Below are 57049 nucleotides of genomic sequence, written 5' to 3' on the forward strand. Positions count from 1 at the left end.
AAAGCAAACAGGAAAAAGGCGACCCAGATCAGCCATTCGAAAAAATAATTGGGATGCCGGGAATAATACCAGAGCCCCTGTTCGCAAACCTTGCCCCTGTTCGCAGGATCCGCCTTGAAGGCATCCAGTTGCCGGTCGGCCAAGGATTCTCCGCAAATAGCGATCAACCAAACTGAAAATCCGAGGAGATCACACCAGCCCAGTTGGACGCGCGTGTCGAAATTCAGCAGCAGCACCGGAATGCTCAGCAGTGCTAACAGCAAGGCCTGCGCCTGAAAGAACCAGAAGAAGAAAAAGTTCTCGTGTCCCGCAACGGCACGGCGCAGTTCACGGTAACGGCCATCCTCCTCGGGATGATGGCCCATCACCCTTTTCCAGAGATGGATGCCCAGCCGGATACTCCAAACCACAACCATCAAGGTGATCAGGTTCTGTCGCTTTGGCTCACCATCCCCGAACACACGGTAAAGCAGAGCCAGCGGAGCAAAACCCATAGCCCATGCAATATCGACGATCCCCGCATTCTTGATGCGGACGGCTATGACCCAGATTGCCACCATCAGGAGACTCGCAATACCAAGTCCCGTCAAAAAAAGCTGAAAACCACTCATCAAACTCATGAACCCGAAAGGGCGCGATGGGCCTGAGGGATCTGCCGCTCCCGATGATGACCCAGATCGTAAGCGGGTGAATGGATGTCGAGGTTGTCAGGTCGCGTGTAGACAATCTGAGCCACCGCGATATGACGGGTGCCGAATCCCGCCTCGCAGTAGCAGAGGTAGTAGAGCCACTTGCGGATGAAAGCCTCGTCGTATCCCTGAGCTTTGACCTTCGGAAGTGCCTTCATAAAAGCCTCCCTCCACTCCTTCAATGTCCGCGCATAAAATGGCGTCATATCCTCATAATCCAAGAGATTCAGGTCGCCGGTAGCATTCAGAGCCTCGGTGATACGGCGCATCGAGAGCAGAAGGGAGCCTGGGAATATGTGCTTCTGGATGAAGTCCACCCCATCGCGAAGGATCGGAAATTGATTATCGGGACAGAGAATCGTCTGAATGCCCACCATCCCTCGCGGGGCCAGCAGCTCGGAGACCTTTCCGAAGAAGGTCTCGGCGTAACGATCACCCACGGCTTCCAGCATCTCAATCGAGACGATCTTGTCGAATCGGCCCGCAAGGTCGCGGTAGTCGCAGAAGATCACCTCCACCAGATCGGCGACACCAGCCTCCTCGACACGGGCGGCAGCCTCGCGGAACTGCTCCTCGCTGATCGTGGCCGCCGTGACGCGGCATCCGTAGTTCTTCGCGGCATGGATGGCGAATCCTCCCCAACCGCATCCAATCTCGAGCACCATGTCGTGACTGGAGAGTTGCAGCTTCCTGCAGAGCTGATCCCACTTCTTCCGCTGAGCCTCCTCCATTGCAAGCTCCGGCGGGTCGTAATACGCCGCCGAGTAGGTCATGGTCGGATCGAGCCAGAGTTTGAAGAAATCGTTTCCCAGATCGTAGTGCTCGCTGATGTTATCACGGCTTTTGCTCTTGCTGTTTGGGCGGAGCGCGTGACCGATCCGGTTAATCATCCCCAGGAGATCAAAAGCACCAGGAGTGTGCGATTCACGGGTTTTGATCCCGGCGAGGTAATCGCCGTTCAGGACAAACCATGCAAGCGTCCGGGTCAGGTCCTCCGTCTCCCATTCCCCGGCGAGGAACGATTCAGCAAATCCGATCGGTCCGAAGAGCACGCACCGCCGGTAGAAGTTTTCGTCCCGGACAGTCAGTTCCGCCTGAAGTTCCTTTCCAAGGCCTCCAAAAAGGCGACGAGATCCACCGGGCATCGTCAGCTTTAGTTCCCCTCGACGTGCACGTGAAAACGCATCGATCACGAGTTTGCGGAAAAATTTATCGGTGAAAGCCATAGATGGGTGCAGGATCTTCCCTGATTAGGGGGCTGAGAGCCAGCCTTCAGTCAGGGGGGGGAGGAAGAGAGGGGTTTAGGCTGAAGGCTGTTAGTCAACCAAGCTCGTGGGAACGAGCGCGGAAGACTGACGAAGTTAGCCCCGAAGGGGTGGCACCGTCCGCCGGGTGGCGGATGCCATCAATTAGGAAGAGTAAGATGGGGAACTTGTCTTTTGCACGGAAAGGGCTAGGTATCGAACATTCCTTCCCCGCCATGAACCCTCTTCAGATCCTCCTTGCGATCCTGCTCTTCGGAGCGGGAGCCACCGTCGGTGGCGTTGCCGGTTTCCGTTACGCGAAATCCTCGCCAATGACATCCCCGGCGGCTCCCCGATCCGACGCATCCGTTCCACCGCCGGGGTCTGGTACCCACGAAAATAACAAGACGATCAATCTTGCCACGGCTGACAGGGAGGCAGTCGCAACCAATGCAACTTCTTCGGGGCTGGGGTTCATGGAAAGCATCACGAAATCGAAGTCGGAAGGAAATCAGATGAAGCGTTTTGCGGCCTGGAATGAAGCCGTACAGGCGCTTGATCCCGCCCGGATAGGCCAAGCTCTCTCCGAGGTCGAGGCCATGAGGGATTCCCAGGAACGGATGCAGCTGCGGATCATGCTCCTCTCCCGATGGGGGGAGAGCGATCCCAGGGCGGCGCTCGCCTACGCACAGGGGCTTGGAAACGCGATGGAAAAACAACAGGCCATCAGTTCCGTGGTGAGCTCATGGGGCTCGAAGGATTTACCAGCGGCAAAAGCCTGGGTGGAGGGGCTTCAAGCCGGGCCGCTTAGGAATCAGGCCCTGAAATCCCTTGCTTTTAGTCTGGCCCAAAATGACCCTGCGGCAGCCGTGGAATTGTCTTCCTCACTTCCTGGCGCAGAGCGGGACGGGGCTCTCGCCATGGCGATTAACTCCTGGGCCTCAAAAGACGCAGGGGCGGCGATCGCCTATGTCACCCAACTCCCCGAGGGTGCCAAGAAGAAGAGTGCGTTCCGGTCTTTGTTCAACACGCTTTCCCAGAAGGATCCTGCCAAGGCGATTACCCTGCTCGACCAGATCCCTTCCGGACAGCAACTCGACCAGTCCCTAACTCAAATCGGATCCTCTTGGGCCCGAAACGATCCGCAAGCTGCTCTCGCCTGGGCCAACAAGCAGAGCGATCCCCAAGTGAAGTCCTTGATCCTCCAAGGAGTGATCCAATCCATGTCCCAGAATGATACGAAGGGTGCATTGGGGCTGGCTCAGTCGCTCCCGGCCGGCAATGCGCGGGATAACAGCATCCAATCCGTCCTCTTTCAAATGGCCCAAAGCGATCCTCAGGGTGCGCTGGGCTACGCGTTGAATCTCCCTTCCAGCGACAATAGGAACAACCAGATCAGCAACATGGCGGCCCAGTGGGCGGGAAACGATCCGCAGGGTGCCCTCGCCTGGGCCAACCAGCAGAGCGATCCCCAGATCAAGTCTCAGGTTCTCCAAGGAGTGATCCAATACATGTCACAGAATGATCCTAAGGGCGCATTGGAGTTGGCTCAGTCTCTCCCTGCCGGTAACGCCCGGGATAATAGCATTCAATCCATCCTTTTCCAAATGGCTCAAAACGACCCGCAAGGTGCTATCGGCTACGCGGTGAATCTCCCACCAAGCGACAACAAGAACAATCAGATCAGCAATCTGGCATCACAATGGGTGAGGAATGATCCCCAAGGTGCTTTGGCGTGGTTTAACTCCCTGACTGATCCACAAATCAAGGGTCAGGTCGTGGGCAACCTCATCGGCAGTCTCTACTCCAACGACCGGCAGACGGCGATGAGCATGCTCAACTCCCTCCCGGAGGGATCTCCCGGTCGCATGAACGCCACAACCAGCATCGCCTCTTCAATGATGCGAAGCGATCCCCAAGGAGCCGCTACTTTTGTCCAATCCCTGCCCGCAGGAAAATCCAAAGATCAAGCGGCATTGAACCTGAGCAGGAACATCGCCCGGAACGATCCTCAAATAGGCATTACTCTGGCCTCGGGGATCACGGATGCCAACCAGCGTTCCATGGCACAGCAAAACATCGTGAGAACCTGGATGAGGAACGACTCTGCAGCAGCAACCCAATGGGTCAATTCCTCCTCCCTGCCGCAAGATGTGAAGAACCGTCTTCTCCAGCCGAAATAATTTTCCCAATCCTCTGCGTCTCAGCGCCTCTGCGGGAAACCTGCTTCCTTAGCCCTGTCGTTTGAGTAGCGACTGACCGATTTCGCGGAGTCGTCCCCCACGCACACCCAGAAGATCGAGTGCCCGAAGGGCAGCACGGGTCTGTTTCACTGCTTCCTTGCGCGAGGCCTCCAGACCGATCACGGCTGGGTAGGTCGCCTTGGAGGCCTTGAGATCCTTGCCGGCGCTCTTGCCGAGCTGTTCGCTTGTCGCCGTCACATCGAGGATGTCGTCGAGAATCTGGAAGGCGAGGCCGAGCGCCTGACCGAATTTGGTGAGCGCCTTGAGTTCGGCGGGCGTGGCGTTCGCCACCATGGCACCAAGGCGGATCGGTAGGACGATCATCGCGGCTGTCTTCCTTTCGTGAATGAAGCGAACCTCGCGGATCGTGGGTTTCTTTCCCTCGGCCTCAAGGTCGGCGACCTGACCGGCGATGAGTTGCAGGCTGCCTGCAGCGTCGGCCGTCTCCTTGAGGAGAACGGAGAGAGGATAGCGCTTTGCGGGTTTTACCAGAGTCAGAAGGCCAAAGGCCCGGGTGAGCAGGGCATCGCCGGCAAGAACGGCCACGCCCTCGCCGAAGACCTTGTGCGAGGTGGGGCGGCCGCGACGGAGATCGTCGTCGTCCATGCAGGGAAGATCGTCATGGATGAGCGAGTAGGTGTGAATCAGTTCCACCGCGCAGGCGGCCGGCAACACACACGTCGGATCCTTGGCACCACACGCCTCAGCAGCCGCCAGGGCGAGGATGGGCCGCAGGCGCTTGCCTCCCGCCAGGAGGCTGTAGCGCATCGCCTTGTGGATGGTCGCAGGTCGGACGGAGGCCGCAGGTACGACGCGGGCCAGCGCCTGCTCGACAAGCTTCCGACGCCGTTCCAGATAAAGGGAAAGGCCGTCCGCTTGTGTGCGGACGGCCTTCCGGGAAGTCATGATGAGAGACCCCTTAGGGAATCGCGCTTACTTAGAGGGTCTTGCAGAAGTCCTCGAAGCGGTCGAGGCCGGGTTTGATGATATCAAGGCCGGTCGCGTAGCTGAGGCGGACGACGCGGTCGTCACCGAAGGCGATGCCGGGAACGACGGCGACATTGGCCTTGCTGAGCAGGCGGTCGGCGAAGTTCGTGGAGGTCATGCCGAGCTTCGAGATATTCGCCAGCATATAGAAGGCACCCTTCGGCTTCACGGCGGTGACGTTGTGGATCGCGGAGAGGCGCTCGAACATGTACTCTCGGCGGATATTGAACTCTTCGCGCATGTCGGCGACGCACTGCTGGCTGCCGGTGAGGGCGGCGAGACCACCCTTCTGGGCGAAGGAGCAGGGGCCGGAGGTGCTGTGGCTCTGCATGGAGTCGATTGCCTTGGCGATCTTCTCGGGAGCTCCGAGGTAACCAAGGCGCCATCCGGTCATGGCATAGGCCTTGCTGAAGCCGTTGACGGTGATGGTCAGATCCTTGGCCTCAGGCGTGAGGGAAGCAACGGAGACATGCTCTGCTCCGTCATAGGTAAGACTCTCGTAGATCTCGTCGGAGAGGATCGTGATCTCCTCTTCGGCGGCTACCTCGACAAGGGCTCGAAGCTCTTCCTTGGTGTAGACGGAACCCGTCGGATTACCCGGGGAGTTGATGATGACCATCTTGGTGCGGGGGCTCATCGCCTCCTCGAACTGCTGGGGAGTCATCTTCCAATCATTCTCCTGGGTCGTCTGGACGATGATCGGCTCGGCGCCCGCAAGACGGACCATGTCGGGATAGCTGAGCCAGTAAGGAGCAGGGATGATGACCTCGTCACCCTCGCCGCAGACGGCCATGATGGCGTTGAAGCAGCTCTGCTTGGCACCGTTGCTGACGATGATCTCGCTCGGCTTGTAGTCGAGCCCGTTGTCACGCTTGAACTTCTCGCTGATCGCGGCACGAAGCTCGGGCATTCCGGAGCTGGGGGTGTACTTTGTGAATCCGGCATTGAGGGCCTCGATGGCGGCCGCCTTGATATGCTCTGGTGTGTCAAAATCGGGCTCTCCGGCTCCGAAGCTGTAGACATCGACTCCCTCGGCGCGCAGGGCCTTGGCCTTGCTGTCGATGGCGAGAGTGAGGGAGGGGGTGAGTTCGCTGACGCGTGTTGCGAGATCCATGGGAAGAGTTGGGTTAGGTTGTTGGGTTGCTAGTGAAAATGGTACTAAAGAAAATCAGAGAGCGGCGGCTATCTTCGTTTTGAAGTCATTCTCCTCGAGTCGGATGATCCCGGTCTCGCGGGCGACATTCTCGACGGAATCGGAAGCATGGGCTCCATTGATCATGATTGTGGTCCCGAACTCCTTGCGAATCGTACCATGGGCAGCGTTGGCGGGATTCGTTGAGCCAAGGGCCTCACGGATCTTAGCGACGGCGTTCGCTCCTTGATAGATCATGGCAACGCAGGGCTGGGAGCCGGGCAGCGTCTTTTCCTCAGGTGTGCATTCGGAGGGGCGCTTGCCTGACATGAAGGCGACGATCGACTCCCACTGGGCTCGGCCATCGGGGAGCTTCTCTACTAGAAAGTCGAGGACCGGTCCGTAGAACTCTTCGCCTTGAGCCACCGACAGGTGAAAAGGCTTGAACCCTACCAATGCCAATCCCGTGCGGGCAAAGAGATCGATCACCCCGCCCGGACGGGTGTTAGGGAAAGCAAAGTTGTCGGGCTTGATCAGCACGAGTGTCTTCTCCGTGGGAGAGGAGAACGATGTGGAGGCATCGAGGATTCCGCCCTCGGCATCAGAGGCGTCCGCCAGCAACTTGAGTCCAGCTGCGGCCTCGGCGGCACTAGCGGGAGCGATCACGCCCGGTTCGAAATAGACAGCCTTTCCACCTTCCTCGGCGCTTTCCACAAGATCCCCGAAGGTATCGCGGAGCGTCTCACCACGGCCGTTCATGGAGTCATCGTTGCCGACGATCGAGGCGACTTTTGCGGCCGCATCCTCACCCTTGAGAACCAGCACAAGACTCTGTGAACCGGCAGAAAGCCCCTTTAGGTAGGCTGCTGTCTTGGCCTGCCCGGAAAGAGTTGCAGCAAGTTCTCCAAGAGTCTTTGCGGAGGGAGCGAAAACGCGGCCGGTATGAAGCTCGAGTCCGCTGCGCGAAATCAAACGGCCAAGAATGCCACCGGCGCGACCCTTGCGGAGTGCGGCGGGAGTGATGAATGCGTAAGAAAGCTGATCAGCCATGGAATGAAGAGGAGTAAAAGAGGATTTGCCGCCCAAGAGGGCGCAGCATAATGGCGTTCCAAGGCGGACGGGAAGGGTAGAAGCCATACCCTTAGGAGTCAAAGGCTTTCTCTGATGCCCGGCAAAGCCGGGCAGGCGGTTAGCGGTTTAGACTGAAGGCTGTTAGGGACTGACGCCCCTATTCCCCATAGCCTATCCCCTATCACCGAATCTTGGCTTCCTGAAACTGCTGTCTCCATACCTCCAGCCGGTCGGCAATCCGTGCCTCGGCACCATGGCGAGTCGGCTTGTAGTAGGTGCGCCCTTCCGGAAGATAGGCTTGGGGGACATAACCTCCCTCGTAATTGTGAGCATATTTGTAGCCCTCGCCGTGACCTAGGGACTTGGCTCCCTTGTAGTGGGCGTCGCGAAGATGCGGGGGAACCTCTAAGGTTCGCCCCTGAGCCAGATCCTTCTCCGCATTCCCCAATGCCGCATAGGCACTGTTGCTTTTTGGCGCGGTCGCCAGGTAGACGGTCGCATGGGCAAGCGTGATTCGGGCCTCGGGTAATCCGACAAACTCAACAGCCTGCTGAGCGGAAATAGCAAGTGGCAGCGCTAGCGGATCGGCAAGCCCCACATCCTCACTGGCGAAGATCACAAGGCGTCTCGTGATGAAGCGCAACTCCTCACCCGCATGGAGCATCTTGGCCAGCCAGTAAAGCGAGGCATCGGGGTCACTGCCCCGCAGGCTCTTGATGAAGGCGCTGATTGTGTCGTAGTGGTCATCACCGGTCCCGTCGTAAACAATGGCCTTCTTCTGGATGCTCTCGGAGGCGGCTTCCAGGCTAATATGAATCCTGCCGTCAGGACCGAAAGGGGTGGTCCTGGCTGCGATCTCCAGGGCATTCAAACACTTGCGGGCATCACCATCGGAAACTGTGGCAAGATGACGGGCCGCATTCTCAGCGAGATCAATCGGGAGCGTTCCGAGCCCGCGGTCCGGATCTGCTATCGCACGTTTCTGCAGGTAAATCAGATCCTCCTCGGTCAGGGGTTGCAGTTGGAAAATCTGGGAACGTGAGACCAGCGGGCTGTTGATCGAAAAGAAGGGGTTCTGGGTGGTCGCCCCGATCAGGCGCACCGTTCCGCGTTCCACATCGGGAAGGAGGGCATCCTGCTGGGCCTTGTTGAAGCGGTGAATCTCGTCGATGAAGAGCAGCGTCCGCCCGCCATTCCGCGCCTCGATGGCAGCTATGCCGACAGCCTTCCTGATATCGGCGACCGAACCCTCCACTCCGCTCAATTCGATGAAGCGACTCTTTGTCCGACTGGCAATCACCTTTGCCAGGCTGGTCTTTCCAGTGCCGGGCGGACCATAAAAGATCACCGAGGAGAGGCGATCCGCTTCGATGGCACGCCGCAGGAGTTTCCCCTCACCTAGAATGTGGCTTTGGCCGACATATTCCTCGAGCGTACGAGGACGCATCCGGGCCGCCAGAGGCGCATCGGCAGGCAGGGAAACCTCCTCGCCCAGCCGAGGGGAAGCGGCACTGCCGAAAAGATCATCCATTTGCTTACTCTAAGGAAAGCGCATTTGACTGGCAAGGCAACCGCCTCCGTTCCATGCTAAAGCCGTATGAAAACCCTCCTGACAGCACTTGATTTCAGCCCGATCTCCCAGAAAGTCGTGGATGGTGCGGCTGAACTGGCCACCGCCATGAACTCGCGCCTCGTGCTCCTGAATGTCGTTGAGCCCGTGGCCGCGTATGTTCCGGTGGGTGCTGCCATGGATGTGATCACAGCGCCGATTCCGATAGAGCCTGCCGACCTGAATCTGGTCAAGGAGCGCCTGGAGCAGTTCGCGGCCCCACTCCGTGCCAAAGGGCTGACTGTCGAGACCATGGCTGTCGTCTCGCTCCCGGCCGCTGAGATCTTGAACCAGGCCGCGTCGACCCAAGCCACGATGATTGTCCTCGGCTCCCACGGCCATGGTGCGGTCTACCAACTCTTCAGCGGAAGCGTGGTGACCTCGGTGCTGCACAAGTCGCGTGTCCCGGTTACTGTGATCCCGGTTCACTCCCTCTAATCAGGGGCAAGAGCAGGCATGCCGATGCGGATTCTTTTTACGAAGCTACTGCATATTGGCGACAATCTCCTACTCACGCCGACACTCGTCGCGACCAAGGAAAAATTTCCGAACTCCGAGATCTGGGTCGCCGTACGCCGCGGCACCGAAGGTATTCTGGCCGGATGCCCCGAGATAGACAGGATCGTCACGACAGCCCGACCCGAGGAGGGGCGCCGTACCTGGAGTGATTTTGGCAGAGACCTCCTGACGCTTGCCGAGATCGCCTGCACGCGCTTCGACTATGCCTTCGAGTTGGGGGATAATAACAGGGGTAGGATTCTAGCAACGGCCAGTCGCGCCAAGATCTGCTGCACCAACAGCTACGAGCGCCCTGAGGGAATCCCTCTCTCCATGGCTTGGGAAAAACGCTTCAACCGACTTATCACGACCGGCCATGGTCCGGTGCATCAGGTGCGCCGCGACTACAACGCTGTCCGGGAAACACTGGGACTTCCAGAAGAGCCTCCCCCGATGCGTTTCGCGTGGGAAGCCATGCGGCCATCACAAATGGAGGGTGCGCTTGAAGGTGCCATCTCCGGTTCCTACGGGGTAGTCCATGCGGCCACCCGCTGGTCCTCGAAATCCTGGCCTTTGGATCGCTGGAAGCAGGTGATCGCCGCACTCCTGAAAAGATTCCCGCAGGTCGTGATCAGCTGTGGCCCGAGCCCACATGAGATCGCGGAGGCCGTAATACTCTGCGAAGGCTTCGAGGGCCGGGTTCTCTCCACGGAAGGGAAGCTCTCCTGGGCACAGCTTGCGACTCTGCTCGGCTCGGCCTCCCTGTTTGTCGGCGTCGATACAGCAGCAATGCATCTGGCATCGGCTGTCCAGTGCCCCTCCGTTGTCCTCTTTGGTCACCCGCCCGCGTATCAGTTCCAACCTTGGAAATGCCCGCACCGAGTTGTCCGCTCCAAAGACAGCATGCTGGAGACCCAGCGTTACAAGCTTCCTGGCGAACAGCTCATGGAAGAAATCAGTGTCGCCATGGTCACGGAAGCCGTTGAGTCGATACTTTCAGAGAGAGCTTAGAGCTCAGGCCTTGGCGGCGAGCCGCGTGTAGAGCTCCGCGAGCTGCAGACTCAATTTGGGCAATGATGGCCTTGGCAGCTTTTCTTGGAACTCGAGTAGCGATTGCCTGAAGGCCTCATCGGTAACAGCCCGCTCCAGCAGACCCGCATAGGCCACATGGTCGGTCGGCTCAAAAAGACCGGGATGTTCACCGGTAAGCAGAGCTGTATTCCCCTCAATGCGGCTGGCCAGAATAGGAATCCGGCAATCGAGTGCCTGCAGCAGGGCTAGCGGCTGACCCTCCCAGTGGGATGCCAGAACGAAGAGATCCAGAGACTGGAGCCACGGGGCCACGGGCCTCTTCCTTCCGGCAAGAATCAGTCGACCCTCAAGCTGATGCTCCCGAATTCCCTTCTCCAGAACCGGGCGGTCCTGTCCCTCTCCTAATAGCAGGAATTTCGGCAGAACGTCTTTCCGCTGGGCAAGCAAAGCCATCGCTTCGATTGTAGCCTGATGGTTCTTGGTTGGATGAAGGGAGGCCACGGAGCCGGCTAGAAATTCCTTGGGATCGAGTCCAAGAGCAGAGCGAACCGCCAACCTATCCTCAACCGGACGGAAAACCGCGGGATCGATAGCATTAGGAACAACGGAAACCTCCTTAGGATCGAGATCGAAAGCCGCGATCAGATCGCGCCGAGTCTCCTCCGAGAGGGCGATCACATGGTCGGCCCAACGGTAGATATGTCGCATGAAAAACCCCTTCCTTCCCTTGAGCTCCAGAAAGGTCTTCTGCTGATGCACGATCGATCGGATGCCAGCCAGTTTGGCCGCAATCACGCCGAAGAGTTGATCGTGATAGGACTGGGCATGAACCACCTGGATCCCGTGCTCACGGAACCACTGGGCAAGCCGCAGCATCCCGAGGGGGTTCATTCTCTTGGTGGGGAAGACAGGAACCACATCGATCGGAAGACCTGCCAACTTGGCTTCCTCCCCGAGCACTCCGAGATTTCGCAGGCAGACAAAGCGCGCCTCAATATCCGGCGGAAGGTATTTGCTCGCGGAGAGGAGAAAATCTTCGGCACCTCCGACCGGCATCGAGACGAAAAGAAAGGCAACCCTTACCGGTGTAGCCGGCTGCTGCGTGGCCTGCTTCATAACTATCCGACCGTGCCCGCCTTGCCCGTAACCAACAACCCTACCACTGGAGACCGAACAGGATGATGCCCTTTGGTTTCTCAGGATTATCGGGATCCCAAGTGACAGTGTCATGGCCATCGCCATATTTCCTCGGGGCAAGAGGATTCACCAACTGAAGCGGATGCTTCATCTTGAAAGCCTGAGCCACCACACCGGTGATGTCATAGGGAGCTGGATTCTCGATCGGGTTGGACTCGATCTTGGTTTTTTTGGGCTTGGGAGCCACAAAGGAAGCATCCGAAGCAGCCTGCTGGGCAATGCCGGTAGCAGCCATCAGAAGGGCGACAACGGGGAAAATTGGGCGAAAGAGCTTGCCGTTCATGAACGTACCTTAGCCGCCTTTTGGAGCAAGGGGCAAGCCTCCCGCGCCAACCCCTTCCATTCTATCTAACGACATTGCTGCTTCAGCGTTGATCATTGGCCACGGAACCATTCAGACTGCGTGGATGGATTCCCTCGAGCGTGCACGGCGCGTTCTCTCAATCGAAATCGACGAACTGCAGCGCCTCTCCGAGCGTCTGGACGGAGGCTTTACTGCAGCGGTGACCCTCCTGCGCGAGGCGATTGAACGCCGGGGAAAGATCGTCGTCCTGGGGGTAGGTAAGTCAGGTCATATCGGTGAGAAAATCGCGGCGACCCTGACCAGCACCGGCGCACCTGCCGTGGTGCTCAATTCGCTCAATGCCCTCCATGGTGATCTCGGAATGATCTCCGACGGGGATGTCATCCTGACACTCAGCTACAGTGGGGAGACGCAGGAACTGCTCCGTATCCTGCCTGCCCTAACCCGATTCAATGTCAAAAAGATCTCGTTGACCGGAGGAAAAACCTCCTCGCTTGCGAAAGCCAGCGACGTCGTCCTCGATGTCTCCGTCACTCAGGAGGCCTGTCCCCACAACCTCGCTCCCACCTCCAGCACGACCGTCATGCTGGCTTTGGGTGATGCGCTTGCCATGGTTCTCCTTGAGGAGAGGGGCTTCACACGGGAGGATTTCGCGCGATACCACCCGGCCGGTCAACTCGGGCGCTCCCTCCTGCTCAAGGTCCGTGATATCATGCGAGGCGGTGAAGAAGCGGCGATCGTCAAGATCAGCGACCCTGTCGTCGCGGTCTTGCGTGAACTCACCAAGAAACGGGCCGGCGCAGCCCTAGTCGTGAACGCAGATGGTCAGCTTGCCGGCATCTTTACCCATGGTGATTTTGCCCGCAGGTTCCCCACCGATCCGCATATCGGAACCAGGCCCGTCGGCGAGGTGATGACCCAAAGCCCAGTTACCATCCATGCCGACAAACTTGCCGCCGAGGTTCTGATGGTGCTAGAACAGCATCGGATAGACGATCTCGTGGTCACGGATACTAAGGGGAACCCCTTGGGCGTGGTCGACTCTCAGGATCTTGCCCGACTCAAACTCATTTAATCCCCACCCCTTACTCCACGACATCATGGCACTCGCAAACGACCTCCGCAAAGGAATGGCAATCAAGTACAACAGCAACGCTGCCATCGTCCTTGAAGTCACCCACCGCACCCCCGGCAACCTCCGCGCTTTTGTTCAGCTTATCATCCGTTATATCGGCACCGGCAAGTCGGCGGATGTCCGTTTTGCCTCAACGGAGAAGGTCGACCTTGTCGAAGTCCATCGTACCAAGCTGGACTTCAGTTACGCCGACCAAGACGGCTATAATTTTATGGACCCCGATACCTTCGAGACCATCACCCTTCAGGCTTCCCTGCTCGGTGACGCCAAGGACTTCCTCGTCGAGAACATGCAGGTAGAAATCCTCTATGTCGAAGGACGCGCGGTCTCCGTAGAGCTTCCCGCCTCAGCCAATATCAAGGTGACCGAATCTCCCGAGGGAGTGAAGGGCGACTCTTCCAGCAATGTGATGAAGACTGCCACCCTCGAGACCGGCAAGGTGATCCAGGTTCCTCTCTTCATTAAGGAGGGTGAGATCGTCAAGGTCGACACCCGGACCGGCGCCTACATGGGCCGCGCGTAATAGGCCCAACCTCACCGACGCGTGGCACGCCCTTCCTCTCCTCAGAGAAAGGGCGACGGCAGATCAACGGGAAAAAATACCCGTAATCCACCCCGTCGCGTCCGCGTCTCGGCATCAACGCACGACTCTCCGGATCTCTTCGACCGGGAGGAACTCATTCTTGCTCGCGATCAGCCGCTTAACCCAGATCTCTCAGGGCAAACATCCGCGACCATTCCCAAGTCCTGGGTTAAGTTCATCATCGCTCTTTTCCTGTTGCCGGTTGCACTGATCCTGACCGCGACGTTTTTCCAAGCATTCACGGCTTCCATGCAACATGGTCTCCTGGCCACGCAGTCATTCGGATGCTTTGCCGCTGGGATGATCCTTTTTGGCATCCTGTTCTTTATCGTTCCCCGTGAAATCCTGATGTGGCCCTATGTCTTCGGACATGAGGTGACCCATGCGATCTGGGTGAAGCTCTTCGGCGGCAATGTAGCCGATCATTTTCATGTCAGTTTGGATGGGGGCCACGTCCTTACCGACAGGGTGAATACTTGGATCGCCCTCGCCCCATACTTCTTCCCCCTCTACAGCCTTCTGGTCGTGACCCTTTACGGGGCGGCATCCCTAGCGGCGGACCTCAGCCCTTACCGATGGGTGCTGTTTCTGCTACTGGGATTCACGCTCGCTTTTCATCTCGTCTTCACCTGCCTCCTGATCGCTAAAGGCCAGCCGGATCTCCACTACGGAGGAACGTTCTTTTCCCTGACAGTCATCTACTTGATCAATCTCCTCATCATCACCGGGTTGCTCCTGCTGACCGGAAAGGAGATTTCGCTGAAATCACTTGGGCATGATTTCGTCGAGAACATGATCAGCTTTGTGGAGATCACCCGCATTATCACGACATGGTTCGCGGATTGGATCAGCGACCTTTGGAAAGGATTCGGCTACGGCCAATCTTCCAAGCCATAAATCTAAGCCCCGATAGCCGCGGTTAGCGCGGCGGCTATTTTATCCGCCCATTGATTGATCATCACCTCGTCAGCTCCCTCAATTAGTAGGCGCACTTTGGGTTCGGTTCCGGAATAACGCAGCAGGAGGCGTCCCTTTCCTGCCAATGCCGACTCAGTTTGGCTGACCAGGGAGGAAACCTCATTCAGTGAGTCGATCGGGGGCTTTTCCTTCACGCGGAGATTCCGCTGCGCCTGCGGGTATTTCTTCAGGACTCGACGGAGTTCGCTGAGGGGCTTGCCGCTCTCCGTCATGATGCGGATGATCTGAAGGGCGGCTATCAGGCCGTCACCCGTCGTCCCGTGATCGCGGAAGATCATGTGGCCGCTCTGTTCTCCACCGACTGAAAAGTTTCCGGCTCTCATCGCCTCGACCACGTAACGATCCCCCACTGCCGTGCGGATGACCTTCCCGCCGCCGGCGGCGATCACTTCGTCCAGGCCCAGATTGCTCATCACCGTGGCCACGAGGGTCTTGCCAGCCAGCGTTCCGCGACGGAGTGCATCGAGCCCCGTCATGGCAAGGAGTTCATCCCCGTCCAGAACTTCCCCACGCTCATCACAAAGAAGGAGACGATCGGCATCTCCGTCATGGGAGATTCCGATATGAGCCCCGGTCTCCCGCACCAGGCGACTGATCTCCTCCGGATGGGTGCTCCCGCATTCCCTGTTGATGTTCATACCATCGGGCTCCGCATGGAAAACAGAGAGAGTTGCCCCGAGATCCTTCAGAACCTGAGGGGTCGTCCGAAACGAGGCCCCGTTGGCGCAATCAACAGCGATCTTCAGGCCGTGAAGGGACATTCCGGGGACGCTCGCCCTTGCCGCCGCCTCGTAATGCCTCGAGGCATCGGAAATGATTGATGTGGTTCCAAGCGCCTCGCCTAGAGAGCGTTCGTTATCAATCTCATTTGTCAGGATCAGTGCCTCAAGGCGTTCTTCCAATGCGTCATCCAGTTTGTAGCCATCACTTCCGAAAAGCTTCAGCCCATTGTCCCCCGCGGGATTATGGGAGGCGGAGATGACGATCCCTCCGGCGGCATGGAGTTCCGTGACCAAACAGGCAACGGCAGGCGTGGGGATCACTCCCGCAAGCAGGACATCGGCACCGAGAGAGTTGAGACCTGAGATGAGAGCTGACTCGAGCATTGCGCCGGAGCGACGGGTATCGCGTCCGATCACGAAACGGGGGCGCTCCTCATCTTTTCCCCTCATCAGGTAGCCGGCGGCTCGACCCAGTCTCAGCGCGATTTCGGGGGTGACGGGATGGCAGTTTGCAGATCCGCGGATGCCATCCGTTCCAAAAAGCTTTCTGACTGCCATGAGAAAGGAACGTTATTTTTTCGAGTTGTGGGCCTTGTGCTGTGCGTGAGACAGCGCAGCCTTCTCCTCAGAGCTCTGAGAGTTCTGAGAGTTCGCCGCGTTGCGCGACTTGTGTTCCGGGAGAGGGCCGAGGTTTTGATGAATGAGATACCAGAGCGCCCCCCCCAGAAGCAGGCAGACCAGTTTCTCCTTCCAGTTGTGCAGCAGGATCGTTCGCATGATTTTCTTCGCGGATCAGAAGCTGTGACAGGCGCTTCCGGAACCGCTCGACGTTCAGGTTGCGCTCGATGGACCCCGAGTGACAAATCGAAACTTGGCCGCTCTCTTCGGAAACCACCAGGGCTATGGTGTCGCTCTCTTCGGAAAGCCCAAGTCCCGCACGATGCCGTAGTCCGATCGTTCGGTCGAGATCGTCGCGCTGGGTGAGGGGAAAGATGCAGCCCGCCGCCACGATCCGGTCACCGCTCAGGATCACTCCACCGTCATGGAGGACCGTCTTGGGTTGAAAAATCGTCAGCAGCAGTTCCTTGGAAAATTCGGCATCGATCTCGACTCCGCTCTCGGCAACGGACTTCAGGCTCAGATCACGCTCGAGCGCGATCAACGCCCCGAATCCCTTGCTTGAGAGATCAAAGACCGTATCCGTGATCTCCTCGATGGCTTCCCGGCGCTGAAGAGCCGTGGAGAAAAAGCGGTGACTACCCAGCTCGTTCAAGGCACGGCGTAGTTCCGGCTGGAAGAGAACTACCAAAGCGATCGCCATGAAGACCGAGAAGCTTCGGAGAAGCCATCCCAGCACGGCGAGATCCAGTACTTGGGAGATGAAGGTGAGTGTGAGAAAAACCAGTGCAAGCCCGATCAGGATCCGTGCCCCATGTGTGCCCCGCAGATAGAGATAAATATAATAGAGGATCGTCGAGAGGATCAGTATCTCGAGTCCGGAGGTCCAATACGCCGCGATCAGCGAAAGAATCCTGTGAAAGAAATCAGTCATGACATCAGCGGTTCCCTACCAGGGCCTCCGCCATGCGGAGGGCCTCAAGATGGGGTTGGACTTCATGGACACGGAAGAGCCTGGCGCCCAGTGAGCGGGCAATCGCAGTCAAAGCCAGACCAGATGAAAGACGATTGCCTGTTGTGATCCCATCCTCTCCGCCGGAGACTTTTCCAAGAAACGACTTTCTGGAATGTCCGAGTAAGATGGGAGAGCCTATTTCCATGAACCGGGGGATGCCGCGGATCAACGCCAGGTTATGCTCCACGGTTTTTCCGAAACCAAGGCCGGGATCGAGAATGATGGAGGCGGAATCCACGCCATAGCTTAGGGCCGCCTCACGGCGCCCTGAAAGATATTTTGCCACATAGTTCACCACATCGTCCTGCGGATAGGAGGGATCGGCCTGCATGGTTTCAGGGGTTCCCTGCATGTGCATGAGAATCAGTCCGGCGCGGTTCTCGGCAACCACCTTTCCCATCCTCGGATCACCTGAGAGGGCCGTCACATCATTGATGATATCGGCCCCTTCGCCCAGACAGGCCTCGGCCACAGTGGGCTTGGAGGTATCTACGGAAATAGGGGCATTGGTCCGAGCCCTCAGCGACTTGATCACAGGCAAAACTCGCCGCAGTTCCTCCTCCGCGGAAACAGGAAGTGCTCCCGGTCGGGTCGATTCGCCACCGACATCGAGTAGTAAGGCTCCTTCCTCAAGAAGCTTCAGCCCATGCTCACAGGCCGCCAACGGATCCAGAAACGCCCCGCCATCAGAAAAGGAATCGGGTGTTACGTTGACGATGCCCATGATCGCCCCTCGCAAGGAGAGATCAAACCCGTGATTGCGGAACTTCCAGAGCATGCTTGGGAGGTTGTTTAGGCTGAAGGCTGTGAGACTATTAGGGAAGAATCGTACAATCGGGAGCCGATCCTTCAGGTTAGAAACTAAAGGCCTTCAGCCTTCAGTCTATTTACCTAGGGAAGCGCGCTTCCCTAATCGAAGGCTGACCGAACGCCCGTGGGCATCGAGCCCCTCGATTTCGCAGAAGGTCTCGATAATCGGAAGAGACTTTTTGAGCGACGCGGCATCGTACCGGACGATGCTGGTGCGACGCTGGAACTGCTCAGCTGTGAGGCCGGCAAAGGCCTTGCCGGCACCCCCAGTAGGAAGTTCGTGGCTCGGTCCCGCAAGGAAGTCCCCTGCGGCCACGGGGGAGATGTCGCCAAGGAAGATGGCTCCGGCGGAGTTCAGTTTGGTTGCCAGCAACTCCGGCTTGCGCACAGCCAGAGAGACATGCTCCGCGGAGAATCCGTTGGCTATCTCCACCGCCTGACTCATGTCACGGACGTGGACAAGCACCGCATTGGCCATGGCCTTCGCGAGATGTTCGGGACGACTGGAGAGCCGGGACTGGCTTGCGATCTCCTTCTGCACGGAGGAGATGAGCTTGGTGGAATCACTCAACAGCACGACGACACTTCCGGCGCCATGTTCGGACTGGGCCAGCAGATCGGCGGCCACCCAGCCGGGGTTAGCTTTCGCGTCAGCAATCACAAGGACCTCGCTGGGTCCCGGGAGCAGGTCGATGCCTACTCGCCCGAAAACCTGCCGCTTCGCCTCCACGACATACGCATTGCCCGGCCCGAAGATCTTGGTAACGGGACGGATGCTCTTCGTGCCATAGGCCAGGGCCGCAATCGCCTGAGCTCCGCCCACGCGGTAGATTTCCGTAGCACCGCAGAGATCAAGTGCCGCGAGTAGGGCGGGAGCTACAGTTCCATCGGGCGCGGCGGGGGTGACAGCCACGATTTCGGGAACGCCGGCCGCCTTTGCGAAGCCGCAGGTCATGATCGCGCTTGAGACAAGCGCGGCCGTGCCCCCGGGAATGTAGAGTCCCACCCGGGGAAGCGGATCGAAGCGTTCCCCCACAAGCGCCCCCTGGGCATTCTTCATCGACCAGTTCTTGCGTAGGCTTTTCTTGGCAAAGGCGGTGACATTCGTAACCGATGCAGCCAACGCTTTTTTGACCTGTGGTGACAGGGACGCTCTCGCCTTTTTGATCTCCTCCGGAGAGACTCGGATCTTGGTGGCCGTGATTTTCGGTCCCCCGAATTTCAGGGTGTAGGCGAGAAGGGCAACGTCCCCCTTCTTCCGGATATCGGCAATGATTTCTGCGACCGTCTCGCGAACCTCGGCTCGTGGTTCGGCCTGGCGGTTCAACTCTGCAAGGGAGCGGTTAAAGCCGCGGTCTTTATAGGAAATCAAGCGCATCCCGGCATCCTAACGCGAGATCCCCTCGGGGTCAAAACCCGTGCGAAATACTCGCTTGGCATTCTTATTTCCAGATCGGTCGGCCGATCCAGAAGGGATTGTTCACACCCTCCCGGTAAGCCCGCAGGGAGGCGCGGGAGGAATTCACCCGCAGATTACTGTAGGAGCCGTCACTGTTCTGCCAGCGCTCGTGCCAGAAAATCGCGGCCTTGAGCCTTGGGTATTTAGCGGCATTTCCCATTTCACGAAAGGCTTCCGCGACCCATGCTCCCTTGTCCTCACGGGGCTGATGGGATTCAGCGACGCCCCACTCGGTCAGCATGATCGGCTTGTCGGGATCCAGGGCGCACATCTCCGCATAGGGCCACTCGAGCAAACTGGCAAAGCCGCACCACGTATTATCCTCCAGATTGCTGGTCTGCTTGCCGTAGACGCTGAGCCCGAGCCAGTCGACATACTTCGACCCGGGATAGTAGGCGGCCGGTTGGTTCCACGATATGTAACCGGGAGGGTCGGAGTAGTTGTTGGGCTGGAAGACCCAGAGGACATTGGTCGCACCTCGGGCACGCACGCGGTCGACGACATGTCGCCAAGCTTTCTTGAAGGTCTCCGGGCCTTCCCAGGTGGCGGGGTTCTTGATGTCTCCCTTGCCGAACCAACTGTTCTCGGGTCCGTCATCCGTTCCCGTGAGCTTGGCAAGCGCTCCAGTGACAGTAGTGGCAGTAGTGGCGCCAGGGGATGAAGATGAGCCCGGTTTTTTCGGGGGTGCCGGATCTCGGGGACCCTTGCCATAGAACCATCCCGACCAGGGAAACCAGGTGCCGTTCATCTCGCAGGCAAAGGAGACAAAGAACTGGCAAGGCACTTTGGCCGCCTCGTCGGCCCAGCGGTCGATATAGGTATCCCATTTCCCTGCAATAATCTCAGTGAGGGCGAATTTATCAGGCCCATGTTTTTCATCATACGGAGCATCCCAAGGAGACCAGAAGAGGAGAGGCACGGCTCCGTAGGAGCGGACACGCTGCACCTGGTCGGAGGGAAATGTTCCTCTTCCCCAGAAGGAACCAAGGGCAACAAGTGCCATCGGTTTGCCTGTGAGTTGCTGGAAGTTCTCGAGTGCCTCATAGGTGACTTGATCCTCCCCGTCTCCGAAATCGCAGTAGGCCCCTGTGTAGGCACCCTGCTCGGGAATCTGAAGCTGCTGGTAGGGCGTGGCGGCGCTCAGATCTGAAGTCGCCGCGCCTAACAGTAATACTGAAAGAGGGATTTTGATGGAGCTATACTTCATGCGTCGGGTGAAACGTGCGGGGCGGTCTTGGCGGGGATCGCAGGGGACAATGGCGCCCTTTGTTCCTTCTGGAAGATTGCGGCGGCTGTGCGGTCGAGCTTAGACCAGCGCACCCAGCTTCCGCCGAGAGCCTTGAGAATGCATTTCCAGACGACATAGCCGAGTAGGGGTCTGTAAAGAAGCCTCATCGGAGCACTCCGCCATGCTATCCGCAGTGGCCGTCCGGCCATCGAGAGCGCGATAACGCCAAGAAAAACATCAAGGAGCAGCGAGGCGACAAAATAGGGCCAGATCGCAACGCCCCGGCCAAGCCAGAGCGACCAGAGCACGATCAGGTCGAGCACAGGAGTCAACGCCACCACGCCCATCTGAAAGACCCAGACCGAGGGAAGCGCGAACCACCCGAGCCAGCCGGAACCGGGATTGAATGTCAGGTCGCCGTGCTTCCAGAGACACTGAAGCGTTCCGAAGGCCCAGCGGAAGCGCTGCGAAACAAGCGCCTTGATGCTCTCGGGTGCTTCGGTATCGGCAAAGGCCTTCGAGGCAAAAACAACCTTCCATCCCAAGCGATGGAGCTGAAGGGTGAGGTCGGTGTCCTCGGCCAGCGTGTTGTTGGTGATGGGGCCCGCTTCCATGAGTGCCTTGCGGCGGAAGGCGCTGAGTGCTCCCGGTGCCACGGTGATACAGCCGAGGAAATCTTGGGCACGTCGGTCGATCTCGAAGGCGGCCGTATACTCCAGATCCTGAAAACTACCCAGCCAGTGCTTTGTGTTGCCGACACGGATATAGCCGGAAACCCCGCCCACTTGCGGATCGGAGAGACAGGTCACCAGCTGGCGGATACCGTCGGGTGCGACCATGGTGTCCGCATCAATCATGACGATAGTCTCATGACTTGCGAGGCCTAGGGCGCGCTCGAGAGCGGAGGCTTTGCCACCATTCTGTTGGCTTATCAACCGGACGCGGGGTTCAGTTGCCGCGATAGCTGCGACTACTTCCGCCGTGCGATCCTTCGACCCATCATCCACCACGATGATCTCGATCGGCGCGGGATAATCGGAGTCCAGCAGATGACGGATGGTGGAGGCGATCACCCGTTCCTCGTTGTAGGCGGCCAGTAGGATGCTGACCGGCGGATAAGAAGCTGGTAAAGGCTGTGGATGCAATCTCTCGTGCTTTCGCTGACGCCGGGCGCAGAGGCAGTAGAAGAAAACACGGAGCAGTGAGAGCAGTGTGACGATGACAAGGAGGGTCCAGGCGGTATTCTCCAGGAAACGCAGGAACGAGAAGGCCCCATAGACATAACGGGTTGAGAGGGGCTGGTTCTCCTCGCGGAGCGGAGGCATGACAGTGTCGCGGGAAAGGTTGATGATATCCCCGAGCGGCACGATCAGATCACCTCGGCTTCGCAGCCAGTCGATGATCTTCGGAAGGGCCTCCACCGTCTGGGAGCGATCCCCTCCGCCATCATGCATCAGGATAACCGACCCCGTGGCGCGCTGGTTCTTAACCCGATCTAAGATTGCCTGGGCCCCCGGCCTCTCCCAGTCATCGGGATCGATCGATTCGGCAACAGTGAGGTACCCGAGATCCCGAACCACCCTGAGAGATCGGACCTCACCGGGCTGGATGGGGGTTCCGTCAATACCGAAGGGCGGGCGAAAGTACGCCGTGGACCGGCCGGTCACCGCCTCGATCAGACGGGTCGTGGCGTTGAGTTCCAGCTCGATCTGCTTGTCGCTCTCCTCGGCGATATTCTGGTGGGTGTAGGTATGGTTGCCAATCTCATGTCCGTCACGCACGATCCGCTCCAGCAGATCCGGATAATGCTGTGCCTGCGTCCCGAGGACAAAGAACGCGGCGGGTGCGTTCTTCTCCTTCAGAATCTCCAGGATCTTGGGAGTCCATTTCGGGTCAGGACCGTCATCGAAGGTCAGCGCCACCTTATGCGGTCCGGGATCACCCTGACGCATGATACTCTCGGGCATTGGGAGTTTGGTGTATTGCTCCACCACTTCGTTGTCGGGGTGGATCTCCAGATGCCGCTCTCCCGCATGGGGATCCCCGCCGCCGGAGATAAAGTCTCCCGTGCCGCTGGAGGCGATGAGTTCGTCGAGGTTCAGCTGAGAGAGCTTGGCAATGGATGGGAGATCCGGCGACTTCTCGGGATTCATCCTCAAGACATCCCAGACAGCTGGATCTTCCTGCCCGAGCCGGTAGAGGCCTATGCCTCCGGGATGGAACGGGGCGATCAGGCGGCGCTGGTTGAAGAGAGTGACGGCATCCAGGAACCAGAGCTCGTGCTCCTCGTTCTGATCGGGGCCCGAGAGGTAGTTGAAATTCGGCGAGCTATCCTCGCAATCGATACCATTCACCGGATCGATTCCTGCAAGCGAGGCCCGAGCCATGGCATCGGTGAAGCCGACCTGCTCGACGGTGAGGTTGTCCTTCCTCCAGTCGTTGGCATAAGTGCCGAGACCGATTATCCACTGGGAAGGCTCCCCATAGACCATCATTGTTTTCAGCCAACCTTGAAACCATTCGCTGCTGGCTAGAGGGCCCGGGTCATCGGGTTCCGAGTTCTCGTCGTAGAGCGTAGCGACCAACCTGTCGACGGACTCGGCGATGGCATCCAGATCAAAGGAATCGAAATCAGCTCCCGTAGGAGCGGCAAACCAGAGCTCTTTCCCCTCGGCGTGCAGACGATCGGCCATCTCCTTGATCAGCCGCGAATACTCATCCTTGTAGGTCGGATCGAGCTGGCTCAATTCCAGAATCAGTCCCGTCGAACCCGGCGGCAGACGGCTCACCAGCTTGTCCAGGAAGGCTCTCCTCTCCGCCTGCGATTCATGGGCCAGCTCATCCACAGCCTCGGGCTGCCATGTATCCCCATCCAGGTTGCGGAGAATCGGTAGGAATCCGAGGCCCTTCCTCACGCAGAGGAGCCGGGCCTTGTCGCTCGCATCCTCCTTGAGCGTTCCCTCCACGCCGGTGAGAGTAAACCAATCGGCTGCCACATGGGTCAACTGGTCGGCATGACGCTCCAGGGAGAGGAGTGAGGCTGGATCCCAGGGTGAGACATAGCCGAGCACGATGCCTGTATTCTTGGGAACGCTGGGAAAGGTGGATTGGCCGCGATCTTTCTGGCCGAGTTGAATGCGGCGCCAGTCATCCTTGGCATTCAGGAGAGGAATCTTGGCCGGGGGAAGTGCTTTGAACCGGGCGTGGAACTCCCGCACCACCGAGGGAAGCTGTAGCTGCGGTCCAATCAGCAGGCTCCAGATGAAATAACCGGTGGCGCTGATAAGGAAGAGCCCACCCACAACAGCCGTGAGCTGAAGCACCCGACGCCTGATCCCACGGGAATCGGCAAAGACGCTCTGTTCCTGATCAGAGGCCACAAGTGAAATTGGTCATAGCCAGAGATTTCGGCATCGATCACCGATACCATCTGCTCAGATCACGGTATAGAGGAATGATCTGGAAAAAACGACGGCGCATCGCCACAATACTTATGCGCCCCTCCCTGTCACAGCTTTTGAAAAAGCTACCCCTGCCCAGAAGGAGGCGTCGGCGTAGGCACAGGCGTAGGGAGAGGAGTTGGTGCGGGTGTCGGAGTCGGCGTCGGAGGAACCGGCGGAGGGTTAACGAAAGCAGGGTTATTGTATCCAGGCGAATTACCCTGCATCGTCGAGGATTGGCCCGGAGCGGCGGAGTTCGGTGCATTCTGGGTGCCGCTCTGAGTCTGCTGCTTGGTGATCGTGTCAGTCGACGCGGTGACCTCTGCAGCCACCTGCGCGGCCACCTGCGCGGCTACCTGACTGGCTACCTGACTGGCTACCTGACCGGCCACCTGACCGGCCACCTGACCGGCTACCTGTGGAGATGCAACCTTGGTTGTAGAATCCGTTTTCATTTGAGCGGCAGCAGCCAAAGCAGCAGCGCCGGCGGTATTGATAGCCTGAGCCATTTCCTGCGCGCTGAACCCGAGCTGCGTGCCTGCCGCTTCAGCCGCAGCCACAAAAGTTTTTGCAACAAGTGCCCCTGTTTCAGCACTATCCATCGGAGGCTCGTTATTCTCATTGAGTTTGCCTGTCTGCTTTAACTCGGCAGTCATTCCGGCCTGATTCCCAGCTTCTTTGATAAGCTCGACGGCAATCGCCGAACAGATCGTCGTAAACGTGGCAATATCGAGGTTCCCACTCGATCCTTGGATAGCGCCACGCGTGATGGCTTCGATCGACTGTGCGTAACCTTGAACAGCCGTGATGCTAAGTGCGGCGGGGAGCGATTTGGTCTGATCAGCGGTGGTGGAGTTGGGCACTCCCTGCCCAGCCTTAGACTCTGCAAGAGCCGCCGTGGACACTGCGCTCAAGGAGGCTGTGACTATTTGGGCTGCGAGATAAGGGGCCGATCGTGTCGCTTGCTGGACGATACCCTGCAACAGCGCACCTGCTTGTTGCCCTGTCAAGCCTGACTCGGGGGAGAGAACAAACGTAATGGCTCCTCCAGTAATCTCGGGTGTAGCCGGGCAGGTCGAGATGGCACCCAGCCCACCACCTCCATCTTGAGCGTGTAGGCTCGTGGCTAACAGAGTCACCGAGAGACCGAAGTGGAGGAATTTCCGAGAAATCATACGCTAATCCGTGGACGCAGAGAGATCACAATGGAGCCTTTGTCGCCTTCTTTTTCTCCGTGTGTCTTGGCGGCGCGGGGTCGGGAGTTCCCGATGATACCCCCCTTGCTGACATTGATTGTCTGCATAATGCCCTCTTGCTTGGCCAGGATTGGGAGTTCCTTTCCGTTGACAAGCAATGTCACGATCTTGTCTCCGATATGGACCAGATCTCCCGGATGCTTGTGCACGGCGATGACCTTGGCTCCCATCGGGGCTGGGATGTCATGCTGGATACTGTTGTCAGTGATGACTTTGCGTACTGCGGCGGCTACCGCCCGATTGCTCGTGAGCTTTCCTTCGTCCTTCAGCTTCTGCATTTCAGCAGTCATCGCCATGGCTGCTGGAGAGTTCGTGGAGTTCGTGGAAGACGTGGCCTGGTTAGTGCCGGAGGGCTGAGCAGAGGGATTGACGGATGGTGCCGCGGGATTGGTAAGCGGATCATTAGTACCCGCAGTGGAAGGAACGGGAGGATGGCTGGACGATAGGGCGGGATCCGTGCTGGAAGATGGCCCCGGTGTAGGCATTGCACTCGGTGCGGGTGATATGCCCGGAGCCGGCGCCGGGGGTGTGGCATTCTGTGCCTGAAGAGCCAACGGCATCAGGAGGGCCAGCAATACAATAGCTGAACCTGACCAAATGAAACCGGTTCTCTTCGAGAAGATCATCCTTATGCTACTTTCCAACGGTCCTTAATGGTACGCAAGTAGGAAAAGCCGACTGCAAGTGACATTTTCGTAATGAAGTTGTTTCCCTCATCGGATCGTTTGAGTGGGTCAAAACCGGCTTTACCTGAAGCCCGTTAGTCGGAATGATGCAGGGCTGCTTTATGAAGACGATCGGCATCGGATTGGCCGGCTTCGGCACCGTGGGTGCCGGGGTCTATGAGAATCTGGAACTACACCGTGAACTGATCACGGAGCGTTCCGGGTACGCATTTGCCGTGCGTCGGATCGTCGTGCGCGATCTGAAGAAGACGCGCGATGTCTCGGCCCCCGCCGCTCTCTTCTCCAGCCGGTGGCAGGATCTGCTGGAGGATCCCGAAATCAAGATCGTCGTCGAATTGATAGGCGGGACGACGGAGGCCTTCGACCTGACGATGGCGGCGATCCGCTCGGGACGCATCGTCGTCACGGGTAACAAGGCGCTTCTGGCCGAGCGCGGAGCCGAGATTTTTGCCCTGGCAAGCGAGTGCAAGGTTCCCGTCTTCTTCGAGGCGGCGGTAGCAGGCGGCATTCCGATCATCCAGTCGCTCCGCGATGCCTTCGTCGGCAACCGCATCGAGTCGGTTCACGGCATCCTTAACGGCACGAGCAATTATATCCTGACCCGCATGCAGGAGGCGGGGCTCGACTACCCTGAGGCCCTAGCCGAGGCAGTGAAGCTGGGCTATGCGGAGGCTGACCCCACGCTCGATATCAATGGATGGGATGCCGGTCACAAGGCGATCATCCTGGCCGCCCTAGCCTATGGCTTCTGGGTCGATCCCTCCACGATCCGTGTCGAGGGGATAGATCGCGTGAGCGCGGCCGACATTCATTTCGCCAGGAGCCTCGGATACTGCATCAAGCTACTCGGCTCGATCCGTGAGAATGATGACAAGGTCGAGGTCGGCGTGGCCCCGACACTCATCCCTCTCGGGAATGTCCTAGCCTCGGTGAATGGGGTCTTTAATGCCGTTGCCGTCCGTGGCGATCTCGTTGGCGACAGTCTCTTCTACGGACGCGGTGCGGGACGCGGCCCCACCTCCACCTCGGTGATAGGCGATCTCGTGGAGGCGGCCCATGTACTCGATGCTCCCAGAGGCACCTTCGGATTCGCTCCGCATGCACTCTATGGCAACAGCCGTTCGTCACCCGAGATCGTGGGATCCTACTACCTGCGCCTCTCGGTGGATGACAAACCGGGCGTCTTGGCCCTCATCGCCGGAGTCCTCGGTGAGGCAGCCATCGGCATCTCTTCGGTGGTACAGCCTGAGTCGATTGCCGGGGTTGAAACCCCACTCGTGCTGATGATCCACGAAGCCGCCTACGGAGCCATGTGCGCTGCCCTTGCGAAGATCGCCGCCCTCGGCTGCGTGAAGGGAGAGCCCGTTCTCTTCAACGTGGAGACTTTTTCTTGATTTACTGATTCCCGACACGATGAACAAGACCTTCAATGATTGCGGCGTGATCGAGCGCTACCGAGAGTTCCTGCCCGTCACCGATGCTACGCCCGTCATCTCGCTGGGCGAGGGTTCCACGCCGCTGATTCATTCGCCCAAACTGAGTGCGATCACCGGCGGTGAGGTCTATGTCAAATACGAGGGGCTGAATCCAACCGGCTCATTCAAGGACCGCGGCATGACCATGGCCATCTCCAAGGCTGCCGAAGAGGGAGCCCGCATTGTGCTCTGCGCTTCAACCGGCAATACCTCTGCCGCGGCCGCTGCCTACGCCGCACGCGCCGGAATGAAGTGTGCGGTGCTGCTTCCCGCCGGCCGTATCGCGGGGGGGAAGATGGTTCAGGCCTATATCTACGGGGCGACTGTCATTGCCATTCGGGGCAACTTCGACGACGCCCTCCGACTCGTGCGTGAACTGGGCGAGACGGGTGAATTCGCTATCGTCAATTCGATCAATCCTTACCGAATCGAAGGCCAGAAGACTGCTGCCTTCGAAATCATCGAGGAGCTGGGGAATGCCCCCGACATCCACATCCTGCCTGTCGGGAATGCCGGCAACATCACTGCCTACTGGAAGGGCTACAAGGAGTTCAAGGATCTGGGCCGCAGCCACAAGCTTCCGAAGATGCTCGGCGTTCAGGCTGCCGGATCAGCGCCCCTCTATCATGGTGCCCCGATGGACAATCCCGAGACCGTGGCCACGGCCATTCGGATCGGACGTCCGGCAAGTTGGGACGGGGCCATCAATGCCGTTTCCGAATCGGGAGGCTGCTTTGAGATCGTCGAGGACTCTGAGATCCTGGCCGCCCAGAAGTGGCTGGCCTCGAACGAGGGCATCTTTGTGGAACCTGCCAGCGCCGCCCCCGTGGCCGCGCTCTTCAAATGCTTCAACCGCAGCGGAAAGATCACGCAGTGCGACTGCTGTCCCTTCCGCCAGATCCACCCTGGAGCCAAGGTGGTACTCACAGTCACCGGTCACGGACTCAAGGATCCCGATACGGCGAAGCACGCGGTCACTGCACCAATCGAGACCGAGGCCACGGCAGCAGCAGTCCGCGAAGCCCTGGCAAAGATAGGCTGATCCCAAGCCCTCGACTCTCGTCCCTCGACCCTCGATTCACCCATGCCCCTCATCGTCCAGAAATACGGCGGAACTTCTGTCGGTAATCCCGAGCGCATCCTGAATGTCGCCCGTCGTCTGCTGGAGACTCAGCGCGAGGGGAATTCCGTCGTCGCTGTCGTTTCTGCAATGTCGGGGGTCACCGATTCCCTGATCAAGCTGGCCAAAGAAGTCTCCTCCAAGCCTTCCAAGCCAACTGAGCGCGAGATGGACGTCCTGCTCTCCACCGGCGAGCAGACCACGATGGCGCTCACCGCCATGGCAATCCAGAGCTTGGGTGGCAAGGCTGTCTCACTGACGGGGGCCCAGGCTGGCATTGTCACCAACGGCGTCCATACCAAGGCCAAGATCAGCAACGTCACTCCCGACCAGATCAAGAAGCATCTCGACGAGGGAGCCATTGTGATCGTGGCCGGCTTCCAAGGAGAGACCAGCGAAGGCGCCATCACAACGCTCGGCCGCGGCGGCTCTGACCTCACTGCCATCGCGCTGGCCTCTGCTCTGGAGGCCGATGCCTGCCAGATCTTCACCGATGTGGACGGCGTCTACACCTGCGATCCTCGCATCGTCCCGACAGCCAAAAAGATCGAAGCCATCTCCTATGACGAGATGCTCGAGATGGCGAGCAGCGGCTCCAAGGTCATGCAGTCGCGCTCGGTAGAATTCGCCAAGAAATTCGGCGTGACCTTCGAGGTCCGCAGTAGCTTCAACAACAAACCAGGAACAACCGTGAAAGAAGAATCCGAAGGAATGGAACAGGTCGTCGTGCGCGGCGTCAGCGTCGAGCGCAATCAGGCCAAGGTTACCGTAACCCAAGTCCCCGATAAGCCGGGATGCGCTGCCAGGCTCTTCACCGCGCTAGCCGATGCCCATGTCATGATCGATGTCATCGTCCAAAATGTTTCGGCAGCGGGATCCACGGACATTTCCTTCACGATGAACCGCGACGAACTCGAGAAGATCGGCGATCTCGTCGACCGCGTCGCCGCAGAGATCGGGGCAGGCAAGGTCAGCAAGCAGGACGGCATCGCCAAGCTCAGCGTCGTCGGCATCGGCATGCGCACCCATTCGGGCGTTGCGGCCAAGCTTTTTGAAGCCCTTGCCAAGGGCGGCATCAACATTCAGATGATCTCCACCTCGGAGATCAAGATCGCCGTCATCCTCGATGAAGAAAAAATAGCCGAAGCAGCCAAGCTGGCCCACACGGCCTTCGGCTTGGACGTGGCATAAGATTTAGATTTTCGCGCATCCGTTACGGCTGCGCGACACCTTTCTTCTTTGCATGCTTGCCACGCCATTCCCGCAAAAGAAAAAGCCCCGGATTACTCCGGGGCTTTTCATTGATTGATTGAAGAGGAGTTTTATTCTTCGCTCTTCTTATCTTTCTTCGGAGCGGCTTTCTTTTTAGGAGCTTCGCCTTCGGCTTTCTCTGCCTTAGGGGCTTTAGGGGCCTTCTCAACCTTAGCCTTCTTGGCGGGCTTCTCAGCTGCCTCAGGGGTCTCATTGCCCTCTTCCTTCTTGATCTCGATTGCGTAATCAACCCACTCGAGGTAGGCCATCGGCGCGCTGTCACTCTGACGAGCTCCGAGCTTCACGATGCGGGTGTAGCCTCCCTTGCGGTCGGCGGCTGCCGGAGCGATCTCGGTGAAGAGCTTCTTCACGATGTCCTTGTGCTTGAGATAGGCGATCGCGATGCGCCGGGCATGGAGATCTCCTTTCTTGCCCAAGGTGAGCATACGCTCGGCCAGAGGCTTGGTGGCCTTGGCTTTGGCCAGGGTGGTTTTGATGCGGCGGTGCTCAATCAGGCTGCAAACCTGGTTCGCGAGAAGCGAATCACGGTGTGCCTGGCTACGGCCGAGTTTGACGGTTTTTTTCCGGTGACGCATGGCGTTAGAGTCCTTCTAAGGTTCCTTATTCGGCAACGGGTGCCAGATTGTCAACAAGGCCTGGCTCGAACTTCATGCCAAGGCCCAGACCGAGCTGGACAAGCTTGTCCTTGATCTCGTTTAGCGACTTCTTGCCGAAGTTGCGGTACTTGAGCATCTCAGCCTCGCTCTTGAGGGCGAGCTGTCCGACAGAAGTGATGTTCGCGTTGTTGAGGCAGTTCGCCGCGCGGACAGAGAGTTCGATCTCGTTCACGCTCATGGCGAGCAGCTTCTTGAGGCGGTTGTTCTCCTGGCTGACTTCGACCGGGGTCTCGTCAAACTCGATCTGCGTGTCGTCGAAGTTGACGAAGACGTCGAGGTGATGGCGGAGGATCGCGGCGGACTGAAGCAGGGCTTCGTCCGGAGTGAGTCGTCCATCAGTCCAGATATCGAGGATCAGCTTGTCGTAATCGGTGCGCTGGCCGACGCGGGTCTGCTCGACAGCGTACTTGACCTTGGTGACGGGCGAGAAGATGGAGTCGATAGCGATGACCCCGATCGGCTTGTCGGGGGACTTGTTCTCGTCACCTGTAGCAAATCCACGGCCGACCTTGACCTCAAACTCTGCCTCGAACTTCATTTTCTTATCGAGGGTGCAGATGTGCTGCTCAGGATTGAGAACCTCGCACTGGGCGGTTGATTGGATGTCACCGGCTGTGATCGCGCCCTGCTTGTTGACCGAGAGGATTAGGTTGCGGACCTCGTGGTCGTGGGCCTTAAACTTGACCTTCTTGAGGTTGAGGATGATTTCGACAACATCCTCGACGACTCCGGGGATGGCGGTGAACTCATGGGGAGCCCCCTCGATCTTGACCGAGGTGATGGCTGCTCCCTCAAGGGATGAGAGAAGTGTGCGGCGAAGTGAATTGCCGATCGTGTGGCCGTAGCCAGCCTCAAAGGGCTCTGCAACGAACTGCGCGTAGGTTTCTGTAGCGGTTTTCTCGTTCTTAACGAGGGTCTTCGGCATTTCGAAGCGACCGAGGCGGATAGGCATAATGTCTTGTGGTTCTCGTTGCCGGGTTTCCCTTGTCGCGTGTTGATGCCCAGCAAGCGCTGATCACCCAAGGACCGACGGCAAATTTTTGATGCGCGGTTGGTCACTTTACCCGTCCTTGCCAAAGAGGCAAGGGATAAAGTGGGGAATGGGGAATAGGCTATCGGGTCTCGGGAAGAGACATGCAGATTTTTGTAACCCCAGATCCCATCACCGATTACCGATCTCCCATCGCGACGGAAAAGAAAAACCGCCACCCCTTTCGGAATGGCGGTTTTCTGAATGATGCTGACCGTCGCTATTACTTGGTCGGAACGGTCTTGATCGTCTGAAGAACGCGGCTGGAGATCTTGTACGGGTCGCCCTGAGAGTTCGGACGGCGATCCTCGAGATATCCCTTGTAATCGTTGTTCACGAAACTGTGAGGAACACGGATCGAGGCGCCGCGGTCGGCAATGCCGTGGCTGAACTTGTCGATCGACTGGGTCTCATGGAGGCCGGTCAGGCGGAAGTGGTTATCGGGTCCGTAGACGGCGATGTGCTCGTCCTTGTACTTGTCGAAGGCTGCCATGAGCTTCTCGAAGTACTTCTTGCCACCCTTCTCACGCATGAACTTGGTGGAGAAGTTGCAGTGCATGCCGGAACCGTTCCAGTCGACATCCTTGCCGAGGGGCTTGCAGTGGTATTCGACATCGACGCCATACTTCTCGCACACGCGCTGGAGGACATAGCGGGCCAGCCAGATTTCGTCGGCGGCCTTCTTGGAGCCCTTACCGAAGATCTGGAATTCCCACTGGCCCTTGGCTACTTCGGCATTGATACCTTCATGGTTGATACCCATCTCGAGGCAGATTTCGAGGTGCTCCTCGACGATCTCGCGGGCGATGTCACCGACGTTGGAGAAGCCGACGCCGCAATAGAACTTGCCCTGGCCTTCGGCCGGGAATCCGCCCTTGGGAAAACCGAGTGGCGCACCGTCTTTCCAGAGGAAGTACTCCTGCTCGAAGCCGAACCAGGTGTCGGGATCGTCATGGATGGTGGCGCGGGAGTTGGAAGGATGCGGCTTGCCGTTGGGAAGCAGAACCTCACACATAACGAGATAGCCGTTCTCGCGTGTTGGATCGGGGTAGCTGGCAACTGGCTTAAGAAGGCAATCAGAGCTCTTTCCTTCGGCCTGACGGGTTGAGCTGCCGTCGAAACCCCACATTGGGAGATCCTTCAGAAGGGGGGTCTTGGTGAACTCTTTGATGGCCGTCTTGCTGCGGAGGTTCGCGACGGGTTCGTAACCGTCGAGCCAGATATATTCGAGTTTGTACTTCGCCATGGGATTGGGGTGGTTGTGGTGTGTCCTATGTCCTGTGTCTTTTTTTGATCACCTTCCGCGTTTCGGACGACCGTCGAAAGGTAATGTCCCAACTTTAAGATCGGGCACAATAGGATCAAGCAACTTCAATGCCAAACTGATAAAATCTTCTAACGAGGAATTTCGAGTGAAAAGTAGGAAAGTAAAAAGTCAGAAGGTAGAATAAAGAGGGCCCGCCAACCTTTCACTTTTCCACCTTTTACCTTCTCACCCTCATCATGCTCACCGTCAAGGACACTCAGCGCGCCACCGTCCAGGTCTGCTTCGATGGGAGCGTGCGCAAGGCGTTCCATGGGCCGAAGGCCAAGGAGCGCTTCACCAACGAAGTCCGAGTCCTGCGGTATCTTGAAAAAGCCGGATGCGATTTTGTCCCGCGGGTGATCTCGGCGGAACCGGAGAAGCTCCTTCTTGTCACGACGAACTGCGGTTCACGCGTCGACCAGCTTGACCCAAAGCGTTGCAAGGAACTCTTCGCAGAACTCGAACACTACAGCGTCCGACACGACGATGCCGACCTCCGCAACGTCACCTATCGTCAGCAGGACGGGCGCTTCTGCCTGATCGATTTTGAATTTGCGACGATCTTGAAAAGGGATGGCGTGTCGATCGCGACGCCCCCGGAGGTATCGGCCCCGAAGCTTTCTCTCACATGGTCCGGGTACTCCGACACTGGCAGCATAAGGTCAAATAACGAAGATTCTTTCCTCGGACTGGCGATCGATGCGGCAGAGGTGCGTCATCTGGGAAAGGTCGGCGCTGCATCCCATGCAGAGGACGATCTGCTGTTTGCCGTCAGCGATGGAATGGGTGGCGCGAATGCGGGTGAATTCGCCAGCCGGATCGTTGTTGATAAAATCACCCGCATGCTCCCCCCGCTGATCCGGCAACGAGCCAGCGGCAAGCCGATCGGCTATGAAGGAGCCTTCGAAGCGCTTTTCTCGGAAATCAACAAGGCTCTTCAATATCTGGGCGACAGCTATGAGGAGTGCCGCGGCATGGGAGCCACCCTTAGCCTCTGCTGGTTTTCCGGCGACATGATGCACTTTGCTCACATCGGCGATACCCGCATCTACCACCTGTTCAAAGATGGAAGAATCCTTCAACTCACCAAGGACGACACGCATGTTGGATGGCTGAAACGCACGGGTCAGATCGGTGAACTGGAGGCGCGGATGCACCCGGCAAAGAATCGCCTACAAAAGGCGCTTGGTGCCGGCAATCAATTCGTCAACCCGCAGATCGGCGAGATCGCCTGCCATCGGGGCGACCGCTTTCTGATCTGCTCGGACGGAGTTACCGATGGACTCTCGGATCAACGAATCGTCGAGGTCTTGAAGGAATGTCCAAAGCAAAGCACTCCCGCAGAGCATCTCGTGGCTGAAGCGGTGGAGTCCTCAGGGAAGGATAATGCAACTGCAGTGATGGTGACTATTTCATAGCCACAGGCTGAAGCAGTTTAGAACAAGCAACCGACTCTCGTGCAGCCGTAACGGCTGCGAAAAACTTTCTTTCCTCTACTGCATGGGAAGACCGGCTTCGTACTTAGCAAGTTCTTCAATACGCTTGAGGTGGCGGCCACCCTCGAACGGGGTGGAGAGCCAGAGATCAACCAGTCGCTTGGCCGTCTCAAGCGAGACCATGCGCTCGCCAATCGAGAGGACATTCGCGTTGTTGTGCTGGCTGGCGAGCTTGGCGGTCTCATCGCTCCAGGCGATGGCACAACGGATCCCCTTCACCTTGTTGGCGGCGATAGCCTCCCCGTTGCCGGAGCCGCCGACGACGATGCCCTTCTCGGCTTCACCGCTAGCAACTTTCTCAGCGGCAGGAATGCACCAGAGAGGATAGTCGGTGGAGTCGGCGGAGTGCGTGCCGCAGTCGATGACATCATGCCCCTGCGTGCGGAGCATCTCGGCCAAAGCCTGCTTGTATTCAAATCCAGCGTGGTCACTGCCGAGGGAGATTTTCATGATACAGCGGTATTGGGTTGGAGCGAATCAGCCCTCGATCGTGTTGATCTCAACCGGCTCGACCTTCACTCCCAGCTCTTCGAGCCAGGCGATCGAACGCTTGATTTCGCCGCGCTCGCCGATGAGCTCTAGACAGACAAGGCCGATTTCGTTCGTGACACTGGCCTGGCGGACATTCGTCGTGACGGAGAATTTGTGTCCCAGTTCGTAAACAAGCGGGCGGGTGATGAGCTTCGCCGGATACATGAGCCAGAGGCGGGTCGTTTCCATAAGAGAAAAGATCGGAGTTTAGAGTCGCGAAGGCAAGAGGACTATCAGGTGGGGCCTGTCGGACTAGCCTCCGGCGATAGCTGGAACGATAGAGACGACATCGGCCTCTTGGATCGGGGTCTCTTTTTCCTGAAGGAAGCGGACATCCTCGTCGTTCACAAAGATGTTCACGAAGCGACGGATAACGCCGTTTTCATCGACGATGCGCTCGCTCAGACCGGGATAGGTGGCATTGAGCTCGTCCAGCACGACGCCGAGCGTGGCACCAGAGACCGTGACCTCCTCGAGATTATTGGTCAGCTTGCGGAGTGGGGTGGGGATGCGGACGATGGGCATGGGAATTAGGTAATAGGGTTTGGGTGATAGGTAATGGGTAATGAAGATTAGCTTTTTGCCGCGACCTCGTCGGCGACTAGGGCTTCGAACTCACGCAGGCTGGCCCCGATGACGCGGGGATCTCCGACCTTGCCGACGATTGCTTCCTGGGTCTTGAGGCCGTGGCCGGTGATGCAGAGGACGGCGCTCTCATCACTGGGGATTTTGCCAGACTCAATGAGCTTACGAGCGCAGGCGACGGTCACGCCGCCGGCCGTCTCGGCAAAGATGCCGGTGGTCTCGGCAAGCAGCTTGATCCCCTCGACGATCTCTTCATCGCTGCAATCCTCACAGCTGCCTCCGGTCTCCCGCATGCTGCGGATCGCATAGTAGCCGTCAGCCGGGGTGCCGATCGCGAGGGACTTGGCAATGGTGTCGGGATTTTGAACGGGCTTCACCATCTCCGAACCGGCCTTGAAGGCCGTGCTGATTGGCGAGCATCCGGAGGCCTGCGCCCCGTGGATCGTGAAATCGCTCTTCGTAACGATGTCGAGATCGATGAATTCCTTGTAGGCCTTGTGGATCTTGGTGAGCAGCGATCCGGATGCCATGCAGACCACGGTGTGGCGGGGAAGCTTCCAGCCGAGCTGCTCGGCAATCTCGAAGCCCATGGTCTTGGACCCTTCCGCGTAGTAAGGCCGGAGGTTCACGTTCACGAAACCCCAGCCGTACTTGCCGGCGATCTCGGAGCAAAGGCGGTTCACCTGGTCATAGGGGCCTTTGATCGCGATGACGTTGGTTCCGTAGACCAGCGAACCAAGCACCTTTCCCTGCTCGAGATTCGACGGGATCAGGACATAGCTCTTGAGTCCGGCATTTGCAGCGTTGGCGGCGACCGAGTTAGCCAAATTGCCCGTGGAGGCGCAGGCGACCACCTCGAAGCCGAGCTCGCGGGCACGGCTGAGCGCCACGGAGACCACGCGGTCCTTGAAGGAAAGAGTCGGGTAATTGACGGAGTCGTTCTTGATCCAGATTTCGCGAATGCCGAGGGCCTTGGCCAGACGGTCGGCCTTCACGAGCGGGGTAAAGCCCACCTGGGTGCCAACGGTCGGCTCGCCATCGATCGGAAGCAGCTCCCGATAGCGCCACATCGTCTGAGGGCGAGACTCGATGAGTTCCCGGGTCAGCACTGCGCGGATCGCCTCGTAGTCATAGGCGGCCTCCAGCGGGCCAAAGTCGAATTCGCAGATATGGATCGCCTCTTTCTCGTAGAGACGTCCGCATTCGCGGCATTTCAGATTACTGAAAAAAGGTTTCTTGGACATAGGTCTTGATCGGTTGTTTTCCCATCAAGAGTGCCGAGGAGACCTGGTGCCTCAATCCCTGCGGATCATCGGCTCTGCCAAGTATCTCATCTTTTCCCCGATTGCTCGGAGCTGGATTTGGCACCTGGGCCTACGAAAAAATTCCGCAGCGGTTGCCGTGACATCAGCGGGCCAGTCCCTCCGTCACTCTTGATAAGATTGAGCAAGCATCATTGATCTTCAGATTCGTATCGTCAAGAGAAGTTTCAGTAAATGCGTTGACCAGTGAGTCGTTCACTGCTTATGTTTTCTCCCCCTAACGCAGCCATAGCTCAATTGGATAGAGCATCTGACTACGGATCAGAAGGTTTGAGGTTCGACTCCTCATGGCTGCACTCTCTTTTTATCAGGGTCTCTGAAATGCACCCTTGATCCACCCAGAAAATCGGACGCGTTCCACTAGCGCCATGTGAGGGACGGTCAGCGCGGCCAGCCCTACAAAAACAATCTGAATCAGGCGTTCATCGAGGGACTTTCCCTTGAGGAACCACCAGACAAGCGCCGAAACCGCGACGACGCCGATCATCGGCAGGAGAGCAGAAAGAGCCAGGAGGCGTCTCGAAAGAGATCCCGAGTAGTCGATTGTCCTGAGGATATGGCGCGCGCTATGCATGCCGCAAAAGAAGAGGGTGAATGCGATGAGCGGAGGCGCAGCAACACTCAGCAAAACGACGGAAGCTATCTCCATGGCTCCCAGCCAATCTCTCCACGCGAGAAGGATCACTCCGAGTGCAACGCACGGTAGCCAGATCCAGGCAATCAGCTTGATCCATGGCATGAGCAGAAGGGCCGGCTCATCACCCACAAGAAGCCCAAAAAGACGCGACATCTCCTCCGAATGAAGTAGGGCGGGCAATAGGAGCACGCTTCCCCCGTAGAGGATTCGAGTCGCGTGAGGGGTTCCTTCCTCAGGATCCCCCGAGAAATGGGCCGCTGAGATTAAAAGAAACAAAATCAAAAAACCCATCGGCGCCCACCACCAAACCGCCACAACAACTACCGCTAGAAGAAGATAGATCATGGTGAAAAGCATCCAGTCCGTTGGCTTCCGAAGATCGTAAAGTCTGTAAGCAAAGATCGTGTCGAAAGCTCCGTGCGGGACCCCCAGGAGAAGGATCAAGGTCGCAAGGATGATGAGTCCTGATTGCCCGTTGAAATTCCCCTTCTGGAACCCAACCAGCGCGAAAAAAGCCGCCGCTCCAAGCGCGCAGAGGCTGAATGCAAATCCCTGGATACGGAGCGGGCTCATTGGTTTCATCGCCCCCTTTTTCCTCTTATTTCTTTTTTCCATTTGTGGCCGGAGGGTAACCCAACGGTCTTGGCCAATTCGCTCAGAAAAGGCACCGGAGGGAGCGATGCCATGATCGTGAGGCAATCGGCGAGACTCGCGCGATCACTCATGAAGCGGGCCACGCGAACCGGGTCCACCTTGGAAAAGAGTGAAAAGAAAAGATCGGGAGCCAGTTCGGGACGGGAGTAAAGCACATGCAGAAAAAGAGCATCCATGGTGCGGATAATGTGAGGATCTTGCCGATGGGATATTGGGGGACGGCCCTTGGCCAACTCTATGGCGCACTCTTGCGACCACTTCCAGATACGCTGAAAGGCGTATCCACTGCTGGGTCTGGCCCCTCCGGCCATCAGTCCCGCACGGACGTAGCTGGGATCTTTCTGTCGATTTTTCGGAGGTGACCCCATGGGGAGGATTCCATGCTCCCTCCTCCCGCTTGAGTAAGGGCACCCTTGAAGTCGTTGTTTGACGAGTGCGCCGAACGACTCCTCCAAATCTTCTGCTCTCAAAGGCTCCGGTCCGAAAACCGTAGCCTCCACAAGGGCTTCCCTCTTGGAGAAAGGAAGAACGTAGAGGAAGAGGATTCTTTCGGATGAACTTCCAGAAAAATCCATCAACTCCGCGCAACCCGGATCAAAGATCTCCTCCTCAGTTGTGATCTCCTCCCCAAGGAACGACTGCCAAAGAAGGGGTTCAAAGTCACCAGAATGCGGAACCTTGGGACGAGTGTCCACGATCCTTGGGGCTGTGTAGACGCCCATGGGAGTCTCTACATGCCAGAGCCCACCTCTCTTTAAAATCTCACCCGAGACGACGCTCTCCATCTTCAAGTTGATCCGAGAAGACTGGGCAATCACTCCTTGTGCAGCCTGGTAGAAGTCTTTGGAGGCGACCATGAGGTAGGGATTTTCTTTGCAGCTACGGGTGATGCGATCCCTGGCCGTGGCAATTGAAAAAGATTCCCACCGGTGGGTTGCGAGCTTTTCCGAATCGGACCCAAAACCGCCCCAAAAACACCAGGTGCGGTCATTGGTATATTCCTGCCTGCCCTCGAGAATAAGGGTCCGGGGGCAGGCCGCTCCATAGTTGGCAAGATTCATACCGAGGCTCAACCCGGCACAACCACCCCCCAGGATGATGAGATCGGATTGATTGTTCATGGAGCGATCTCAAGGCCTGCAAGTGCGATGTGGAGTTCCGAGCGGTGAGCGCAGGTAGCGGACCAAAACGATCTCTTACTCGATCTCCCCTGCGTGACGCTCGTGAGAGCCTTCACAGTAATCAGTGCCTTTTGAGCGGAGGAGACCATCGCACGTCGAGACCAGCAATCTCCCTTGCGTGAAATAAGATCGAGCCCAATGCCATGGTAGACCCTGGAGGCGATCAAGATAGCCCCGCGTGCACGCAAGGGCAGGTAGGAGAGTCCCTCCTCGCCGCTTCGGTAGTAGTCTTCGGAAAGTTGCAAGAGTTCGAGTGCGCCCGAGGCAATCTTAGCGCACACGGCAGTGTTGGGGTTGATCAACTCTAGAGGAGAGAGATCTCCAACAAGGGTCGAGGGAAGGTATCGACGGCCCATTGCAGCATCCTCAAGGACATCGCGACAGATATTGGTCAATTGCATGGCAATCCCAAGGTCGACGGCATGCGGATAGGCTGCTGGGGAGCTGACATCGAGAACACGGCACATCATGAGGCCCACGGTGCCGGCCACGCGGTAGCAGTAGCGGATGAGCTCATCCACGTCAGCGATCCGAACCTCCTCCAGATCCGAGGCGATTCCATTGATGAGTTCAAGAATCGGCTCTTTCGAAATACCACACTCTCGGGCCAGTGAGAGGCCGTCGCTGAGCGAGGCATCAGCGGATTCACCCCTCAGGACATCTTCCCGGACCGCTTTGAGTTTTGAGCGCGCCTCGTCGGGGGAGGGGGACTCATCGGCAAGATCGTCCAAATAACGACAAAATGCATAAAGCCTTGTTGCTCTCTCCGCATGCCTGCTCCCTAAAAAGTGTCGCGCCCAATAAAAACTGCGCCCCTTGCTGGAGAGCACCTCGTTGGCAGAGGGTGCCACGCTCATGCCGGACTCATGCCGGATTAAAGGCTTCGGCGCGCGGCAGGAGGGCATCCACCACTTTTGCCGAACAGAGAACTCCGGGCAATCCAGCACCTGGGTGGGTGCCTGCGCCTGTGAGGAAGAGATTCTTGATCCCCTCACCTTTATTATGAAAGCGAAACCAAGCAGACTGACGGAAAATGGGGGCGATGGAAAAACCTGCCCCATGGATACTCAGATATTCATTGCTAAAATCCTCCGGAGTCTTGAAAAAATCTGCCCTGATCGTGGAGGAAAGTTCCGGAAGAATCGTCTCCTCCAAGGCCTTGACGATCCGATCCCGAAGTCTTGTTCCCTGAATGCTCCAATCAATACCGGACTGCAGATTGGGCACCGGGCAAAGGACATAAAAGCTGTCACACCCCGGAGGGGCAAAGCTTGGATCCGTGGCTGTTGGACGATGCAGGTAGAGCGAAAAGTCATCCGCCAGGATTTTTCGGTCGAAGATATCCTTGAGTAACTCCTGATACCTCGGGCCAAGCCAGATGGTGTGGTGGGCGACCTCCGGGTAGATGCGCGTCGTTCCGAAATAGAGCACAAAGAGCCCCATGGAGTATTTTGCACCGGCAAGCTTGAGTCGTGTGGAGAGCGCCTGCTTCTTGGAGCTGATCATGTTGCCGTACAGGTGAGCGGGATCTGTGTTGGTGACAACGAGGTCAGCCTTGACCATCTCTCCACCCTCCAAGAGCGCCCCTGTCGCCTTCCCATCCTCCACAACTATCCGCTCGATCGTTGTACCCAACCGGGTCGAGATCTGATGTCTCTCCATGAGGCTTCCGAGTGCAGAGGTAATCGCCGCAGTGCCACCCATCGCAAAATGGACGCCGTGTTTCCTCTCTAAATAATGGATTAGGGAATAAATGCTCGTGGTATCGAAGGGATTTCCACCAACAAGGAGCGGCTGGATCGAGAAGGCCTGCCGCAGCTTGGGACTGAAAAGGTAACGGCAGACCATTTGCCAGACGGTTTCATAGTTGCGCAGGCGAAGAAGTTTAGGAACCTGCCGTACCATGGTTAAGACACGGTGAAAAGATTCCGAGGAAAGCTCCTCAAAACCGACTTTGTAAATTCGCTTGGAATGCTCCACGAGGCGCAAATATCCCTCACGGTCCTTGGGTTCGATGCGCCCTATTTCTTCCAGGGTCTCCTCGAGCGTCCCGCCGTAATCGAAGGTGGTGCCGTCGGAGTATCTGAACCGGTACCACGGTTTCAGTGGTACGAGTTTCACATGGTCATGGAAGTTTTCCCCAAAGAGTGCAAAAAGCTCCTCAAAAAGAAACGGTGCAGTGATGACCGTGGGACCAGCATCGTGACGAAAACCCTCCCTCTCATAAATCTGTGCACGACCTCCGAGTCCCGGGGATCGATCAATCAGGGTGACCTGATATCCTTTTGCCCTGAGCCTGAGTGCAGCCGCCATGCCCCCATAACCGGCTCCGATAACGAGCGCATGCATAGGCGGATGATAATCAGCGCATCGCTTCGAGGCGATGAGAGAGTTCCTGGGCAAGCTCCCGGAGCAGCGCTCCAGAGCCGTTGGGAAGTGATCCAGCGAGTGAGGTCGCCTTGGCCAGATGCGCGAGCGCGTGACTGCGCGCCTTCTCCGATGCCTCGTTGATCTGGCAGCGGCTTGCAGCGGCAATCACCAGCAGTGCATTGACGGAAAGGGTCCCGCGATCCTGCTCCACATCCTCCATATCATCAGCGATCTGATATCCGATGGCAAAGTGCTCAGCGGCGCGCCGCGCGTCCTCCGACCACATCCCTTTGGAGGAACCCTTGAGGGCAAGCTCCAGCGGAAGGCTCAAAAGTGCGCCTGACTTGGCGGAGGCGATGGAGTCGTATGCAGCCATGTCGCTCTCTTCATCTCCGATCGGGACAAGCCGCGCGCACTGACCCCCTATCACGACTGCAATGCGGGAGTGAACTAAGGATAGCAACTCGGGAAGGAGAAGGACATTGCTGAATCGCGCAAGGGCTGCATAGGCGGCTGAGAGAAGCAAATCCCCGGAACACAGGGCGACATGGAAGCCATAGGCTGCGTGGACGGTTTCGACTCCGCGACGGAATTGCTGGCGATCTTCCAGATCATCATGCACAAGGGAAGCATTGTGGATGAGCTCGACACAGGAGGCAATGGCCACCGAATCCTCCGGCGGAAGCCCAAGGGCGCTCCCCGCAGAGAGTGCAAGCCTGGCACGAATACGCTGACCTCCAGAGGAGAGGTGATAGGACGCAGCACGGGTTGAGTCCGAACGCCCCTCAATCAATCCTGCCGATCCCGCCAGCGATGCATGGACTACTTCCGTCATCCTCTCCTCCACCACGCCGAGGAGGGACTCGCCATGGAGTCCGGATCCGACCCTTATCTTGGGAATCGTGGACATAGAGGTAGGCCTAGGGGATAGTGCCCGAAAACTGACCTTACTGTATAAAGGAAATCCGCGCGCCGAATAAACCGGCGCACGGAGAAACCTCTAAACGTTACTAGGCGTGGGCTTCTGTCTCGGTGACAGCAGCAGCCCAGATGATGACACCGAAGGCGATTTTATTGAGCACGTCGGCCAAGTTATAAACAATGTTCAGGCCTTTCATGCTATCCTCGTGGTTCATTCCGGTGAGGTAGCCGACGAAGTAACCGATGGGATAGATCGCCCATCCGAAGGTGACGATCAGACGCATGAGGTTGAACGCCGTCTTGACTGCAGGAGGTGACTGGTGAGCGTTGATACGACTCGCCTCGCCGAAGAAAATCTCAAAAAGGATGAAGGCCCAACCGAGCATTCCAACAATGAATGCAGGAAGTGCGGGGACATAACCGGCCTCGCCCACATATCCGCCGACGAGCATGACAAGGGTTCCAATCAGCAAGCGCCAGAAAACGCCTGCGGGAACCTTCGTGATTGCCGAGAGGATCAGGAAGAACTCCACCATGAGGAGCGGCACGGTGATGAGCCAGTCAATGTAGCGGTAGACGGTCGGGGTGTCGTGGGTGGTTACCCAAACCTCACGCATGTAGAAGTAGTGAACGGCGGCGACCAAGGTCACGAGGCCGGAGACGGTGAGGGAAGTCTTCCACTTTCCAGAAACCCGCTGGGTTTCGAGGAAGAAAAACGCGGTGGAGGCGACAAGCGCCATGGAGATCAGCCAGAAAGAAATCCCGACAAAATCATTTGGCTCAAGGACAACTCCTGCGGAAGCTTGGGCTCTTGCAGGTATGAGGAGGGCCGCAAATGCGACTAGCGATAGTTTGGGGAGTAGGGATCGTATCTTCATTTTTCTAGGGGGTTGAGGTTGTTCATTAACCGACATATGAGATTACAGAACTAAAAACCCAAGAACGCAAAAAAAATCGTACCCGCAGGTTCTTCTGCTCTGTCCAGGAAGGGTTGGGTTAACACCACTACGATTTACTTCATTTCCTCCTTCATAATCCTTTGACGGGATTCGTTTCTTGGCTTGAAGTAGAATTATGAAGATTGCTACCTCCTCGTCTTCCAAGAGATGGCTTTTTATGATGATCGCCCTGCTCTCTTCACTATTTGTTAGCTGCGAGAAGTCGAAGTATGAATCCCCCGAGTACAAGGTCGTGAAGAAAGAGGGCTCCTTCGAGATCCGGGACTATCCCGAACTCACGATCGTCTCAACTCCGATGCAGAAGCGCGGTGAGGACGGATCCTTCATGAAGCTCTTCCGTTTTATCTCTGGACGCAACGAGCGCTCCCAGAAGATCTCCATGACCACTCCCGTGCTGATGACGGGCGCTGAGTCGGGAATCATGAGCTTTATCGTGCCGAAGGATGTCGCTCAGCAAGGCGTCCCGACCCCCTCGAATCCCGAGGTGACGATCAGCACCAAGCCTCCGGCCCGCTACGCTGCCTATCGCTTCTCAGGACCGAGCAAGCCCGGACCCAGTGAGGCAGCCGCGAAAAAACTCCTCGCCTGGGTCGACTCGAAACATCTCCCGACCTCCGGTTCACTATCGCCTATGTACGCCTACTACAATCCGCCATGGACACCCGGATTTATGAGACGAAACGAGGTTTTGCTTCGATTGGCCCCTTTGGCATCTAAGGCGCCGGACAATCCCTAGGAGGCGATCAGCCAGCGCATGGATCTCTGGCTCTCACCACATGATGCCAGAGTCCGCTCCCTCCGCGCGGAGGGAGAATTGCTCTGCGGAGTTGCCCGCTCCCCTTTTGGTTACTGCATCGCACTGACAGGAGGCGATTATCTACTCGCACTTCGCTTCGTGGAGAGTCGAGAAGAAGGCATTGTTTCTCTTCAATCCGAGTGGCCCAAGACACCTCTACGCTACTCTCCTGAGGTCGAGCGACTGATCGTACGAGGCTTTGAAAATCCCTCCTTGGTTCCAGTTCTTGCGATCGGAACACCCTTCCAGCTCACGGTCTGGGAATATCTCCGGCGCAATCGTGCTTCGGTGACCCTGACCTACGGGGAACTGGCGCGCGCGATCGGTCGACCCAAAGCTGCACGTGCAGTTGGTCGGGCCGTCGCTGCCAATGGTATTGCTTTCCTGATCCCATGCCATCGCGTCATTTCCCGGGGAAAACTCACGGGCTACCGCTGGGGGCTGGAGCGCAAAAGGAATCTCTTGGCTTGGGAGTTGGCCAACCGCGACCCGCTAGAGATGCCTTTCTAATAAACCAGGGGAAACTAGGCCCCGGGCAATGAAAGCCTCGGGAACTCCAGGGCCGAGTCGCGGAATAGGGATGCCGAAGAGACGGGGCCCACGCTTTCCCCGAGAGAGAGGAAGATATCGATGCGGTTGTTAAGCTTGAGGAGACGCGTGTTCATTAGGACACTCTCGGCGGACAGCATGCTACGCTGGGCCTGCAGGAGCGATACGATGTCGATCTGGCCGGATTTGTATCGCACGGTGGCGATCTGGTAGGCCTGACGGAGTTCCCCGAGCGCCTTCTCCTGGAGTCGTTCGCGGGAGACAAGCGTGACCTCGTTGGAGAGTGTGTTCTCGACTTCCCGGAATGCGTTGAGTACTTGCTGGGCGTAGGCGGCCGCCGCGGTGTCGCGCTGAGCTTTGGTGAACCTCACGTTCCCGGAAATCCTGCCACCGTCGAGGATCGGAGCCGTGAGGTTGGCCGCCACCGTGTAGAGGAAGCTGCTGTCATTGGTGACGTCCTGCAGGAGAACCGAAGGCGTCCCCGCCGTGGAGGTAATGGCCAGCTTCGGCAAGCGCTCGGTCTTGGCGGAGAAGAGACGGTTTTCCGACGCGAAGAGATTCCAATCGGCCGCGCGCAGGTCGGGACGGCGAAGGAGCAATTCGGAGGGAATTCCGGCCGGAACCTCCGGAATGATACGGGGGAAGGAAGCGCGCCGGTCTTCCAGTTCGGCGGAGGGATAACGGCCGAGAAGGATTTCGAGGGAGCGCTTGGCATCGGCGTAGTTCTGCCGTCGCTGGACAAGATTCGCCTCGGCATTGGTCTCGTCGGCGCTGCTCAGACGGACGTCGAAGGCGGAGACCGCGCCGTTCTCGAAGCGTGCCCTCGCGAGATCCCGCGTTTTGCGCAGGCTCGCCAGCGTCTCTTCGGCGATACGAACCTGCTCGCGGCTCTCGATCACGGAGAACCATCCCTTGGCGGCCTGTCCGGCAAGGGAGAGCCGCGCTCCCTCGTAGGTGAAGGTCGCAGAGGCGGCATCTGCCTTGGCGGCCTTGGAGAGGGATCTCAGGCGGCCCCAGACATCCAGTTCCCAGCTAAGGGCAAGGTTGAGGGTGTAGTTCCAGTTGCCCGGATTGATCTGATAGTTGACAGACTGCGCGTTGTAGATCGGCGTGTCGTTGACTGAAGCGCCCGCCCTCACCCCCATCTGGGGATAGAGGTCGGCGGTGGCGACTCGGGATTTCGCGACGGCCGCCTCAAGGCGTCCCGCTGCGGCCTTCAGGTCGTAGTTATCGGAGAGGACGCCACGCACCACGGAATCGAGCATGGGGTCGCGGAAGGTGGAGAGCCATCCGGAAGGGGCAAGCGGGGATTTCAGGCCCGTGGCCTTCCATTCGCTGGGAACGGCCACGGGGGATGTCGGGCCTTTCTTCCGTGGCGTGGAGCAACCCGGCACGAACACGGCAAGAAGCAGCGCCGTCAACGGGAGGGTTCTGTTCATTGCGGGGGCCATGGGACGACTATTCCGAGCTGAGTGCGACCACGGGATCAAGTCGGGAAGCCTTGCGGGCCGGCCAAAAACCGAACAGAACCCCCGTGGTGAAGGCCGCAGCAAAGGATAGCACGACGGGCGCGAGCGTGACGACCGCTTTGGATTCCCCGATGGTCACGAACTCAGAGACCAGCATCCCGATAAGCACCCCGATCACCCCTCCCAGCAGACAGACGAGGATCGCCTCGGTGAGAAACTGGAGCTGGATATCGCGGCTGCGCGCCCCGCAGGCCATGCGGACACCGATCTCGCGGGTCCTCTCGACGACGTTCACCAGCATGATGTTCATGACGCCGATTCCCCCGACAAGCAGTGAGATCACCCCGACAGCGCCCAAGAGGAAGCGGAAGGAGTTCTGGGTGTTGCGGTTCGTCTCGATCATCGCGGCCTGGTTGAAGATCCTGAAGTCCTCCTGCTGCCTGAGACGATTTAGGCGCGAACGAATCTCGTCCTGCACCACCTCGACGTTCCTGAAATCATCGACCGTGACGCTGATCTGATTGATCCGGACGCTCCGGAAGATGCGCGCCTCGCCAGTGGAGAGGGGAATGAGGGCGATGTCGTCCTCGCGGTCGCGACCGTCGGCACTCCCGCCGCTCACCGTGATCACGCCGACGACTAGGAAGGGGGCTCCGTCGATCAGGATTCTCTTACCGACCGGATCGGTCCTATCGGGGAAAAGCTCAAGGTAGGCCTTCATCCCCAGCACGACCACGGGGGCCCTCTCCTCCTCGTCCCGCTCGTCGAAGAACCCGCCCCGGACCATCACCCTGTTTTCCGCCCTGATGAAGGAGGGGGTCGTGGCCAGCACGGTGCAGGCGTAGATCCTGTCACGGTAGCGCAAAGTGCGTGACGAGAAGACCCTTGGCACGATCTCCTGCACATGGGTGATGTCGGCGATCGCCCGGGCATCCTGAAGGGTAAGGATGCCGCCTGAGGCCGACATCTTCGCCCCCGGTTCGATCCTCAGCACATTGGTCCCCATGCGGCTCATCCATTTCTGCATGTCGCGGCGAGACCCCTCGCCGATAGCCAGCATGACCACCACCGAGGCGACACCGATGATGATGCCGAGCATGGTGAGGAAGGTTCGGAAGCTGTTTGCCTGGAGCGCATGGAGCGCCATGCGGAACGCCTCGGCTGCATCGGCAAGGAGTGCGATCCTCCTCCTCTCCGTCGAGGAAGGCAGCGTAGGAAGGGATCCCGCTTCCTGAAGCGCCGCCTCCGGCGCGGCGGAGCGCTCCGTCGCCTCATCGGAAATGATCCCGCCGTCGACGATGCGTATTACCCGGTCGGCCTGCGCGGCCACACCGGGATCGTGGGTGATGAGGATGACGGTGAGGCCCTGCCGGTGGAGTTCCCTGATGCGGGCTATGAGCTCCTGTCCGCGGGCCGTGTCGAGGGCGCCCGTCGGCTCGTCGGCGAGGATGATCTCCCCTCCGTTCATGAGGGCGCGCGCCACGGCAACACGCTGCTGCTCGCCGCCGGAGAGTTGCGGCGGCCTGTTGGCGATCCGGTGCCCGAGACCTAACCCCTCCAGCAGGCTGACAGCCCTCTCCCTGCGTTGCGCGGAGGGCATCCCGATGTAGGCACCGGGCAACCCGACATTCTCGACAGCCGTCTCGTTGGCCAGGAGATTGTAGCGCTGGAAGATGAAGCCGAAGGTCTTTCCCCTTGCCTCGGCACGCTGATCCGCCGAGAGACTGGAAACATCCCGCCCCTGGAGCTCGAAGGATCCGGCCGTCGGCGAATCCATGAGGCCGAGGATATTCATCAGCGTGGTCTTCCCGGAGCCGGAGGGGCCGACAATGGCGACGAATTCACCCGATTCGATACTAAGGTCGATGCCGTGGAGAATGCGCGTCGAGGCGCCTCCCGATTCGTAATTCTTCACGATCCCCCTAAGGAGGATGGCGGGAGCCTTCCCCCTTCCCGATCCGTCGGGGGTTTCCATTAGCGAGGGCGGGCCTTCTGCCGCATTTCGATGGGGCCGGTGATCACCTGGTCGCCCACCGAGAGCCCCGACACCACCTCGGCGGTGACGCGGTTTTTCATTCCCAGGACCACGCAGACCTCGACCGGCTTTCCATCACGCAGCACGAAGACCCTCGTGCCGGCATCAGCGGCGGGCTTCTTCTGCGGGGAGTTGGCGGACAATGGGCGCCGGGCGGCATAATCGATGGCGGCGAGCGGCATAAGCAGCACGTCGTCCCTGTGCATCATGGGAAAAAAGACCTGCGCGGTCATCGACGGCATGAGCATCAATCCCGGGTTCGGGACGTCGAAGAGGGTGTTGTAAAAGATCGGCGGATTCGTCGTGGTGGGACTGGGCTCCATGCCCCGGACCTTCCCTTCGTGCTTCGTTTCGGGATCCCCAAGCGAGGTAAAATAGACAGAAGCCCCGGGGCGGATCCTCTGGACATCGGCCTCTGAGACCTGCGCCTTCACGGTCATGGTGGCCATGTCGGCAAGACGGAAGAGGATCGGCGCCGTCTGGGTGGCATTCAGGGTCTGCCCTTCGCGGGCCTGGATCTGGATGACGGTCCCGTCGATCGGGGCGCTGATTTTAGTGAATCCGAGGTTCGCCGCGGCTGCATCAAGGCTTCCCTGGGCCTTCTCGATCTGGGCGTTGATGGCGTCGATGGCGGCCTTCGAGCGCGCGAACTCGGCTTCAGAAAAATTGACCTCGTCGATGCTGACGGCGTCGCTCTTGACCAGGTTGCGGTTTCGCTCGAAGCGCTGGGCGGCAAGCTTGAGGGTCGCCTCGGCGGAGACCAGTCTCGCGGTGAGATCCTTCAGGTTCGCCTGTTCCTGGATCACCTGCGCCCTGAAGAGGGTCGGATCGATCTGCGCGAGGAGATCACCTTTCTTCACGGTCTGACCAATCTGGACGGCGATTTTTTTCAGGATACCCGAAACCTGCGTCCCAATATCGACATACTGGCTTGCTTCCAGTACGCCGGTCGCCGTGACGGCATCCTCGAGCGCTCCCTTGATGATCGTTCCGGTGATGTAGGTCTCGGGCTCCGCGGAGCTTCTCATCTTCCAGAAAGCAAACAGCCCGGTCATCAGAAGCAACCAGGGAAGCCAACGAAAGATGGGAAAACGGGGGAGCTCCATGGAAACACAGGGAGTGGCAGTTTATCAAAGGAAAGTGAGCAAACGAGCGTTTTCTCAGCTGGCTACCTTCAACCACATGCCTTCAACCACTGTGCCAGATCCTCTGCAAGGGCGGATTCCCAGCGGAGGTTCTGACCCAGATAATCCAGCTCCAGCAAGCAGGAATGAAGCGCGTGGCGTGGAAGCCAGAGCTGGGCCGCAAGTTCCGCGGTCCAGCCGGTCTCGATAAACTTCAGGTAGCATTCCTCGGAGGGGCCATAGATCTTGTCCCCAACCACGGGATGGCCCGAGTAAGACAGATGAATGCGGATCTGATGCGTCTTGCCGGTGAAAGGAATGCAGTGGATGAGAGAGATAGCGCCATGCTTCGGATGTGTCAGTCTTTTCAGAACGCGAAAGGCCGTGTGCGAAGGCGCCCCCTCCGGGTGCACCCCGCGCTTGAGCCAGATCCGAGAGTCCTGCATCTCGCCTAGCCTCAGGATCGGCTTCCGTACCTCCCATTGATCGATTTCAGGCCAGCCTGTAACGATGGCCTGATACTCCTTCTGCACCTCCCCCCGCGCCATCGTCATGCTGCAGACGCGTGCGGCTGCGGCATTCTTGGCCACGAGGACGATGCCACTAGTCTCACGGTCGAGCCGGTTGATCAGGGAAACCTGGCCTCCTCCGGCGATCTCGTAGGCAAGGAGTTCCTTGAGCCGGTCCCAGAGCGTCACCGGATCGCCCGGCTTGCTGGGATGGATGAGCAGGAAGGGGGGCTTCTCCACAGCCAGCAGATCGGGGGTTTCCCCAAGGATTCGGAAAGCGCCGGACATGGAGGCCGGTATAGAAGCTTGCTCGGACATGGTTGGTCGTTCATTTGTGAACAACATGATCCGACTCGTCAAAGCCTCCCGCTCCTACGGCACACCTCCAGTCACGGCACTCGACTCGGTTTCTCTGGATATCGGGCGCGGTGAATTCCTCGCCATCACGGGAGCGAGCGGTTCGGGCAAAAGCACACTGCTGCACCTTTTGGGAGGTCTTGACCACCCCACCTCGGGCGAGGTCATTGTGGATGGGGTCCACCTGGAGCATGCGAATGACAAGACGCTGACCCAGTACCGGAGGCTGAAGCTGGGGATCGTTTTCCAGTTCTTCAACCTGCTTCCCTCGATGACCGTTGTGGAGAATGTAGAGCTGCCTCTCTTGCTGCGCGGCGATCCCTCCTCGGGAGTCAGGCAAGCTGCCCTGGCTATGCTCGATCAGGTCGGGATGACTCAGCGCGCCATGCACTTCCCCCACCAGCTCAGCGGGGGCGAGATGCAGCGGGCAGCCATTGCCAGGGGACTGGTCCATAGTCCGGCCCTCCTGCTTGCGGATGAACCGACGGGGAATCTGGACAGTGAAAACGCTTCCCAAGTCCTCGATGTGATTGCAAAGATTGCTTCCCGCCGCACCACCACCGTCATTATGGTAACTCACAGCGATTCGGTGGCGGCCCTGGCCGACAGGCGCATCAGGATGAAGGATGGACGTATCACTCCGGATGCCACCTGAATCGCCTCTTCATCATCCTCCTAACACCTTAATACACAGAAGATTTTCCATGGAACTCCAGCGCACTCTTGCGAAGTCTGCCAGCCTCATCGGCGCCGCCCTCCACAACGGAGGCAATGTCACTCTGACCATCCATCCCGCTCCAGTCGGCCATGGTTATAAATTTCGCCGGTCAGATCTTCCGGATGAGCCGATCGTGGATGCCCTGGTCGAGCACGTGAAGACTGTCGAGCGGTCCACCACGCTCGTGCAGGGAAATGCCAAGATCCAGACCGTCGAGCATGTCCTCTCGGCCCTGGCAGGCCTCGGTGTCGATAATGCCCTTATCGAGATGGACGCGAACGAGCCTCCGATAGGCGACGGCAGCGCCGCCCCCTATGTCGCCCTGATCCAGGAGGCCGGCATCATCGACCAGGAGGCTGTCCGCGCGCCCTTCGAACTAGGCCAACCGATTCACCTTGAGACTAGCGGCGGCTCCATCATGTCGGTTTTCCCTCATGCGGGATTCAAAATTTCCTGCACCCAGGCGAATCACGACGGCCGCTTCACCCAGTACCTCTCCCTGGAGATCTCACCCGAGGTCTATGCCCGGGAGATAGCCCCCGCGCGCACCTTCGTCCATTACGAGGATGTGAAGGATCTGATGGAAAAGGGTCTTATCAAGGGTGGCAGTCTGGAGAATGCCCTCGTGATCCGCGGCGAATCAGTTCTCAGCAAAGAACCGCTCCGGTTTCAGGACGAGTTCGTCCGGCATAAGATCCTCGATATCATCGGCGATCTAGCCCTTGCGGGACGTCCCCTGAGAGGTCATGTCGTCGCCGTCCGCCCAGGCCATGGTCCCAATACGGAACTCGCACGCGCCATCGCCAAGCGCCACAGCGACCTTCTGGCCATGGCTCCCACGCCAGTGACCTCGTCGGCACCAGTGATGGATATCAACGAGGTGATGCGTGTCCTGCCTCACCGCTATCCCTTCTTGATGGTGGATCGCGTGGTGGAATTCGACGGCGATACCAAGGCCGTCGGCGTCAAATGTATCTCGATCAACGAGCCCTTCTTCCAGGGTCATTTCCCGGGCCACCCCGTCATGCCGGGAGTCCTGCAGCTCGAGGCCATGGCTCAGGTCGCCTCCATTGTCATGATGCGCAAGAGCGAGAATACCGGAAAAATCGGCTACTTCATGAGCGCCGATGAAGTGAAGTTCCGCAAGCCAGTTTTCCCTGGCGACACACTCTTCATTCATGTGGAGATGCTCAAGGCTCGCAAGAATCTGGGCAAAGCTTCCTGCAAGTGCGTCGTGAACGGCGATGTGGTGAGCGAAGGATCACTCCTCTTTGGCATCATCAACAAATAAGAGTCCGTCATGGCACGCATTCATCCTACAGCCATCATCGAGACGACGGCCAAAATCGGCCAATCCAGCACCATCGGACCCTACTGCATCATCGGCGCAGGCGTGGTCATCGGTGAACAATGCGAGTTGCATGCCCATGTCACCATCGCCGGCCCCACGAAGATCGGCAACGGTAACAAATTCTACCCCTACTCATGCATTGGCCATCGCAGTCAGGATCTCAAGTATGAGAGCGAGCCAACCTACCTCGAGATCGGTGACGACAACTGCTTCCGCGAATTCACGACCATTCACCGCGCCACCGCGCCGGATGGAGTCACGCGCATCGGCAGCCGAGGCAACTTCCTGGCATACTCCCACATCGCCCATGACTGCGTGGTCGGGGACGATGTCGTCTTTTCCAACAATGGCACCCTGGCCGGCCATGTGATTGTCGGGGATCATGCGGTGATCGGCGGACTCAGCGGCGTCCATCAGTTCTGCCGTATCGGCGCACATGCCATTGTGGGGGGCTGTACCAAGATCGTGCAGGATGTCCCTCCCTTCCTGATCGCCGACGGCAATCCCGCGGAGATCCGCGGCGTAAATTTCGTGGGACTCGAGCGGCGCGGATTCGCGCCGGAAGCGATCCGGGAACTCCGCGATGCCTACAAGCTGGTCTACCGCAGCAATCTCAACACCACCCAGGGACTGGAGGCACTCAGGGCTCAGTTCGCCTCCTCGGAACTCGTCACCCATCTCGCGGAATTCATCGCCACCAGCGAACGCGGCATCGTACGCTGAGTCGCATCCTGCAGACGCGACTTGCTCGACGGAACTTCCCGTTGGACAAATCCCGCCTTAAAAGGAACTCTCTGCATTTTCCAAACCATGGCCCATAACATTCCACTTGAAGACGGCTTCACCGACATCATCGGCAAGGCTCAACGCGGACAATCCATCACCGACGAGGCTCTCTCCGGACTCACCGGGATCAGCCTCGGGGTAATCCAATCCCTGAAGGCGGGTGACCTTGACGAAGCCGCCCTCACGAAGGTGGCCGGAGCCTTGGGACTGGGCGCCAACGCCCTGCTGGCTCTGGCCAAGGGAACCCACCAACCCGCACCGGTCGCCGAACCGGAGGGGCTTGCCTGCTTCAACACGGTCTTCGAGGACATGACGGTGAATTCCTATCTCGTCTGGGATCCGGCCACGCGCGAGGCTGCTTTCTTCGATACCGGGGCCGACGGCCAGCCGATGCTTGATTTCGCAGCGGCCCACGACCTCAAGGTGAAGCAGATCTTCATCACCCACATCCACACGGATCACGTCCTCGACCTCGACAGGTTGCTCGAGAAAACCGGCGCCCATGCCTGGGTCTGCGTGAAGGAGCCGTTAGCGGGAGCCGAGTCGTTCGAGCCGGGCCGTTCCTTCACGATCGGAAACCTGACCGTGGAAACGCGCGTAACAAGCGGTCATGCCGCGGGTGGCGTGACCTTTGTCGTGGGTGGACTTGTCCAACCGGTCGCCATCGTCGGCGACTCGATCTTCGCCGCTTCCATGGGTGGCGGCATGGTATCCTACGCCGACGCCGTGCGGAACAACCGGGAGCAGGTGCTGACCCTGCCCGATGCGACCATCCTCTGCTCCGGACACGGCCCCCTCACCACGGTCGGAGAGCAGAAGACCGCCAATCCGTTTTTCGCAGTCTGATCACCTCACAACCAACACATATATCATGAGCAAAGAAACCATCGGAGTCGTCGGAGTCGGTCGCATGGGCGCCAACATGGCGCGACGCCTCAAGGACCAGGGGTACAGCGTCACAGCCGTCTTTGACAGCTATGCCCCGCTGGCCGTCGAGCTGGCTGCTGAAATCGGCGCGGAAGCAGTGGGATCGCTCGCTCGCGTCACGGAACTGGCCAACGTCATCATCACTGTCGTCACCGACGACAAGGCGATGCATGAGATTTTCCAACCGCAGGGGGACAGCCTGCTGACGGGGGCGAAGGGGAAGCTCTTCATCAACTGCGCCACCGTCTCCCCCGCCGTGCATCTCGCCGTCGAGGAACTCGCCCACAAGGCGGGCGCGGAATCCCTGGAAGCCTGCATGGCCTCCAGCATCACCCAGGCGCGTGAAGGAACCCTCTACCTCATGACCGGCGGCACCGACCAGGCCTTCCGACGCGCCGAACCGATCCTCAAGGATCTCAGCGTCTCGCTGCGCCACATCGGCGCCACCGGCAAGGCGGCGCAGGTCAAGGCGCTCGTCAACATGGTCATGAACATCAATACCGCGGGACTCGCCGAGGGACTGGGACTAGGGGAGGCCCTCGGCCTCGACCTGACCATACTGCGAGAGGTCTTCTCCCAGACCGGCGCGAACTCCCGGGTGCTCGTCACCGATGGCGAGGACATGCAGAACCGCGACCACTCCTGCTTCTTCTCCGGCGCCCATGCCGCGAAAGACAGCGGCATCGCCCTGGCCCTGGCCGTGGAAAAGGGACTCACCCTCCCCCTCGCCGAGGCGACCAAGAAGCAGTATGATCGGATGGTCTCCGAGGGCTTCGGCGAGCTCGATAAATCCGGAGTCGCCGAACTCACCTTCCCGGGCCGCGGCAAACACTGAAATTCACGGATCACCCCCATGAAAAACAAAAAACCCATGAAAAGAGACAATCCCCCGAAGCTCCGCTTTGTGGCCAACACCTGGTCGCTTGTCCAATATCCCAGCGCCAAGAAGGAATGGTCCCTGGAGCGCAAGGTCAAGGCCATCAAGGAGGCCGGCTTCGACGGCATCACGACTATCTCGACGCCCGAACTCAAAAAACTGGCCGACAAACACGGTCTAATGATCATCGGTTACTTGGCCTCCGCAAAGGCCGAGGAATTCCGCAAACTGCTCAAGCAGAACGCCGACAACGGCGGCCACTTCATCAATGTCCAGTTGGCCGACGAGGATACCCTCACGCCCGAAGCCCTCAAGCTGACCCTGCGCCTCATGAAGGAAGCGGAGGCGATCGGCTGCGAACCCTCCGTGGAGATCCACCGCGACACCTGCACGGAAACCCCAGAGAAAGCCTATGCCTTGGCCGACGGCTACCGGAAGGTTACCGGGAAATACCTCCCGATGACACTCGACTACTCGCATGTCTCGGTGGTCAAGCACCTGCATCCCGGCAACTACGCAGAGAAGCTGCTCGTCCAGCCTAAGCTGATCCAGCGGGCGGAACTCATCCATCTTCGTCCCTTCAACGGCCACCACTGTCAGATTCCCGTGACCGACGGGAAGGGAAACCTCACGCCGGAGATCCAGGAATGGCTCCCCTTTGCCGAGGCTCTCTTCCGGGTCTGGCGTCAGGGAAATCAGGCCGGACGCGAGCTCTATGTCTGCCCGGAGATGGGCCCCATCGCCGGCGGCTACAACCTCCACAGCCTCCCCAACAGCTGGGAGGAGGCGATCGTTCTCAAGGGACTGATCGAGAAAGCCTGGAAGGCCTCCGCACTCCCCGAAAAGAAAACCAAAAAGAAGAGTTGATCGCTGCGGCTCGAGCCGCGGTGATCATTGAAAAACCGGAGCTCCGCAATGCGGATGCTCCGGTTTTTTCGTCGGATCCCTTTCTTATCCCTGCTCCCGCTCGAGCGTGATCTCGATGTATTTGGACATCGGGGTGAAGCTCTTGAGCGCATGGTCGTCGATGCCGACCAAGACGTTGGTTTCCGGAAAATAGGCTGCGGCACATCCGCGCGGGATGGAGTAGGCGACGGGTCTGAAGCCTGGGGCGCGCCGGACGACTCCGTCCCCCGAATGGCTTCGCAGTGTCACCCTGACGCCCTCATCCAGCCCGAGTCCGCGCATGTCCTCCCCGTTCAGGAAAATCACGCGGCGCTCCCCCTCAATCCCGCGGTAGCGGTCGCCGTAGTCGTAAACCGTCGTGTTGTACTGGTTGTGGGAGCGCACCGTCGTGAGACGCAGGCGCCCGGGAGCGATCGAAAGATCAGGCAGCGGGTTGGCGCTGAAGTTCGCCTTACCGGTTCCGGTCTTCCACTCCCGGTGCGAGGCCGGATTGCGGAGATGGAAGCCTCCACGCTCCTTGATCCGCGCGTTGTAACCCTCGAAGCCGGGGATCACCGCCTCGATGCGCCCGCGGATGAGATCGTAGTCGCCGACGAGGGATTCCCAGTCGACCGGACCGTCCGGGAAGAGGGCGCGGCCGATGCCGGCCACGATGGCGGGCTCCGACCAGAGTTCCGGGGAAGCCGGTTTGTTGATGCCGGTGGAGGCATGCACCATGCTCATGGAATCCTCCACGGTCACCGACTGCCTGCCGCTTGCCTGATAATCGCCCTCGGAGCGCCCGAGGCAGGGAAGGATCAGCGCGGACTTGCCGTGGATTACATGACTGCGGTTCAGGTGGGTCGAGACATGGACGGTCATGTCGCAGTTGGAGAGAGCCTTCCATGTCAGGTCGGAGTCGGGGGTGGCGGAGGCGAAGTTGCCGCCCATACCGAGGAAGAAGCGCGCCTTACCCTCCGCCATCGCCTTGATGGCGTGGATCACGGAATAACCGTGCTTCCTAGGGGCGGTGAACCCGAAGTTTTTCTCCAGGGCGCCGAGGAAGGACTCGGTCGGGAATTCCGTGATGCCCATCGTTCGGTCGCCCTGGACGTTGCTGTGCCCGCGGACCGGGCAGGGGCCCGCTCCGGGACGGCCGATGTTCCCCCGCAGCAGCAGGAGGTTGACGATTTCCTGGATGTTGGCCACGCCGTG

Annotated in this window: 52 protein-coding genes, 1 tRNA gene and 1 riboswitch (2 of these 54 only partly in view); of the genes, 19 read left to right on the top strand and 34 right to left on the bottom strand. The window is 58.6% G+C overall.

Features of this window, described 5'->3' with window-relative positions; genetic code table 11:
- Together K8R57_06675 and K8R57_06680 are read right to left on the bottom strand one after the other, a co-directional pair.
- On the bottom strand, positions 1-611 hold the 5' portion of the coding sequence (locus K8R57_06675; protein MCE9587981.1) for a DUF1295 domain-containing protein. The gene continues 184 nt to the left of window position 1, outside the view; only the first 611 of its 795 coding nucleotides appear in the window; it begins with the start codon at positions 609-611; its stop codon lies beyond the left edge, outside the window.
- Positions 612-616: 5 nt separating this feature from the next.
- Positions 617-1915: a cyclopropane-fatty-acyl-phospholipid synthase family protein gene (locus K8R57_06680; protein ID MCE9587982.1), complete on the bottom strand. Its 1299-nt coding sequence runs from the start codon at positions 1913-1915 to the stop codon at positions 617-619.
- Positions 1916-2169: 254 nt separating this feature from the next.
- Between K8R57_06680 and K8R57_06685 the strand changes: the two genes are divergently transcribed.
- Positions 2170-4116 (top strand): hypothetical protein, encoded by a 1947-nt coding sequence (locus K8R57_06685; protein MCE9587983.1) that lies wholly within the window; start codon positions 2170-2172, stop codon positions 4114-4116.
- Between the two features lie 48 nt (positions 4117-4164).
- Here the strand turns inward: K8R57_06685 and K8R57_06690 are convergent, their stop codons facing one another.
- From K8R57_06690 to K8R57_06705, 4 genes are all read right to left on the bottom strand, one after another.
- Positions 4165-5082: a polyprenyl synthetase family protein gene (locus K8R57_06690; protein ID MCE9587984.1), complete on the bottom strand. Its 918-nt coding sequence runs from the start codon at positions 5080-5082 to the stop codon at positions 4165-4167.
- Between the two features lie 31 nt (positions 5083-5113).
- Entirely contained in the window at positions 5114-6277 is a 1164-nt protein-coding gene (locus tag K8R57_06695; GenBank protein ID MCE9587985.1) for a pyridoxal phosphate-dependent aminotransferase, read from the bottom strand.
- Between the two features lie 54 nt (positions 6278-6331).
- Complete coding sequence (locus K8R57_06700; GenBank protein MCE9587986.1) at positions 6332-7345, bottom strand: nucleoside-diphosphate kinase; 1014 nt, start codon at positions 7343-7345, stop codon at positions 6332-6334.
- A 202-nt stretch (positions 7346-7547) separates the two neighbouring features.
- Complete coding sequence (locus K8R57_06705; GenBank protein ID MCE9587987.1) at positions 7548-8897, bottom strand: replication-associated recombination protein A; 1350 nt, start codon at positions 8895-8897, stop codon at positions 7548-7550.
- Between the two features lie 66 nt (positions 8898-8963).
- On the opposite strand from K8R57_06705, the gene K8R57_06710 reads away from it, so the two are divergent.
- Complete coding sequence (locus K8R57_06710) at positions 8964-9413, top strand: universal stress protein (GenBank protein MCE9587988.1); 450 nt, start codon at positions 8964-8966, stop codon at positions 9411-9413.
- A gap of 24 nt (positions 9414-9437) precedes the next feature.
- Positions 9438-10484 carry a glycosyltransferase family 9 protein gene (locus K8R57_06715; GenBank protein ID MCE9587989.1) on the top strand — a complete coding sequence of 349 codons (1047 nt, stop codon included), beginning with the start codon at positions 9438-9440 and terminating at the stop codon, positions 10482-10484.
- Positions 10485-10487: 3 nt separating this feature from the next.
- Here K8R57_06715 and K8R57_06720 read toward each other — a convergent pair whose 3' ends face one another.
- Together K8R57_06720 and K8R57_06725 are read right to left on the bottom strand one after the other, a co-directional pair.
- Entirely contained in the window at positions 10488-11621 is a 1134-nt protein-coding gene (locus K8R57_06720) for a glycosyltransferase (GenBank protein MCE9587990.1), read from the bottom strand.
- 40 nt (positions 11622-11661) lie between these two features.
- Positions 11662-11985, bottom strand: coding sequence for a hypothetical protein (locus K8R57_06725; protein ID MCE9587991.1), 324 nt, complete (start codon positions 11983-11985; stop codon positions 11662-11664).
- A 124-nt stretch (positions 11986-12109) separates the two neighbouring features.
- On the opposite strand from K8R57_06725, the gene K8R57_06730 reads away from it, so the two are divergent.
- From K8R57_06730 to K8R57_06740, 3 genes are read left to right on the top strand one after another with little or no spacing between them, the layout of a single operon-like run.
- The gene (locus K8R57_06730) at positions 12110-13081 is read left to right on the top strand and encodes a KpsF/GutQ family sugar-phosphate isomerase (protein MCE9587992.1); all 972 of its coding nucleotides are present in this window, start codon (positions 12110-12112) and stop codon (positions 13079-13081) included.
- 25 nt (positions 13082-13106) lie between these two features.
- The gene (gene efp / locus K8R57_06735) at positions 13107-13664 is read left to right on the top strand and encodes an elongation factor P (GenBank protein MCE9587993.1); all 558 of its coding nucleotides are present in this window, start codon (positions 13107-13109) and stop codon (positions 13662-13664) included.
- Between the two features lie 21 nt (positions 13665-13685).
- On the top strand, positions 13686-14621 hold the full coding sequence (locus K8R57_06740; protein ID MCE9587994.1) for a hypothetical protein: 936 nt from the start codon (positions 13686-13688) through the stop codon (positions 14619-14621).
- A gap of 2 nt (positions 14622-14623) precedes the next feature.
- Here K8R57_06740 and glmM read toward each other — a convergent pair whose 3' ends face one another.
- From glmM to K8R57_06780, 8 genes are all read right to left on the bottom strand, one after another.
- Positions 14624-15982 carry a phosphoglucosamine mutase gene (glmM, locus tag K8R57_06745; protein ID MCE9587995.1) on the bottom strand — a complete coding sequence of 453 codons (1359 nt, stop codon included), beginning with the start codon at positions 15980-15982 and terminating at the stop codon, positions 14624-14626.
- A 67-nt stretch (positions 15983-16049) separates the two neighbouring features.
- Positions 16050-16976, bottom strand: a complete 927-nt coding sequence (gene cdaA / locus K8R57_06750; protein ID MCE9587996.1) for a diadenylate cyclase CdaA — start codon at positions 16974-16976, stop codon at positions 16050-16052.
- Positions 16977-16980: 4 nt separating this feature from the next.
- A complete protein-coding gene (gene folP, locus K8R57_06755) occupies positions 16981-17835 on the bottom strand; it encodes a dihydropteroate synthase (GenBank protein MCE9587997.1) in 855 nt (284 codons plus the stop codon).
- Positions 17836-17940: 105 nt separating this feature from the next.
- Positions 17941-19245, bottom strand: coding sequence for a histidinol dehydrogenase (gene hisD, locus K8R57_06760; protein ID MCE9587998.1), 1305 nt, complete (start codon positions 19243-19245; stop codon positions 17941-17943).
- Positions 19246-19309: 64 nt separating this feature from the next.
- Entirely contained in the window at positions 19310-20533 is a 1224-nt protein-coding gene (locus tag K8R57_06765; protein ID MCE9587999.1) for a beta-mannanase, read from the bottom strand.
- On the bottom strand, positions 20530-23934 hold the full coding sequence (locus K8R57_06770) for a glycosyltransferase (GenBank protein MCE9588000.1): 3405 nt from the start codon (positions 23932-23934) through the stop codon (positions 20530-20532). The genes K8R57_06765 and K8R57_06770 overlap by 4 nt, the downstream gene beginning before the upstream one ends.
- Positions 23935-24080: 146 nt before the next feature.
- Positions 24081-25169: a hypothetical protein gene (locus K8R57_06775; protein ID MCE9588001.1), complete on the bottom strand. Its 1089-nt coding sequence runs from the start codon at positions 25167-25169 to the stop codon at positions 24081-24083.
- Positions 25166-25735 carry a hypothetical protein gene (locus K8R57_06780; protein MCE9588002.1) on the bottom strand — a complete coding sequence of 190 codons (570 nt, stop codon included), beginning with the start codon at positions 25733-25735 and terminating at the stop codon, positions 25166-25168. Before K8R57_06780 ends, K8R57_06775 begins: the two co-directional genes overlap by 4 nt.
- Before the next feature lie 302 nt (positions 25736-26037).
- On the opposite strand from K8R57_06780, the gene K8R57_06785 reads away from it, so the two are divergent.
- The 3 genes from K8R57_06785 to K8R57_06795 are packed head-to-tail and all read left to right on the top strand — an operon-like array spanning position 26038 to position 29722.
- The gene (locus K8R57_06785; GenBank protein MCE9588003.1) at positions 26038-27330 is read left to right on the top strand and encodes a homoserine dehydrogenase; all 1293 of its coding nucleotides are present in this window, start codon (positions 26038-26040) and stop codon (positions 27328-27330) included.
- 19 nt (positions 27331-27349) lie between these two features.
- The gene (thrC, locus tag K8R57_06790) at positions 27350-28453 is read left to right on the top strand and encodes a threonine synthase (GenBank protein ID MCE9588004.1); all 1104 of its coding nucleotides are present in this window, start codon (positions 27350-27352) and stop codon (positions 28451-28453) included.
- A gap of 42 nt (positions 28454-28495) precedes the next feature.
- Positions 28496-29722, top strand: a complete 1227-nt coding sequence (locus tag K8R57_06795) for an aspartate kinase (protein ID MCE9588005.1) — start codon at positions 28496-28498, stop codon at positions 29720-29722.
- 131 nt (positions 29723-29853) lie between these two features.
- Here the strand turns inward: K8R57_06795 and rplQ are convergent, their stop codons facing one another.
- The 3 genes from rplQ to K8R57_06810 form a co-directional block, all read right to left on the bottom strand.
- Positions 29854-30378, bottom strand: coding sequence for a 50S ribosomal protein L17 (rplQ, locus tag K8R57_06800; protein MCE9588006.1), 525 nt, complete (start codon positions 30376-30378; stop codon positions 29854-29856).
- A gap of 25 nt (positions 30379-30403) precedes the next feature.
- Positions 30404-31411 (bottom strand): DNA-directed RNA polymerase subunit alpha, encoded by a 1008-nt coding sequence (locus tag K8R57_06805; GenBank protein MCE9588007.1) that lies wholly within the window; start codon positions 31409-31411, stop codon positions 30404-30406.
- Positions 31412-31712: 301 nt separating this feature from the next.
- On the bottom strand, positions 31713-32735 hold the full coding sequence (locus K8R57_06810) for a glutamine synthetase beta-grasp domain-containing protein (protein ID MCE9588008.1): 1023 nt from the start codon (positions 32733-32735) through the stop codon (positions 31713-31715).
- Between the two features lie 257 nt (positions 32736-32992).
- On the opposite strand from K8R57_06810, the gene K8R57_06815 reads away from it, so the two are divergent.
- Positions 32993-34213 carry a protein phosphatase 2C domain-containing protein gene (locus tag K8R57_06815; GenBank protein MCE9588009.1) on the top strand — a complete coding sequence of 407 codons (1221 nt, stop codon included), beginning with the start codon at positions 32993-32995 and terminating at the stop codon, positions 34211-34213.
- 75 nt (positions 34214-34288) lie between these two features.
- On the opposite strand, the gene K8R57_06820 is transcribed toward K8R57_06815, so the two are convergent.
- The 4 genes from K8R57_06820 to thrC (K8R57_06835) all read right to left on the bottom strand — a co-directional run bounded on the left by K8R57_06820 (position 34289) and on the right by thrC (K8R57_06835) (position 36651).
- Positions 34289-34741: a ribose-5-phosphate isomerase gene (locus tag K8R57_06820; GenBank protein ID MCE9588010.1), complete on the bottom strand. Its 453-nt coding sequence runs from the start codon at positions 34739-34741 to the stop codon at positions 34289-34291.
- A gap of 27 nt (positions 34742-34768) precedes the next feature.
- The gene (locus tag K8R57_06825) at positions 34769-35011 is read right to left on the bottom strand and encodes an NIL domain-containing protein (protein ID MCE9588011.1); all 243 of its coding nucleotides are present in this window, start codon (positions 35009-35011) and stop codon (positions 34769-34771) included.
- A 63-nt stretch (positions 35012-35074) separates the two neighbouring features.
- Positions 35075-35347, bottom strand: coding sequence for a MoaD/ThiS family protein (locus tag K8R57_06830; protein ID MCE9588012.1), 273 nt, complete (start codon positions 35345-35347; stop codon positions 35075-35077).
- Between the two features lie 47 nt (positions 35348-35394).
- Complete coding sequence (thrC, locus tag K8R57_06835) at positions 35395-36651, bottom strand: threonine synthase (protein MCE9588013.1); 1257 nt, start codon at positions 36649-36651, stop codon at positions 35395-35397.
- 83 nt (positions 36652-36734) lie between these two features.
- A riboswitch (SAM riboswitch) is annotated at positions 36735-36850 on the bottom strand.
- A 101-nt stretch (positions 36851-36951) separates the two neighbouring features.
- Here thrC (K8R57_06835) and K8R57_06840 point away from each other — a divergent pair.
- Positions 36952-37025, top strand: a tRNA-Arg gene (locus tag K8R57_06840).
- 11 nt (positions 37026-37036) lie between these two features.
- Here K8R57_06840 and K8R57_06845 read toward each other — a convergent pair.
- From K8R57_06845 to K8R57_06870, 6 genes are all read right to left on the bottom strand, one after another.
- Positions 37037-37939, bottom strand: coding sequence for a Brp/Blh family beta-carotene 15,15'-dioxygenase (locus K8R57_06845; protein MCE9588014.1), 903 nt, complete (start codon positions 37937-37939; stop codon positions 37037-37039).
- Between the two features lie 5 nt (positions 37940-37944).
- Positions 37945-39141, bottom strand: a complete 1197-nt coding sequence (locus K8R57_06850; protein ID MCE9588015.1) for a hypothetical protein — start codon at positions 39139-39141, stop codon at positions 37945-37947.
- Positions 39138-40058: a phytoene/squalene synthase family protein gene (locus tag K8R57_06855; protein ID MCE9588016.1), complete on the bottom strand. Its 921-nt coding sequence runs from the start codon at positions 40056-40058 to the stop codon at positions 39138-39140. Before K8R57_06855 ends, K8R57_06850 begins: the two co-directional genes overlap by 4 nt.
- Positions 40059-40065: 7 nt before the next feature.
- Entirely contained in the window at positions 40066-41550 is a 1485-nt protein-coding gene (gene crtI, locus K8R57_06860; protein ID MCE9588017.1) for a phytoene desaturase, read from the bottom strand.
- Between the two features lie 13 nt (positions 41551-41563).
- Positions 41564-42481 carry a polyprenyl synthetase family protein gene (locus K8R57_06865; protein MCE9588018.1) on the bottom strand — a complete coding sequence of 306 codons (918 nt, stop codon included), beginning with the start codon at positions 42479-42481 and terminating at the stop codon, positions 41564-41566.
- A 100-nt stretch (positions 42482-42581) separates the two neighbouring features.
- Complete coding sequence (locus K8R57_06870) at positions 42582-43370, bottom strand: bacteriorhodopsin (protein MCE9588019.1); 789 nt, start codon at positions 43368-43370, stop codon at positions 42582-42584.
- Between the two features lie 196 nt (positions 43371-43566).
- Between K8R57_06870 and K8R57_06875 the strand changes: the two genes are divergently transcribed.
- Complete coding sequence (locus K8R57_06875) at positions 43567-44187, top strand: heme-binding protein (protein ID MCE9588020.1); 621 nt, start codon at positions 43567-43569, stop codon at positions 44185-44187.
- An 18-nt stretch (positions 44188-44205) separates the two neighbouring features.
- On the top strand, positions 44206-44757 hold the full coding sequence (locus tag K8R57_06880) for a methylated-DNA--[protein]-cysteine S-methyltransferase (GenBank protein ID MCE9588021.1): 552 nt from the start codon (positions 44206-44208) through the stop codon (positions 44755-44757).
- A gap of 14 nt (positions 44758-44771) precedes the next feature.
- Here the strand turns inward: K8R57_06880 and K8R57_06885 are convergent, their stop codons facing one another.
- From K8R57_06885 to K8R57_06900, 4 genes are all read right to left on the bottom strand, one after another.
- Positions 44772-46235, bottom strand: a complete 1464-nt coding sequence (locus K8R57_06885) for a TolC family protein (GenBank protein ID MCE9588022.1) — start codon at positions 46233-46235, stop codon at positions 44772-44774.
- 19 nt (positions 46236-46254) lie between these two features.
- Positions 46255-48240 carry an ABC transporter permease gene (locus K8R57_06890; GenBank protein MCE9588023.1) on the bottom strand — a complete coding sequence of 662 codons (1986 nt, stop codon included), beginning with the start codon at positions 48238-48240 and terminating at the stop codon, positions 46255-46257.
- Entirely contained in the window at positions 48240-49355 is a 1116-nt protein-coding gene (locus tag K8R57_06895) for an efflux RND transporter periplasmic adaptor subunit (GenBank protein ID MCE9588024.1), read from the bottom strand. The genes K8R57_06890 and K8R57_06895 overlap by 1 nt, the downstream gene beginning before the upstream one ends.
- A 119-nt stretch (positions 49356-49474) precedes the next feature.
- Entirely contained in the window at positions 49475-50251 is a 777-nt protein-coding gene (locus tag K8R57_06900; protein ID MCE9588025.1) for an RluA family pseudouridine synthase, read from the bottom strand.
- Positions 50252-50276: 25 nt separating this feature from the next.
- Between K8R57_06900 and K8R57_06905 the strand changes: the two genes are divergently transcribed.
- From K8R57_06905 to K8R57_06930, 6 genes are all read left to right on the top strand, one after another.
- The gene (locus tag K8R57_06905; protein MCE9588026.1) at positions 50277-50945 is read left to right on the top strand and encodes an ABC transporter ATP-binding protein; all 669 of its coding nucleotides are present in this window, start codon (positions 50277-50279) and stop codon (positions 50943-50945) included.
- A 49-nt stretch (positions 50946-50994) separates the two neighbouring features.
- Positions 50995-52299 carry a bifunctional UDP-3-O-[3-hydroxymyristoyl] N-acetylglucosamine deacetylase/3-hydroxyacyl-ACP dehydratase gene (locus K8R57_06910; protein ID MCE9588027.1) on the top strand — a complete coding sequence of 435 codons (1305 nt, stop codon included), beginning with the start codon at positions 50995-50997 and terminating at the stop codon, positions 52297-52299.
- 9 nt (positions 52300-52308) lie between these two features.
- The gene (gene lpxA, locus K8R57_06915) at positions 52309-53082 is read left to right on the top strand and encodes an acyl-ACP--UDP-N-acetylglucosamine O-acyltransferase (GenBank protein MCE9588028.1); all 774 of its coding nucleotides are present in this window, start codon (positions 52309-52311) and stop codon (positions 53080-53082) included.
- 87 nt (positions 53083-53169) lie between these two features.
- A complete protein-coding gene (locus tag K8R57_06920; protein MCE9588029.1) occupies positions 53170-53991 on the top strand; it encodes an MBL fold metallo-hydrolase in 822 nt (273 codons plus the stop codon).
- 25 nt (positions 53992-54016) lie between these two features.
- Positions 54017-54907: an NAD(P)-dependent oxidoreductase gene (locus K8R57_06925; protein ID MCE9588030.1), complete on the top strand. Its 891-nt coding sequence runs from the start codon at positions 54017-54019 to the stop codon at positions 54905-54907.
- A 36-nt stretch (positions 54908-54943) separates the two neighbouring features.
- Positions 54944-55816, top strand: coding sequence for a xylose isomerase (locus K8R57_06930; protein ID MCE9588031.1), 873 nt, complete (start codon positions 54944-54946; stop codon positions 55814-55816).
- An 84-nt stretch (positions 55817-55900) separates the two neighbouring features.
- On the opposite strand, the gene K8R57_06935 is transcribed toward K8R57_06930, so the two are convergent.
- On the bottom strand, positions 55901-57049 hold the 3' portion of the coding sequence (locus K8R57_06935) for an FdhF/YdeP family oxidoreductase (protein ID MCE9588032.1). The gene runs 1089 nt beyond the window's last position; only the last 1149 of its 2238 coding nucleotides appear in the window; its start codon lies off the right edge, out of view; the stop codon is at positions 55901-55903.

It is taken from the genome of Verrucomicrobiota bacterium, from assembly GCA_021413925.1.
GTDB lineage: Bacteria > Verrucomicrobiota > Verrucomicrobiia > Chthoniobacterales > UBA6821 > UBA6821.

What these genes read in the sequence shown, in the direction of transcription:
- K8R57_06680 (MCE9587982.1), bottom strand. Translation starts at nt 1,915, where the DNA reads ATGGCTTTCACCGATAAATTTTTCCGCAAACTCGTGATCGATGCGTTT.
- K8R57_06685 (MCE9587983.1), top strand. Translation starts at nt 2,170, where the DNA reads ATGAACCCTCTTCAGATCCTCCTTGCGATCCTGCTCTTCGGAGCGGGA.
- K8R57_06690 (MCE9587984.1), bottom strand. Translation starts at nt 5,082, where the DNA reads ATGACTTCCCGGAAGGCCGTCCGCACACAAGCGGACGGCCTTTCCCTT.
- K8R57_06695 (MCE9587985.1), bottom strand. Translation starts at nt 6,277, where the DNA reads ATGGATCTCGCAACACGCGTCAGCGAACTCACCCCCTCCCTCACTCTC.
- K8R57_06700 (MCE9587986.1), bottom strand. Translation starts at nt 7,345, where the DNA reads ATGGCTGATCAGCTTTCTTACGCATTCATCACTCCCGCCGCACTCCGC.
- K8R57_06705 (MCE9587987.1), bottom strand. Translation starts at nt 8,897, where the DNA reads ATGGATGATCTTTTCGGCAGTGCCGCTTCCCCTCGGCTGGGCGAGGAG.
- K8R57_06710 (MCE9587988.1), top strand. Translation starts at nt 8,964, where the DNA reads ATGAAAACCCTCCTGACAGCACTTGATTTCAGCCCGATCTCCCAGAAA.
- K8R57_06715 (MCE9587989.1), top strand. Translation starts at nt 9,438, where the DNA reads ATGCGGATTCTTTTTACGAAGCTACTGCATATTGGCGACAATCTCCTA.
- K8R57_06720 (MCE9587990.1), bottom strand. Translation starts at nt 11,621, where the DNA reads ATGAAGCAGGCCACGCAGCAGCCGGCTACACCGGTAAGGGTTGCCTTT.
- K8R57_06725 (MCE9587991.1), bottom strand. Translation starts at nt 11,985, where the DNA reads ATGAACGGCAAGCTCTTTCGCCCAATTTTCCCCGTTGTCGCCCTTCTG.
- K8R57_06730 (MCE9587992.1), top strand. Translation starts at nt 12,110, where the DNA reads ATGGATTCCCTCGAGCGTGCACGGCGCGTTCTCTCAATCGAAATCGAC.
- efp (MCE9587993.1), top strand. Translation starts at nt 13,107, where the DNA reads ATGGCACTCGCAAACGACCTCCGCAAAGGAATGGCAATCAAGTACAAC.
- glmM (MCE9587995.1), bottom strand. Translation starts at nt 15,982, where the DNA reads ATGGCAGTCAGAAAGCTTTTTGGAACGGATGGCATCCGCGGATCTGCA.
- cdaA (MCE9587996.1), bottom strand. Translation starts at nt 16,976, where the DNA reads ATGACTGATTTCTTTCACAGGATTCTTTCGCTGATCGCGGCGTATTGG.
- folP (MCE9587997.1), bottom strand. Translation starts at nt 17,835, where the DNA reads ATGCTCTGGAAGTTCCGCAATCACGGGTTTGATCTCTCCTTGCGAGGG.
- hisD (MCE9587998.1), bottom strand. Translation starts at nt 19,245, where the DNA reads ATGCGCTTGATTTCCTATAAAGACCGCGGCTTTAACCGCTCCCTTGCA.
- K8R57_06765 (MCE9587999.1), bottom strand. Translation starts at nt 20,533, where the DNA reads ATGAAGTATAGCTCCATCAAAATCCCTCTTTCAGTATTACTGTTAGGC.
- K8R57_06775 (MCE9588001.1), bottom strand. Translation starts at nt 25,169, where the DNA reads ATGATTTCTCGGAAATTCCTCCACTTCGGTCTCTCGGTGACTCTGTTA.
- K8R57_06780 (MCE9588002.1), bottom strand. Translation starts at nt 25,735, where the DNA reads ATGCCTACACCGGGGCCATCTTCCAGCACGGATCCCGCCCTATCGTCC.
- K8R57_06785 (MCE9588003.1), top strand. Translation starts at nt 26,038, where the DNA reads ATGAAGACGATCGGCATCGGATTGGCCGGCTTCGGCACCGTGGGTGCC.
- thrC (MCE9588004.1), top strand. Translation starts at nt 27,350, where the DNA reads ATGAACAAGACCTTCAATGATTGCGGCGTGATCGAGCGCTACCGAGAG.
- K8R57_06795 (MCE9588005.1), top strand. Translation starts at nt 28,496, where the DNA reads ATGCCCCTCATCGTCCAGAAATACGGCGGAACTTCTGTCGGTAATCCC.
- rplQ (MCE9588006.1), bottom strand. Translation starts at nt 30,378, where the DNA reads ATGCGTCACCGGAAAAAAACCGTCAAACTCGGCCGTAGCCAGGCACAC.
- K8R57_06805 (MCE9588007.1), bottom strand. Translation starts at nt 31,411, where the DNA reads ATGCCTATCCGCCTCGGTCGCTTCGAAATGCCGAAGACCCTCGTTAAG.
- K8R57_06810 (MCE9588008.1), bottom strand. Translation starts at nt 32,735, where the DNA reads ATGGCGAAGTACAAACTCGAATATATCTGGCTCGACGGTTACGAACCC.
- K8R57_06815 (MCE9588009.1), top strand. Translation starts at nt 32,993, where the DNA reads ATGCTCACCGTCAAGGACACTCAGCGCGCCACCGTCCAGGTCTGCTTC.
- K8R57_06820 (MCE9588010.1), bottom strand. Translation starts at nt 34,741, where the DNA reads ATGAAAATCTCCCTCGGCAGTGACCACGCTGGATTTGAATACAAGCAG.
- K8R57_06825 (MCE9588011.1), bottom strand. Translation starts at nt 35,011, where the DNA reads ATGGAAACGACCCGCCTCTGGCTCATGTATCCGGCGAAGCTCATCACC.
- K8R57_06830 (MCE9588012.1), bottom strand. Translation starts at nt 35,347, where the DNA reads ATGCCCATCGTCCGCATCCCCACCCCACTCCGCAAGCTGACCAATAAT.
- thrC (MCE9588013.1), bottom strand. Translation starts at nt 36,651, where the DNA reads ATGTCCAAGAAACCTTTTTTCAGTAATCTGAAATGCCGCGAATGCGGA.
- K8R57_06845 (MCE9588014.1), bottom strand. Translation starts at nt 37,939, where the DNA reads ATGAGCCCGCTCCGTATCCAGGGATTTGCATTCAGCCTCTGCGCGCTT.
- K8R57_06850 (MCE9588015.1), bottom strand. Translation starts at nt 39,141, where the DNA reads ATGAACAATCAATCCGATCTCATCATCCTGGGGGGTGGTTGTGCCGGG.
- K8R57_06855 (MCE9588016.1), bottom strand. Translation starts at nt 40,058, where the DNA reads ATGAGCGTGGCACCCTCTGCCAACGAGGTGCTCTCCAGCAAGGGGCGC.
- crtI (MCE9588017.1), bottom strand. Translation starts at nt 41,550, where the DNA reads ATGCATGCGCTCGTTATCGGAGCCGGTTATGGGGGCATGGCGGCTGCA.
- K8R57_06865 (MCE9588018.1), bottom strand. Translation starts at nt 42,481, where the DNA reads ATGTCCACGATTCCCAAGATAAGGGTCGGATCCGGACTCCATGGCGAG.
- K8R57_06870 (MCE9588019.1), bottom strand. Translation starts at nt 43,370, where the DNA reads ATGAAGATACGATCCCTACTCCCCAAACTATCGCTAGTCGCATTTGCG.
- K8R57_06875 (MCE9588020.1), top strand. Translation starts at nt 43,567, where the DNA reads ATGAAGATTGCTACCTCCTCGTCTTCCAAGAGATGGCTTTTTATGATG.
- K8R57_06880 (MCE9588021.1), top strand. Translation starts at nt 44,206, where the DNA reads ATGGATCTCTGGCTCTCACCACATGATGCCAGAGTCCGCTCCCTCCGC.
- K8R57_06885 (MCE9588022.1), bottom strand. Translation starts at nt 46,235, where the DNA reads ATGAACAGAACCCTCCCGTTGACGGCGCTGCTTCTTGCCGTGTTCGTG.
- K8R57_06890 (MCE9588023.1), bottom strand. Translation starts at nt 48,240, where the DNA reads ATGGAAACCCCCGACGGATCGGGAAGGGGGAAGGCTCCCGCCATCCTC.
- K8R57_06895 (MCE9588024.1), bottom strand. Translation starts at nt 49,355, where the DNA reads ATGACCGGGCTGTTTGCTTTCTGGAAGATGAGAAGCTCCGCGGAGCCC.
- K8R57_06900 (MCE9588025.1), bottom strand. Translation starts at nt 50,251, where the DNA reads ATGTCCGAGCAAGCTTCTATACCGGCCTCCATGTCCGGCGCTTTCCGA.
- K8R57_06905 (MCE9588026.1), top strand. Translation starts at nt 50,277, where the DNA reads ATGATCCGACTCGTCAAAGCCTCCCGCTCCTACGGCACACCTCCAGTC.
- K8R57_06910 (MCE9588027.1), top strand. Translation starts at nt 50,995, where the DNA reads ATGGAACTCCAGCGCACTCTTGCGAAGTCTGCCAGCCTCATCGGCGCC.
- lpxA (MCE9588028.1), top strand. Translation starts at nt 52,309, where the DNA reads ATGGCACGCATTCATCCTACAGCCATCATCGAGACGACGGCCAAAATC.
- K8R57_06920 (MCE9588029.1), top strand. Translation starts at nt 53,170, where the DNA reads ATGGCCCATAACATTCCACTTGAAGACGGCTTCACCGACATCATCGGC.
- K8R57_06925 (MCE9588030.1), top strand. Translation starts at nt 54,017, where the DNA reads ATGAGCAAAGAAACCATCGGAGTCGTCGGAGTCGGTCGCATGGGCGCC.
- K8R57_06930 (MCE9588031.1), top strand. Translation starts at nt 54,944, where the DNA reads ATGAAAAGAGACAATCCCCCGAAGCTCCGCTTTGTGGCCAACACCTGG.